47 protein-coding genes and 1 pseudogene (1 of these 48 cut by a window edge) are annotated in these 47,679 nt (G+C 61.9%); 9 read left to right on the forward strand and 39 right to left on the reverse strand.

Features of this window, described 5'->3' with window-relative positions:
• Positions 1-69, forward strand: partial view of a UPF0149 family protein gene (locus tag ABN482_RS11545; protein ID WP_349504123.1) — the final stretch only. Its footprint begins 639 nt before the window's first position; only the last 69 of its 708 coding nucleotides appear in the window; the start codon falls outside the window, past its left edge; it ends in the stop codon at positions 67-69.
• A 32-nt stretch (positions 70-101) separates the two neighbouring features.
• Complete coding sequence (locus ABN482_RS11550) at positions 102-608, forward strand: nucleoside 2-deoxyribosyltransferase (RefSeq protein ID WP_349504124.1); 507 nt, start codon at positions 102-104, stop codon at positions 606-608.
• Here the strand turns inward: ABN482_RS11550 and ABN482_RS11555 are convergent.
• Entirely contained in the window at positions 599-1,513 is a 915-nt protein-coding gene (locus ABN482_RS11555) for a LysR family transcriptional regulator (RefSeq protein ID WP_349504125.1), read from the reverse strand. The two genes, ABN482_RS11550 and ABN482_RS11555, sit on opposite strands and share 10 nt — an antisense overlap.
• Positions 1,514-1,730: 217 nt before the next feature.
• Between ABN482_RS11555 and ABN482_RS11560 the strand changes: the two genes are divergently transcribed.
• A complete protein-coding gene (locus tag ABN482_RS11560; RefSeq protein ID WP_143858768.1) occupies positions 1,731-2,045 on the forward strand; it encodes a DUF4148 domain-containing protein in 315 nt (104 codons plus the stop codon).
• Positions 2,046-2,049: 4 nt separating this feature from the next.
• Here the strand turns inward: ABN482_RS11560 and ABN482_RS11565 are convergent, their stop codons facing one another.
• The 16 genes from ABN482_RS11565 to ABN482_RS11640 form a co-directional block, all read right to left on the reverse strand.
• Positions 2,050-2,343: a hypothetical protein gene (locus tag ABN482_RS11565; protein ID WP_349504126.1), complete on the reverse strand. Its 294-nt coding sequence runs from the start codon at positions 2,341-2,343 to the stop codon at positions 2,050-2,052.
• A 67-nt stretch (positions 2,344-2,410) separates the two neighbouring features.
• Positions 2,411-3,685: an ArsB/NhaD family transporter gene (locus ABN482_RS11570; RefSeq protein ID WP_349504127.1), complete on the reverse strand. Its 1,275-nt coding sequence runs from the start codon at positions 3,683-3,685 to the stop codon at positions 2,411-2,413.
• Between the two features lie 79 nt (positions 3,686-3,764).
• Positions 3,765-5,801 (reverse strand): Tad domain-containing protein, encoded by a 2,037-nt coding sequence (locus ABN482_RS11575; protein ID WP_349504128.1) that lies wholly within the window; start codon positions 5,799-5,801, stop codon positions 3,765-3,767.
• On the reverse strand, positions 5,798-6,454 hold the full coding sequence (locus tag ABN482_RS11580; RefSeq protein WP_349504129.1) for a TadE/TadG family type IV pilus assembly protein: 657 nt from the start codon (positions 6,452-6,454) through the stop codon (positions 5,798-5,800). The genes ABN482_RS11575 and ABN482_RS11580 overlap by 4 nt, the downstream gene beginning before the upstream one ends.
• 13 nt (positions 6,455-6,467) lie before the next feature.
• A complete protein-coding gene (locus ABN482_RS11585; protein ID WP_349504130.1) occupies positions 6,468-6,959 on the reverse strand; it encodes a TadE/TadG family type IV pilus assembly protein in 492 nt (163 codons plus the stop codon).
• Between the two features lie 5 nt (positions 6,960-6,964).
• Positions 6,965-7,996 (reverse strand): tetratricopeptide repeat protein, encoded by a 1,032-nt coding sequence (locus tag ABN482_RS11590; RefSeq protein ID WP_349504131.1) that lies wholly within the window; start codon positions 7,994-7,996, stop codon positions 6,965-6,967.
• Between the two features lie 12 nt (positions 7,997-8,008).
• Positions 8,009-8,956 (reverse strand): type II secretion system F family protein, encoded by a 948-nt coding sequence (locus ABN482_RS11595; RefSeq protein WP_349504132.1) that lies wholly within the window; start codon positions 8,954-8,956, stop codon positions 8,009-8,011.
• 4 nt (positions 8,957-8,960) lie between these two features.
• Complete coding sequence (locus ABN482_RS11600) at positions 8,961-9,944, reverse strand: type II secretion system F family protein (RefSeq protein WP_349504133.1); 984 nt, start codon at positions 9,942-9,944, stop codon at positions 8,961-8,963.
• Complete coding sequence (locus ABN482_RS11605; protein ID WP_502877284.1) at positions 9,941-11,446, reverse strand: TadA family conjugal transfer-associated ATPase; 1,506 nt, start codon at positions 11,444-11,446, stop codon at positions 9,941-9,943. The genes ABN482_RS11600 and ABN482_RS11605 overlap by 4 nt, the downstream gene beginning before the upstream one ends.
• Complete coding sequence (locus ABN482_RS11610; protein WP_349504135.1) at positions 11,443-12,651, reverse strand: CpaE/TadZ family protein; 1,209 nt, start codon at positions 12,649-12,651, stop codon at positions 11,443-11,445. Before ABN482_RS11610 ends, ABN482_RS11605 begins: the two co-directional genes overlap by 4 nt.
• A gap of 18 nt (positions 12,652-12,669) precedes the next feature.
• The gene (locus ABN482_RS11615) at positions 12,670-13,080 is read right to left on the reverse strand and encodes a CpaD family pilus assembly lipoprotein (RefSeq protein WP_349504136.1); all 411 of its coding nucleotides are present in this window, start codon (positions 13,078-13,080) and stop codon (positions 12,670-12,672) included.
• A gap of 21 nt (positions 13,081-13,101) precedes the next feature.
• Positions 13,102-14,442: a type II and III secretion system protein family protein gene (locus tag ABN482_RS11620; RefSeq protein WP_349504137.1), complete on the reverse strand. Its 1,341-nt coding sequence runs from the start codon at positions 14,440-14,442 to the stop codon at positions 13,102-13,104.
• 39 nt (positions 14,443-14,481) lie between these two features.
• Positions 14,482-15,399, reverse strand: a complete 918-nt coding sequence (gene cpaB / locus ABN482_RS11625; RefSeq protein ID WP_349504138.1) for a Flp pilus assembly protein CpaB — start codon at positions 15,397-15,399, stop codon at positions 14,482-14,484.
• Positions 15,400-15,470: 71 nt separating this feature from the next.
• Complete coding sequence (locus ABN482_RS11630) at positions 15,471-15,959, reverse strand: A24 family peptidase (protein WP_349504139.1); 489 nt, start codon at positions 15,957-15,959, stop codon at positions 15,471-15,473.
• Between the two features lie 21 nt (positions 15,960-15,980).
• A complete protein-coding gene (locus ABN482_RS11635) occupies positions 15,981-16,166 on the reverse strand; it encodes a Flp family type IVb pilin (RefSeq protein ID WP_349504140.1) in 186 nt (61 codons plus the stop codon).
• Positions 16,167-16,521: 355 nt separating this feature from the next.
• Positions 16,522-17,451, reverse strand: a complete 930-nt coding sequence (locus ABN482_RS11640; RefSeq protein ID WP_349504141.1) for a LysR family transcriptional regulator — start codon at positions 17,449-17,451, stop codon at positions 16,522-16,524.
• Positions 17,452-17,535: 84 nt separating this feature from the next.
• On the opposite strand from ABN482_RS11640, the gene ABN482_RS11645 reads away from it, so the two are divergent.
• Both ABN482_RS11645 and ABN482_RS11650 read left to right on the forward strand, forming a co-directional pair.
• A complete protein-coding gene (locus ABN482_RS11645; protein ID WP_349504142.1) occupies positions 17,536-18,174 on the forward strand; it encodes a DsbA family protein in 639 nt (212 codons plus the stop codon).
• A 54-nt stretch (positions 18,175-18,228) separates the two neighbouring features.
• Positions 18,229-19,134: an MBL fold metallo-hydrolase gene (locus ABN482_RS11650; protein WP_349504143.1), complete on the forward strand. Its 906-nt coding sequence runs from the start codon at positions 18,229-18,231 to the stop codon at positions 19,132-19,134.
• A gap of 93 nt (positions 19,135-19,227) precedes the next feature.
• Here ABN482_RS11650 and pstB read toward each other — a convergent pair whose 3' ends face one another.
• The 5 genes from pstB to ppk1 form a co-directional block, all read right to left on the reverse strand.
• On the reverse strand, positions 19,228-20,007 hold the full coding sequence (gene pstB, locus ABN482_RS11655; RefSeq protein WP_349504144.1) for a phosphate ABC transporter ATP-binding protein PstB: 780 nt from the start codon (positions 20,005-20,007) through the stop codon (positions 19,228-19,230).
• Positions 20,008-20,016: 9 nt separating this feature from the next.
• On the reverse strand, positions 20,017-20,880 hold the full coding sequence (pstA, locus tag ABN482_RS11660; RefSeq protein ID WP_349504145.1) for a phosphate ABC transporter permease PstA: 864 nt from the start codon (positions 20,878-20,880) through the stop codon (positions 20,017-20,019).
• 21 nt (positions 20,881-20,901) lie between these two features.
• A complete protein-coding gene (gene pstC / locus ABN482_RS11665) occupies positions 20,902-21,840 on the reverse strand; it encodes a phosphate ABC transporter permease subunit PstC (RefSeq protein WP_349504146.1) in 939 nt (312 codons plus the stop codon).
• Between the two features lie 129 nt (positions 21,841-21,969).
• On the reverse strand, positions 21,970-23,013 hold the full coding sequence (pstS, locus tag ABN482_RS11670) for a phosphate ABC transporter substrate-binding protein PstS (RefSeq protein WP_349504147.1): 1,044 nt from the start codon (positions 23,011-23,013) through the stop codon (positions 21,970-21,972).
• A 138-nt stretch (positions 23,014-23,151) separates the two neighbouring features.
• Positions 23,152-25,227, reverse strand: a complete 2,076-nt coding sequence (ppk1, locus tag ABN482_RS11675; protein ID WP_349504148.1) for a polyphosphate kinase 1 — start codon at positions 25,225-25,227, stop codon at positions 23,152-23,154.
• A 165-nt stretch (positions 25,228-25,392) separates the two neighbouring features.
• Here ppk1 and ppx point away from each other — a divergent pair, with 165 nt between their 5' ends.
• Complete coding sequence (gene ppx, locus ABN482_RS11680; protein ID WP_349504149.1) at positions 25,393-26,886, forward strand: exopolyphosphatase; 1,494 nt, start codon at positions 25,393-25,395, stop codon at positions 26,884-26,886.
• Positions 26,887-27,018: 132 nt separating this feature from the next.
• On the opposite strand, the gene ABN482_RS11685 is transcribed toward ppx, so the two are convergent.
• The 5 genes from ABN482_RS11685 to ABN482_RS11705 all read right to left on the reverse strand — a co-directional run bounded on the left by ABN482_RS11685 (position 27,019) and on the right by ABN482_RS11705 (position 32,801).
• Positions 27,019-27,807 carry a GNAT family N-acetyltransferase gene (locus ABN482_RS11685; RefSeq protein WP_109061388.1) on the reverse strand — a complete coding sequence of 263 codons (789 nt, stop codon included), beginning with the start codon at positions 27,805-27,807 and terminating at the stop codon, positions 27,019-27,021.
• A 77-nt stretch (positions 27,808-27,884) separates the two neighbouring features.
• Positions 27,885-29,234: a phosphoglucosamine mutase gene (glmM, locus tag ABN482_RS11690; RefSeq protein WP_349504150.1), complete on the reverse strand. Its 1,350-nt coding sequence runs from the start codon at positions 29,232-29,234 to the stop codon at positions 27,885-27,887.
• A gap of 25 nt (positions 29,235-29,259) precedes the next feature.
• Complete coding sequence (gene folP, locus ABN482_RS11695) at positions 29,260-30,093, reverse strand: dihydropteroate synthase (protein ID WP_349504151.1); 834 nt, start codon at positions 30,091-30,093, stop codon at positions 29,260-29,262.
• A 52-nt stretch (positions 30,094-30,145) separates the two neighbouring features.
• On the reverse strand, positions 30,146-32,074 hold the full coding sequence (gene ftsH, locus ABN482_RS11700; RefSeq protein ID WP_349504152.1) for an ATP-dependent zinc metalloprotease FtsH: 1,929 nt from the start codon (positions 32,072-32,074) through the stop codon (positions 30,146-30,148).
• 94 nt (positions 32,075-32,168) lie between these two features.
• A complete protein-coding gene (locus ABN482_RS11705) occupies positions 32,169-32,801 on the reverse strand; it encodes an RlmE family RNA methyltransferase (protein WP_349504153.1) in 633 nt (210 codons plus the stop codon).
• A gap of 17 nt (positions 32,802-32,818) precedes the next feature.
• Between ABN482_RS11705 and ABN482_RS11710 the strand changes: the two genes are divergently transcribed.
• Entirely contained in the window at positions 32,819-33,454 is a 636-nt protein-coding gene (locus tag ABN482_RS11710; protein WP_349504154.1) for a YhbY family RNA-binding protein, read from the forward strand.
• A 150-nt stretch (positions 33,455-33,604) separates the two neighbouring features.
• On the opposite strand, the pseudogene ABN482_RS11715 reads toward ABN482_RS11710, so the two are convergent.
• The 4 genes and pseudogenes from ABN482_RS11715 to carA form a co-directional block, all read right to left on the reverse strand.
• Positions 33,605-34,148: pseudogene (locus ABN482_RS11715) on the reverse strand (glutathione S-transferase N-terminal domain-containing protein).
• Positions 34,149-34,165: 17 nt separating this feature from the next.
• Positions 34,166-34,645: a transcription elongation factor GreA gene (gene greA, locus ABN482_RS11720; protein WP_349504155.1), complete on the reverse strand. Its 480-nt coding sequence runs from the start codon at positions 34,643-34,645 to the stop codon at positions 34,166-34,168.
• Positions 34,646-35,000: 355 nt separating this feature from the next.
• Complete coding sequence (carB, locus tag ABN482_RS11725) at positions 35,001-38,246, reverse strand: carbamoyl-phosphate synthase large subunit (RefSeq protein WP_349504156.1); 3,246 nt, start codon at positions 38,244-38,246, stop codon at positions 35,001-35,003.
• A gap of 16 nt (positions 38,247-38,262) precedes the next feature.
• Positions 38,263-39,393, reverse strand: a complete 1,131-nt coding sequence (carA, locus tag ABN482_RS11730) for a glutamine-hydrolyzing carbamoyl-phosphate synthase small subunit (protein ID WP_349504170.1) — start codon at positions 39,391-39,393, stop codon at positions 38,263-38,265.
• Positions 39,394-39,708: 315 nt separating this feature from the next.
• Here carA and tal point away from each other — a divergent pair, with 315 nt between their 5' ends.
• Positions 39,709-40,659, forward strand: coding sequence for a transaldolase (tal, locus tag ABN482_RS11735; protein WP_349504157.1), 951 nt, complete (start codon positions 39,709-39,711; stop codon positions 40,657-40,659).
• Positions 40,660-40,674: 15 nt separating this feature from the next.
• Here the strand turns inward: tal and ABN482_RS11740 are convergent, their stop codons facing one another.
• Positions 40,675-41,838, reverse strand: a complete 1,164-nt coding sequence (locus ABN482_RS11740; RefSeq protein ID WP_349504158.1) for an MFS transporter — start codon at positions 41,836-41,838, stop codon at positions 40,675-40,677.
• A gap of 132 nt (positions 41,839-41,970) precedes the next feature.
• Here ABN482_RS11740 and ABN482_RS11745 point away from each other — a divergent pair, with 132 nt between their 5' ends.
• Positions 41,971-42,783, forward strand: a complete 813-nt coding sequence (locus ABN482_RS11745; RefSeq protein ID WP_349504159.1) for a helix-turn-helix transcriptional regulator — start codon at positions 41,971-41,973, stop codon at positions 42,781-42,783.
• A gap of 25 nt (positions 42,784-42,808) precedes the next feature.
• Here ABN482_RS11745 and ABN482_RS11750 read toward each other — a convergent pair whose 3' ends face one another.
• The 7 genes from ABN482_RS11750 to ABN482_RS11780 all read right to left on the reverse strand — a co-directional run.
• A complete protein-coding gene (locus ABN482_RS11750; protein ID WP_349504160.1) occupies positions 42,809-43,603 on the reverse strand; it encodes an ABC transporter permease in 795 nt (264 codons plus the stop codon).
• A 6-nt stretch (positions 43,604-43,609) separates the two neighbouring features.
• Complete coding sequence (locus ABN482_RS11755; protein ID WP_349504161.1) at positions 43,610-44,419, reverse strand: ABC transporter ATP-binding protein; 810 nt, start codon at positions 44,417-44,419, stop codon at positions 43,610-43,612.
• Positions 44,412-45,449, reverse strand: coding sequence for an ABC transporter substrate-binding protein (locus ABN482_RS11760; protein WP_349504162.1), 1,038 nt, complete (start codon positions 45,447-45,449; stop codon positions 44,412-44,414). The genes ABN482_RS11755 and ABN482_RS11760 overlap by 8 nt, the downstream gene beginning before the upstream one ends.
• A gap of 217 nt (positions 45,450-45,666) precedes the next feature.
• Entirely contained in the window at positions 45,667-45,999 is a 333-nt protein-coding gene (locus ABN482_RS11765; protein ID WP_349504163.1) for a DMT family transporter, read from the reverse strand.
• A 30-nt stretch (positions 46,000-46,029) separates the two neighbouring features.
• On the reverse strand, positions 46,030-46,650 hold the full coding sequence (recR, locus tag ABN482_RS11770) for a recombination mediator RecR (protein ID WP_349504164.1): 621 nt from the start codon (positions 46,648-46,650) through the stop codon (positions 46,030-46,032).
• 10 nt (positions 46,651-46,660) lie between these two features.
• On the reverse strand, positions 46,661-46,987 hold the full coding sequence (locus tag ABN482_RS11775) for a YbaB/EbfC family nucleoid-associated protein (RefSeq protein ID WP_109061373.1): 327 nt from the start codon (positions 46,985-46,987) through the stop codon (positions 46,661-46,663).
• 55 nt (positions 46,988-47,042) lie between these two features.
• Positions 47,043-47,679 (reverse strand): DNA polymerase III subunit gamma/tau C-terminal domain-containing protein (locus ABN482_RS11780; RefSeq protein WP_349504165.1); only part of this gene is annotated, 637 nt, incomplete at its 5' end.

Genomic DNA, 47,679 nt, shown 5'->3' on the forward strand with positions numbered 1-47,679 from the left:
CCCTGCTCCTGCGGCAGCGGCCGCAAGTACAAGCAATGCTGCGGCGCAGCCACCCCGACGCAACACTGATCCCGGCAAGCCATGATGGCGCTCACGCAACCATGCTGAAGAAACGCATCTACCTGGCCGGTTTCGATGTATTCCGGCCAGATGCAATCGCCTATGGTCAATATCTGCGCACGCTCTGCAGCGAGCATGGTTTCGAAGGTCTGTATCCGCTCGATAACGCCACCCCTGCAGATCTGCGCGGAGCAGAACTGGCGCACTGGATCTGTCGTGCCAATCTCGACCTGATCGATCGTGCCGATATGGTGGTGGCCAATGCCAATCCCTTCAGGGGTGCCGAACCGGACTCCGGCACCGTCTTCGAAATGGGCTACGCCCATGCACTGGGAAAGCCGGTGTGGTGCTATACGGACATGGCCGGCTCGCTGATTGAACAGCTCGATGCCGAATGGCACGAAGACGCACAGCGCCATGCCGACCTCCAGGGCTACACCGTGGAAGACTTCGGTCTGAATCTCAACCTGATGCTGGCCTGCTCGGCCGAAGTGGTCCAGGGCGATATAGCTGACTGCCTGACGCGGATGGCGGCACGCTACGCCTGAGCCGCCGCCCTGCCCAGGGCCAGGCGTGCCTGCAGGAACTCGATGAATACTCGCGTCTTGGCTGGCAGCATGCGTGATGGAAAAAGTGCCAGGAACGGGATGGGAGGGAACGTCCAGTCCGGCAATACCCTCACCAGATTGTCACCCGGCGACTGAATCTGCATGTCTTGAGCATTGAGCGGCACGATCCCCATGCCCAACTCGGCCAGTTGGCGCAGCATCGACACATTGTTGACGGCCATTTTCCCCGCCACAGCCACCTTTTCACGCCGTCCCTGATTCTGCAGCGTCCAGAACGTACCTTCGCGCCCCCCCGAACTGCGCAGGCAATCGTGACGCACCAGGTCGCCCGGTTCCTGGGGTACACCGTGCTGTTCGATATAACTGCGCGAAGCATACAGCCCCAGATCGATCACGCCGATCTGTCGCGCCACCACATTCGAATCCGGCTGGCGACCAAAACGCAGCACGATATCGTAAGGATCCGACAGCAGATCGATATGCTGGATGCTGAGATCGATCTCGCAATGGATGCCCGGATATTTTTCCTGGAACTCGCACAGCAGCGTTGGCATGCGCAGCAGCGCAAAGCTGGCCGGCATCGAAATGCGCAACTCTCCCTTGGGTTGCTGTGCCACCTCGACCAGCGCCTCGTGGGCAATCGCGGCCTCGGCCACGATCTCGCGACAGCGTTCGAAATACACCCCGCCGGCCTCGGTCAGCTCCACTTTGCGGGTACTGCGCTTGAGCAGCTTGACGCCGATGCCCCGCTCCAGCCCGGCAATCCGGCGCGACAGCGTCGAGGCAGGCATGTGCAGGGCATCGGCTGCACGCGTAAAGCTCTTGGTCTTGGCGATCTCGACAAACAGCGCCATATCGTCCAGCGACGGGCGTGTCGTATCCATACCCTGTTTTCCTTGAAGCAGACACGTGCCGACAATATGTCAGCGCCTTTGGTTCCCCAACCATTATTCCATAAATGGAATTGTATTTGCGCAAAACACCTATTTTTCACCCTGGGGAAAACGCGCACAATTCACCCATCGAATCGAGCTTGAAACCAACAGGGACAAGGGTCCCAACAAACTCGACTCTGAATTCCTTTATCCTGATTACGGAGTAATGAATATGAACACCCTGCTCAAGACCGCTGCCCTTTCCCTCTCCCTGAGCCTGGCCGCTGGTGCTGCTTATGCCGATACGGTTGAATTTACCGAACTGACCTACCCGGTCATTCAGGACACGAGCAGCAAGAGCCGCGCCGATGTCGTGCAGGAACTGGATGCCGCACGCGCTGCCGGCCAACTCGACTTCACCGAACTGAGCTACCCGGTAACCGCAGCCGATCATCAGGCCAGCAACCTGAGCCGCGCCCAGGTGCGTGAGGATCTGCGCGCCTACCGCACCCAGCACCCCGACGAGCACATTGCTTCGTAATGGCTCAATGGCCTGCGATGCGCAGCGCCTTGTCAACGGACTGCTGCCATGCCGGCGAGCAGTTCTCGCCGCCGTCGCGCACACCGAATACTCGCCAGTGCGCGGCGCGGCACCATTCGGCCGAACCGTAGTCAGGGCCATGTCCCTGACCATCGGACACACCTGCAGCTTCGTCCACCCAGGCATACCAGGCTTGGCTACCTATTTCAGGATGAGCCTTGGCATCGGATGTGCTGCCTGTGTGCTGGCAACCGGCCAGCAATCCGGCCAACGCCAGCAGGACAATTGTTTTTTTCATGTATGACTCCTTGTGCCGACGATTGTAGATACACGGGCTAAAGTAACACAATGCTGCCACCTGTTTGCTACAGCATCAGTATCCAGCCTGCGGCAAGCACCATGCAGGCCAGCGTGACAGGAACGCCTGCACGGGCAAACTCACCGAACGAAATCTTCACCCCGCAAGTCGCTGCCTGCTCGACCACGATAATGCCGGCCAGACTGCCGAACACAATCAGGTTGCTGGAGAAACCGGTGCCCAGCACCAGCGCCGCCCCCAGCGCATCGGCATGGCCGACAGGGTCCAGCACGGGCACCAGCAGCATGACGGCAGGATTGTTGCCGACGATATTGCTCAGCGCGCCTCCTACCAGAAACAGGGAAATCGGATCATTCAGGTTGATGCCTGCGCTGCGCAGGTCGGCCAGCAACGTCTGCGGCAGGCCGGTGGTCGCCATGGCACCGTTGACGACGAACAGGCCCATGATCAGCAACAGCAGGTTGCCATCCACATGGCCCAGCATGTCGCTCGAGGCAATCTTGCGATTGATGAGCAGCACGCTGGCCGCCCCCAGCGCGATCAGTTCCTTGGGCCAGTCGCTCAGCACGAAGGCAGCCACCACCGCCAGCGTCACGATACCGGCCTTGCAGGTTTCCCATACATTGAGCACGACCTCGTCCCTGGTCGCATCCGCTGCGCTCGCATCTGCCGTACCTGCATCGGCTGCCGGCGCAGCCGCCGCCCCTGTCGTGGCAGACAGCGTCCAGCGCCCCCGGTACATGAATGCCACGATCCCCCAGATAATGGGCAGAGACAGCAGCGCCGGCAATAGGGTCACCTCCAGGAAACCGTTGAAGGACAGGCCCAGCCCCTGGGCGGCAATCATGTTCTGAGGACTGCCGATCAGGGTGCCCGAGGATCCTGTGTTGGCAGCAAAGCAGAAGGCCAGCAGAAAAGGCACCGGATTGAGTCCGCGTGCCAATGTCAGGGCCACCAGCAGCGGCGTCATCGCCACGACCACGACATCATTGGTCAGTAGAGACGACAGCAGGCCGGCCACGCCGATGAGCACTGCCAGCAACACGGGCGGGCTGACCGGCAGCAGGGCCACGCGGCGGGCTGTCCAGGCGTAGAACCCGGACACGACGAAAGCCGCCGACACCACCATCAGGCCAAACAGCATGCCGACACTGCGATAGTCGATCGCATCCCAGGCAGCCTTGGGCGTGATGCTGCCGGTTGCCATCAGCGCCAGGGCACCGACCACGGCAGCGCCGGTCCGGTCTACCTTGAACCCGGGCAACTTGCCGAATCCCATGGCGACATAGACCAGCAGGAATATCAGGAGCGTGAGATCCATGGCAGAAAGGCACCTCAGGCGGGCGCATCATAATGTGGGAACGGCATCATGATACGCGATGCACGGGTAGACAATGCACTCAGTCCGTCAGGCGCAATTCCGTCAGGGTACCGGCAATGGTCGCAAAGACCTCCGGCAGGTCGCTGACGTTGCGGGCATCGAAGAAATAGCCAGGGCCGCTGGCACAATTGCGCATCAGGTTGATGGCAGCCTGCCCGACATCCTTGCCCAGCGTGACGGTATAGACCCGGATGCCGTTGCCGTCGGCCTTGACGTTGGCGCACAGTTCAGCCATATATCGGTTATAGGCGCTGGCACTCAGCCGGCCGCGCCGGGCCGCCGTATCGTTGCCATCCTTGCCTGTATCCCAGCCCGCATGGTAGCCAATATCGGTATCGTGGCTGCGGCAATCCTGCGCATAATTGTCCGGCCTCATGGCACGCGGATCATGCGGTTTCAACGCATCGACAGGACACTGCGAGAAATTCGGTACCTCATTGCTCCTGACCTGGATATCCTCTTCGGCACGCACTGCCTGCGACTCGGGCACCCAGCTCACGCAGACGTCACGCCAGCCCATGACGGGCCGCCCCCACCAGTCGGTACCGGTCTGTACATATTTGCGTTCCGTACGGGAACAGGCCTGGTAGGCATAGGCCAACCTGAACCAGGCCTGCCTTTCTGCGTTGATTTCACGCGTCACCACAGGCGCGTTATCACCATCGGTCAGCAGCACGATCACTTTATTGAGACGCCCGGGATCGGGATCACGAGGCATCTCGGCACTGCCCCAGCCGGCAGCACCACGCCACGCGGGAGAAAGCATGCGCCAGGCCCACAGCAACCCTGCCGGCACGCCGGTACCGCCATAGGATCGCATGCCGTCAATCGCCGCATCCAGCGATTGACGTGTGTTATCCAGGAAGCGCACAGGGGTATCCAGGCAGTACTGCGGCTCCATGGCCAGATTGATCTGGAAAGCATTTTGTCCTGCCTGCTTGAAGGCAACTATTCGCCGATCGTAGTTGAACCGGCCTGGTACGGCCTCGAACTCAGGATAGGCACTCCCCGCTCGTTGCAGGTGAGGCGGGTAGAAATCCAAGATCCTGGCACCACTGGGAAGGCGGGCCAGCCCCCCTTCGTTCAAAAGATAACTGTACGTCGCCATCAAAGGCTGGAAGCGTGCTGCGGGCGTCAATGCCTGTGCGGGCAATGGATGCCCTGCCTGCCAGCTTCCGGCAGGCTCGGCAATACACCCGGACCAGCGCTGCTGGATATAGTTGGCAGAAACCGCAGCACCATTGAGCCAGCCCCGGGCACTGGCGATCCCACCGACATTGACCACATCTGTAAACGGTACCAGGCCGATATAGACCCCATCCGGTGCGCCCTGCTGGCGGGCCGCCTGAGCGGCATCCAGCACCGTCTTGACCAGATCCTTGGCAGCCTGCTTGAGCACGGTCATTCGTTTGGGGCTATCGAAATCCATCGAACCCGTATTGTCCAGCGCCATGACCAGCTCCAGATCACTGCGCGTACGTCGCACGGCCTGGTTACTGGCCGATAGCGCCCAGGCGGTCTGCTTGAAATAGCCGGTGCTGATCAGGGGCAGTTCGCCCGTCACGCGCATTTTCACGAACTGGCCGGACAGGTAGCTGTTGTTGGCTCCCCCCCGCTCTTCGATGTATTCGATATGAAAGTCGTCCAAGGCCACCTGACTGCTCAGGAAGCCAGCCGGCATATTGCTCAGAAAATAATGATAGGCATCGTTGCGCCATGCCGCCTCATCCCTGGAACCCTCGACGGGCGCGTTATAGACCGACAGACTGCGCCCGGCAGAAATGACTGCCGCATCAAGCGCATTCTGCAGTCGGGATTGCGCCACGTTGTAGCGAATCATGTCGATGGCGGCGAAGGTTCCACCCAGCATCAGGGTGGCACTCACCAAAAAAGTCAGCGCCACCGCACCGCGCTCGCCGCCACGCAAGCGCCCGCCCGCCCGCAAACGGCGCCCCATCCGCCGCCCCCATCCTGCATCCTGACGCTGCAGCCTCGTCCTTATGGAAGCCTCCATGTCGCTCTCCTGTGCCAGCGCTTGCGCGGGCAGGGTTCTCATTGCAACGTGCTCAAATCTGCAAAGCGTGGCCGATAGAACGCCCGGCTTTCCAGCAGCCGCTTGCCGCCCAGGGCCCGCCAGAAGCTGCCACTGATGGCAAACGGCTCAAAATCCATGAAGGTCTCGACCACCACCACGCTGTCGACCTCGCCAGCCACCGCCGGTTTCGCCATGGGCTGGGGAAAACCGTCTGGCGGTGTCAGCCTGCTGGTGACCGTGCCCCCATAGCTGTCACCGGCATAGGTCCGGCGCCACTGCGGCGCATTTTTCCAGGCGGCACCCTTGCCTTTGTCCTCGGCCACATACAGGCTGATGACCAGCCGGCCATGCGCCCGGTAATTGAGCGGCGTCATCAGGTCGGTCATGATCGCGCCATAGGCACAGACATCATCGGTATCCGCACAGCGCCCCTGATCCTTCAGGCCACGCTGCATGGCCACACCATTGGCCACGGTGAATGCCGCGCGGTCCAGCACGGAGGCCGCCCGGAAGTACTGGTACAGTTCAAAAGAACCGATAATGATGAACACCATCAGGGGAATCACCAGCGCGGCCTCGATGGAAACGGCCCCGCGCTGCCCCAGGATCGCAGGCCGCAGCACAATGCGGCAGCGCTGCATGAGCATGGAGATTTTTTTTGGCCAGGGTTGCATATCTACGCTTCCGTCAGGGCTCATTCTGGATCAGCACCACCCGCTCGAACCTGAACAGGCGGATGCCGAACCAGTCCAGCACACCGCTCAGGCCGGCCCGGTCGAACCCCAGGCGATAGATCACCATATCGCCCCGCTCTCCCGCATCGCAAACCGGCTGGTAGTTTTCATCATCGACATCACCAAACCCGTTGTCCGCACCCGGGGTGTAGCGCTTGACATCGGCACGCAGCTCGGCGTCGCCGGCCACCCAGTTGGACAGTGTCTCGCGCATCACACGCTGCACAGCTTCCTGGCAGTCTCCCTGGATGCCCAGCTTGCCCAGGCGCGCCACGCGGTTGGCCGCCGTCTCCAGGCTGGCATCGGCCATCATCATCACAATCATTTCGATGGAAAAGATCAGGACAGCCATCAGCAACGGGGCCACCAGCGCATACTCAAGTGCGGCCAGACCGCGCCGGTCCCCGAGCAGGCGTTTCAGGCAAGTGCGGCTGCGGGCAGGCATGATATTCATTGCATGGCCGCGCCGCTGGCATCGGGACGGCCTGCCACCAGCCGCCCATGCTCACCCGCTGCCCAGCCCGTGCGCGACATACTGCCTGCCGGCACAGGTTCAGGCATACGCCCGGCATCCACGGGCAACACCTGGGCTGCAGCAACCGGCGCGGCAGGTTCCACCGTTGCACGAGGAATCACGACGGGTGCGGTCTGCTGCGCAGGTACCGCTGCCGGTACACTCCGCTGCCCCAGTTGCTGGCGCAGATAGCGATAGAAGGCCAGGTTGTCCTGCACCACGCCGGCCGGCTGGTAGCTGGCCAGGATATCTTCAGCCGCATCCTCGCGCCCCATCAGGCCATAGGCCAGGGCCAGGTTGTCGCGCTCCTGGGGTAATGGCCCGGACAGCCCGGTTGCTCCCAGCAGGATATTGATGGCCTCGCGTGGCTGGCCATTGAGGGCCAGCGACAGCCCCAGGTTGGTACGCAATGCCGTGTTATCAGGATGCGCCCGCAGCCCCTGGCGATAGAGAGCCTGGGCCTGCGCCGCCCTGCCGGCCAGATCCTGTGCCACCCCCAGTCCGGCCAGGGCCAGGGGATGATCGGGCATGCGTACCAGAATAGCCTGGAAGCGCTCGGTCGCTTCCTCCAGCCGACGCTGGCGCAAGGCGATCCGTGCCTGGCCCAATTGAGGCTCCAGCATGTCCGGACGCAACTCGCCTGCCTTGAGGTATGCCTGGCGTGCGGCCTCCAGCTCCCCGCCCAGGAAATGGGCATCGCCCAACCCCATCCAGACAACGGCCTGCCGGGGGTGTGCCTGCGCCAGCCGTCGATAGACCGACATGGCCACGCTGAGATCGCCGCTTTGCAACGCGCTTTCGGCAATTCTCAGATCGCCGGCCTGCAGCGTGGCCTCGTCGTAGACCGTCTCGGCCGGACGCGCACCCTCAGGCGGACGTAGCCCGGTACAGCCGGACAACAACACGACCAGCCCCAGGCACAGGATCACGCCCCCCCTCGGAAGACTCCGGTTCGTCCTCATCATCATGCCGCTCCTTTTTCACTGCATCTCAAAAAACTGCATCAGGCCCAGCACCGCTGGCCCAGCCGCCACGATCAGCACCGTGGGCAGGATGAACAGCATCATGGGCAGGGTAATCTTGACCGATAGCTTGGCGGCGGCCTCCTCGAGCCGCATCATGCGCGCTGTGCGCTCCGTGCGCGCCAGAATGCGCAACGCCTGGGTAATGGCCGTCCCGTACTGGCGCGACTGCAGCAACGTCGTCACCAGGGTACGCACGGCCTCGAGCTGGGTGCGCTGTGCCAGCCCCTTGAGCACAGCTTCCATGTCACTGCTGATTTTCAGTTCGCTGGCGGTCAGTTTGAGTTCATCGGACAGGGCCGGATAGACGATTTCCAGTTCATCGGCCACCCGCTGCAAGGCACTGTTGAGTCCAAGGCCGGCATTGGTGCAGATAACCAGCAGATCCAGCGCATCGGGCAGGCTTTGCTGGATGGCCTGCTGTCTTTGTGCCACCAGCCTATCCAGGATCACGCGCGGCAACAGGCTGCCCAGGTAGACCCCCAGCAGGCAGGACAGGGCCCTGAAAGCGATCTGGTCGTCCAGTATCGGCCAGACAAACAGCACCGGCAGCAATGCCAGCACCAGCACAGAAATCAGCGACAGCGCCATGATGGTGACCAGCGCCTGTGGACTGCGAAAACCCGCAGCGACCAGCTTGGTCAGGGTTTCCGATCGTTGTGCTGCACTGAGCATGGGTGCCTGTCGGCCCAGCCAGCGCAACAACCGCGCAATGCGCTCCGACGGAGACTGGCGCTCCTGTCCACGCCGGCCCTGCTGCTGCATGCCCTGGCGCTGCACCTCCGTCCGTGCACGCTCGGCCAGCCGGGCCCGCACACCGGCTCGCCCGTACAGATACAGGCCTACGCCTGCCAGCGCCAGCAGAAGCGGCAGGGCATCCAGCCAGGGCAACAGTGTCGCCATCATCGTGCTATACCTCCAGTCTGGCCAACTTGCGGATCGACAGCACGCCGATCGTCAGCATGACCCCGGCCACGCCCAGCAGGCTATGCCCGGTGTCGGTCTCGAACAGGATGCGGATGTAGTCCGGACTGGAGACAAACAGCGTGGCCCCGATCACGAATGGCAAGGCCGCCAGGATCATGCCGGACAGCCGCCCTTCGGCCGTCATCGCCTTGGCCTTGAGCCGCAGGTCGCGTCGCGCCCGGATTACGCCTGCCAAGTTTTCCAGCGCTTCGACCAGCGAACCACCGGTATCACGCTGCAGGGACAGGCAGACCGAGAAGAACGAGAAATCCGGCAGTTCGATACGCAGCACCGCCTCGTCGAGCACTTCCTGCAGATCGTTGCCCAGCAGCAGGCTATCGCCGACCTTGCGGAACTCGGGTCCCAGGGGTGCACTGAAATGTTCACCGATATTGCGGATCGACTGATTGACCGGCACCCCCGCCTGACTGGCGCGCACGATCATGTCCATGGCATCCGGCAACTGGCCCAGAAAACCATGTTCGAACCGTTCCAGCATCTTGCGATAGGCCAGCCAGCCGGCCAGCAGCGGCACACCGCCCAATGCCAGCGGCCATGACCACCACGACAGCGGCAGAATCCCCAGCATCAGCCCCAGCAGAGCCAGCATGGCCGCCGCGCCCATGGCCAGCAAGACATTGCGGCTCCCCTTGCCCAGCCCCACCGTGTCCAGCCGGTTCAGGTAATAGCCCAGGCTGCCCATGGCCTGGCGTCGGCGACGACGACGCGCCTCGCTCTGTGCCCGCTCGAGATCGGCCAGGATTTTCTGGCGCGCCAGATTGCGCGACACACCCACCGAGGTCCGCAACCGAGTACGGATACGGTGGCCGGCCCGCTGTCGCAACACGTCGCCCAGTACCAGGAAGGCCAGGCCAGCCAGCACACTGGCCACAAAGACAAACAGCGTCAATACATCCGTCGCACTCATGGCCGCATCGCCTCCAGCAGTGCGGTTTCCATTCCGTAGTAGCGGGCCCGGTCGGCAAAGATCGGACGCATGCCGCTACTGTCGTACGATCCCTTGACCTCATCGTCATAACCACTGGTGTCGTAGCTGAAGCGAAAAAGCTCCTGGGTCACGATCACATCGCCTTCCATGCCGGCCAGCTCGACGATGCTGGTCACGCGCCGGGTTCCGTCGCGCATCCGCTCGGCCTGTACAAGCAGATTCACGGCACTGGCGATCTGGCGCCGGATGGAATAGAGCGGCAGGTTGCCGTTGGCCATCATCACCATGCTTTCCAGCCGGATCAGGGCGTCGCGCGGATTGTTGGCGTGCAGCGTCGTCATCGAACCGTCATGGCCGGTATTCATCGCCTGCAGCACATCCAGCGCCTCGGCACCCCGCGTTTCGCCAAGGATGATGCGGTCGGGGCGCATCCGCAGCGCATTGCGCACCAGATCGTTCTGCGTGATCGCGCCCGTCCCCTCCAGGTTGGCAGGCCGGGTTTCCAGCCGCACCACATGGGGTTGCTGCAATTGCAGCTCCGCCGCATCCTCTATGGTCACGACCCGTTCGTCTTCCGAAATGAACCGCGACAGGGCATTGAGCAGCGTAGTCTTGCCCGAGCCCGTCCCGCCCGAAACGATGATGTTGAGCCGGCAGGCGCCGGCAATTTCGAGCACCCGAGCCATGCTGGGCGACATGCTGCCCCGCGCGGCCAGGCGCTGCAGGGTCAGATCCTTGCGCGAAAACTTGCGGATCGAGATCGAGGCCCCATCGATGGCCAGGGGCGGCAGGATCACATTGACGCGACTGCCATCGGCCAGTCGGGCATCCACCATCGGACTGCTTTCGTCCACGCGCCGGCCGACTGAAGAGGCAATGCGCTGTGCCACATTGATGACATGGGCATTGTCGCGAAACTTGAGCGCGGTCAGTTCCAGCTTGCCGAAACGTTCCACATAGATCTGGTCCGGCCCGTTGACCATGATGTCGGACACCGTGTCGTCCTGCAACAGCGGCTCGATCGGACCGACGCCAAACATATCGTTCAGTATCTCGCGCCCCATCAGGCGCTGCTCGGACTGGGTAACGGGCAGGTTGTCGGCCAGCACCGTCTCGGCAATGATGGTATCGACTTCGAGCGCCACCTCGTCACGCGTCCGGCTAAGGGCCGCAGAGACATCGATGGTGGCAAATACCGCCTGGCGGATGCGGGCATAGTATTCGGAGCGCACGACATTGGCATCTGCCTGCCGGGGACGGTTGCGCACAGCCGCCACAGGCTGAGCGGGCACCTGGGCCACAGGTCGCCCCACCTCGACCGGACTTGGCGATGCGGTGGGCATGGGTGCCGACAAGGGCGTCACCGCAGGCACCCCATCCACGACTGCCGATGTAGCTGTCATGACCTGGGGAACAGGCATTACCACATGAGACGACTGTGGTTCCACCGGGGCTGCGACAGGCTTGCGTCCGAAACTCATGCTGGCACCCTGTGCAGCAAACGCTGCCACCAGACCGTCTTGCTCTGTCGAACCGCTTCGCCCGTCACCAGACTGGACAATGTACGCACGCCGGCTGCAAACGGACCCTGCCCGGCCAGCGGCTCACCCAGGTTTTCGGCCAGGGCCGTGGCTTTCGGGTCATAGCCGATCTGCACCTGTACCGGCAGTTCCACCGCCGCCAGGAAATCCTTGGGCAGCACACGCCCCTGCACGGAAGGCTGGGTCTGGTTGAGCACGCTGTAGACCGTCGGCGGATGCGGCCGCGCCTCGATGTGGCGCACCATCCTCACCAACGTCCGCGCCGAATGCACCGACAGGTCTGCCACCACGCAGGCCAGGCCGGCATGGGCAATGACCTCGTTGGCCAGCGCACTGCCGCAGGACGGGACATCGATCACGACATAGTGAAAATACTGGCACAGCGTATCCAGCACATCGCCCAGTACACCAGGCACTGGCGCGAACTCGTCGGCATAGGCCAGTTCCGAAGCCAGCACATATAGCCGGTTATCGGTCGTCGCCAGGGTCCGTTCCAGATACTGGGGATCCAGGCGGCTGACATTGCCGATCACCTCGGCCAAAGCATTGCCACCGGCCATGCCAAGCAGGCTGGCGCCACAGCCATCATGGGCATTCAGATCCATATAGACGACCCGACGCCGCGCCCCGCCCGCAGCCAGGTCACGGGCCAGATGGGCGGCAATCGAGGTCGCGCCCACGCCGCCACGGGTGCCCATGACGGCAATCGCCTTGCCATGCCGCCCCTTGCGTACGGCCCCGCTGTCGCTATCATCGAGAGCACGGCGCAGCAGTTCGGCATTGAGCGGCTTGACCAGATAGTCCTGCACGCCACGCATCAGCAGGTTGCGATAAAGACCGACATCATTGCGATCCCCCACCACATAGACCTGCACCGACGGCTCACAGGCATTGGCCAATCGATCAAGTTCATCCAGCGGCGCGCTCGATCCGGCGATATCGACCAGCAGGCGCTGCGGTGAACGCCCTGCTTTCTGCAACCAGGCGATGGCGGCATCGATATCGCCCCGGCCCACACGGGTGTCGGTCAGCGTACCGGTCTTGAGATAGCGTCCCAGTTCCTCTTCGCTGTCGGCATCCTTGACGAATGCGGCAAACGTGATGTTGCGCAGATCATCCCGGTCCTTGTCTACCAACCCTGCCATGTCCGCTCTCCCTCGTGTCTAGTTGCCGGTCTTGGACATGGAATCGGTTTCGCGCAACGGTTCCACCTCGTTCTCGCGATACCGCTGCACCGCCAGCGTGGCGGCATCGGTCTGGGCTCCGCCGTATTCGTCCGGCTGCACCAGATCCTGCGGACGTGCCACGCTGGCCGCCAGATTGGTATAGGTCGCACAACCGAATGCGACCTGCGGCCGCTCGTCGTGCGCCGGCCTGCGACGGGCCGGATACAGCAACTCGCAGTCCGGAGGACTGGCCTGCCAGCCCTGCGATCCTTGCTCGACCCGAATCACCCGGTTGTCCGGCATGAAGCCATAGTCCCGCTCAGGAAAAGTGCAGCCGGCCAGCAGCAGGACCGATGCGCCGAAAAGAATCGGCAAGCCACGCCGTGCCGTGTTCGTTGTCAGATTCATGATGCGATTCGCTCCCATGCCTCAATAGACGAAACCTGCAGAGCCCGTCAGGCGCGGCACCGTCCCGGACAGGGGATCGAAACCGATCCGCTCCTGCAGCACATATTCGATATCCGTATTGGCCCGCATGCTGGCCAGCGGCGTGGTCAACTGGTCTGGGCCGGTCGGCCGCACCAGATACGGGGTCACGATCACCACCAGTTCGGTCTTGTTGTTCTGGTATTCCGACGAGGAAAAAAGCTTGCCCAGTATCGGCAGCGAGCCCAGCCCTGGCACCTTGCTGAGCACATCGCGCACATTGTTCTGCAGCAGGCCGCCGATGGCGAAGCTCTGGCCGCTGGCCATCTCGACTGTCGTCTCGACCCGCCGTACCGTCAGTCCCGGAATGGACAGGCCGTCCATGACAATGCTGCTGTTGGGATCGATTTCACTGATTTCCGGGCGCACCTTGATGCTGATGCGATCATCGGACAGCACCGTCGGCGTGAAATCCAGCGCCACGCCAAAGGGCTTGAACTCGACGCTCATGGTGTCCTTGTCCTGCTTGACCGGTACAGGAAACTCACCGCCGGCCAGAAAGCTGGCGGTCTGGCCCGACACGGCCGTCAGGTTGGGTTCGGCCAGCACGCTCACCAGCCCTTCCTTGTCCAGAGCATCGATCATCGCCTGCACGGAATTGCCATTCTTGGAATAACCGCCCAGAAACGAATAGCTGCCATCTGCCGCCATCATGTAGGTCGGTACACCATCGATGTCCTGCAGGAAATCCCGACCATTGATCAGCCCCCAGGTAAAGCGTCCCGGCGTAGCCAGAGCCTGCCAGTTCACCCCCAGCTTCTGGGTGACCGACTTGGAAACTTCGGTCACCCGCACCTGCAGGTAGACCTGGGTCGGACTGCTGATCGCCACCCGGTTGATCAATTGTTCCTTCTCGCCCAGGTAGGGCTGAACCGTACGGGCAATGGCCTCGGCCGTCTCGGCGTCCGGCACGGCTCCCTTGACCATCATGGAGCCCGGCGCTGACTCCAGCGTCAGCCGCAGCGCAGGAAAGCGCTGGCGCAAAATACCCTGCAACTCATCCACATTGTGGCGCACGACAATACGGCGCTCCGCCAGCCGGCCGCCGCCGGCATCCAGCACATACAGTGCCGTGGTGCCTGCCTTGCGGCCCAGCACCAACACCGCCCCCGGGCCGGGCACCTGCACATCGGCGATCTCGGGATCCGCCACGAATACCGTGGCAATGTCACCCGCGATCTGCAGCAACTGACTGTCACCAACGGACACCGCCGTTTCCGCACGCGCCTGCACCGCAGTTGGCCAAGCCAATGCTGCAGTCGCGGTGAGCAGAGTGCCCGCCACCGCATATCCCCTGAAGATCATCATTGTTCCCATCGCAGCTCAACGGGCAGAAATGCCCAGCTCCTGTTCCTGTGTCTGGTTGCCGCGCATGATCACCACGCGACGCGGTACGGCAGACAGCTCCACGGCACTGGCTTCCTCGCCCTGGCTGCCCAGGGCCCTGGAGACATCCCCCCCCCAGACAGGCCCCTGCGGCATCGGCCCGGTCTCGGCCTCCCAGGCCACCACGGCAGCATCACCTCCCGCTGCGCCCTCCGGTACAGCCGTGCGATCATCAGTGGCAAAGCTGCGCAACGCCATCGACAGACTGCCCAGTTGGGCGGCCACGGTAACGGCCTCAGCCGCGCGCGGTGCTACCTCGATGGTGACGGTACGGGCCCGGATCGGCTGGTTGCCGTCGGACTGGCGCTGGAAACTCGAACCGACCGCAATGATGCGTGCGTGCTCGACCACGGTTTCACTGACTACCTGCCGCTGCCCCCGCCGCTCACCATCGCCACGGGTCAGGCTCTGCGTCAGGATCATGTCCACATAATCACCCGGCTGGATCAGGCCGGCATTGCCGGACACATCATCCACCGGGACGGACACCGCCCGCATGCCCGGCTTGAGCGCCGCCGCCAGAAAACCCGGCGTATCGGCACGGATCACATCGCTGACCAGCAGCACGCGATCTGCTGCCACGCGATGACGCAGCAAGGCCCCTCTCAAATCAGCTTCGGTACTACCCTGCACCAGGGCTCCAGAAGGAATGCGCGAACGCGGATAAGCCTGCCAGGCAAAATCACTGTCGCGCAACAGCAGGCCTGCCGGCAGATCTGCCGCCGCAATCAATACCGATACATCAGGCTCTTCGACAGCGACAGGCTGGCTGCTGTTGATGAACCACATCCGGCCCATCACGGCCAGCATGGCCGCAGCCAGCAGAATCAGGGCGAACTTCAGCACCGATGACATAGAAGATTATCTCCACGCATCGCATCCTCCATTGCAGAATCCGGATCCGACGTGCAGCAGTCGGCATCTCGTCAAGACCAGAGCGCGCACAGGCCGCCCGCTGCCAGCGCCACCCCGTAGGGCACGCCGCGCCGAGCCGACAGCGCATGCAGCCAACGCCTGCCGGCCAGTGGTCTGCCATTTTTCATGCACAAGGCTGCGTAGCGGTCACACAGCCAGCCCAGAATACCGATCAATGCGCCTGTCCACGCCACGACGGCAATAACGGGCAGCATCTTGAGCGGTCCAGCCCAGAGCAGCACGACAGCGCCCAGCTTGAGATCCCCGCCCCCCATGCAACGGGCAGCAAACAGCAGAAGCAGCACAAGAAAGCCAACCACCCCGACCATCAGATGCAGTCCCGCCTGTGCCCAGCTCAAACCATGCAGCCAGGCCCAGGGCAGGAAAAGCGCGGCATAAGCCAGCACCAGGGCATTGGGCAGACGCCGCTGCCGCAGATCAGTACCTGCCAGCAAGAGCAGTACCGACAGAACACATGCTGTCAGGATTGCTGTCAGCATATCTCCACTCAGGCAATAGACTTACTTCTTGGCTTCGGTAGCCTTGTCGACCTGATCGCCAAGGTTTTTAAACCCGTTCTCGATTTTTCCACCGAATGCTCCCACACCTGCCACCACAGCCGCCACGATCACGCCAGCCAGAATGGCGTATTCCAGAGCCGACACACCGCGTTCATCACGCTTCAATGCATTCAAGAGTTTGCGCATTACCTTCTCCTATGAAAATTTCATTCGTGATACAAAGGCAAGCACTGACCAGGACATTCTGCAAAAATTATGCACTCGCCGTAATCAAATGCTTCACAACGGTGCAAAGCATATCAACGCAGAATCTTTATTGACACAGCATTTGTTGATTATGATCAACATTCGCGGAAATTCAGCCCTATAAAAAATAAGTCTTTCATGAAAACACTATTGAAATATATTAAGTAGTAACCCCTACCTATTGATCAAATAGTGAAAACATATTTCTCAGACTATTGTCTTAGCAAAAAGGCGATCACTGTGCTCAATATATCGGGACAGTATTCTGAGGATGCGTGAGAATGCGCGCTCAGAGTCAACCGCGCTGTCGCTCCACCAGCAAATCGACAAAGGCCCGTACCTTGGCAGGACGAAATCGAGCGGACGGAAACACGGCATGGATCCCGCCATCAGGTAGCGACCATTCGGGCAGCACCGGGATCAAGCGCCCTGCAGCCAGATCGTCGCGGATCGCGAAATCCGGCAGCACAGACAGCCCGACACCCTGGCGTACCGCCTCTACCACGGCCAGCGTGGCATCCAGGGAAATCACCGCCTGCATCGATACACTGCATTCAGCGCCCTGCGGACCCGCGAACGACCAGCGCGCCGGCTCGCGCAGCAGCGTGTTGGCCACGAAAGGCAATGCCTCCAGCCCAGCCGGATCACGCATTCTGGCTACGCGTGCCCGCCAACCCGGAGCCGCCACCAGCAGTTGCCGGAAACTGCCGATCCGGCGCGCCTGCAGGTGTTGCTCCTTCAGCCAACCCACCCGAATTGCCACCTCGATCTGCCCGGACACCAGATCCAGAGACTGGTCACTGAGCACCGCATCGACCTTGCACTGCGGGAACCGGCGCACATACTCTGCAATCGCCGGCACCACAGCCGTAATGCCATAGTCGAGCGGGGACGTGAGGCGCAGCGTGCCGGATGGCTCTGCCGCCACTTCGCCCAGTTCATCGAACGCTTCGCCCGCCTCGCGCAGGATCCTGGCACAGCGCTGGTAAAAAGCCTGCCCGGCCTCGGTCGGCTGTACCTTGCGCGTCGTGCGTGTCAGCAGCGCAGCCCTGAACTCGCGCTCCAGTCGCGCCACCTGCTGGCTGACCACCGCCTTGGTGATGCCCAGGCGATCGGCTGCCGCCGTGAACGAACCGGTTTCGACGACTGCCGCAAAATAGGCCAGTCGCTTGAGATTGGCCAGATCTCCGAGTCCTGCTTTGCCATCAATGTTTGCTTTTGACATACATTGAATTTAATACACCTATATTTTTATCTCAAGCATCCATCCTTAATATGTCCACATCACGAACCTATCAGGAAGCGACTCATGCCCAGGACCATCCACTATATCTACGACCCGCTCTGCGGCTGGTGCTACGGCGCATTGCCCGCCTTGCTGGCCTTGCAAACCCAAACCGGCATCACGCTGCAGATGCATCCCAGCGGGCTGTTTTCCGGGACGGGAGCACGTCCGATGGACAGCGAATTCGCTGCCTACGCCTGGCGCAACGATCAGCGTATCGCAAGCCTGACCGGTCAACGTTTCACGGAGCGCTACCACAGCCAGATCCTTGAAACGGCTGGCCTGCGCTTTGACAGCGGCCCCGCCACCCTGGCGCTGACGGCTGTCCATCTTGCGCAGCCAGAGCGCGAGCTGGATGCCCTGCAAGCCATTCAGCAGGCACGCTACATCGACGGTCTGGACACGACACGCACGGACGTCTTGGTCGCCGTGCTGCAGGCGCAGGGTTTCGATACCGCGGCGACACTGCTTACAGCGCCAGATACACACTTGCAGACACACAACCTGGCGCGTGTCGAACAGGCCAGGTCATTGATGCAGCAACTGGGTGCGCGTGGCGTGCCCTCCCTGGCTGTCAACATGGACAACCAGTTGTACGCCGTCGATACCAGCGAGGCTTACGCGAATCCGCAAGCATTTGCCCATCAACTGGCAACGGCCTGACGCCTTATTGCCCTACCCCATCCACACAGTCACTTCCAGACCACAGGCCCCATCATGTCCATTACCCGCAGAGACTTCATTCGCCAGACACTGGCCTTTACCCTTGCAACCGGCATCATCGGCAGCAGCAGCGCCGCGCTGGTGGCCCCCGCACCACTCCAGTGGCAACATTTTCCGGCGGGCGAGCACGGCTTTTTCCGTGCCCCCGTATTGCTGTCAGGCAACCACGATGCCATCCTGATCGATGGCGGCTTTTCCCTGCCCGATGGCCGTGCAGTCGCCGAAGCCATCAAAGCCTCCGGCAAGAACCTGACCACCATCTACATCAGCCAGAGCGACCCTGACTACTATTTCAGCCTGGGCCCCATCAAGGAAGCCTTCCCCGCCGCCAGGGTCATTGCAGCCAGCGACACCATCGCCGCCATCCGTGGCAATGTCGAAAAGAAACTGGCCGTATGGGGCCCGCAGTTCAAGGAAAACGGTCCCCAGCAACTGTCGGACATCGTTTTCCCGGAAGCATTCGACGGCCCCACGCTGGAGCTCGAGGGCAACGTGATCGAGATCGTCCCGGCCGAAGGCCTGGGCAACCGTCGCTACCTGTGGGTCCCCTCGCTGCAGGCGGTATTCGGTGGCGTGATGATCTTCTCCGGGCTGCACGTCTGGACAGCTGACACGGCAACCCCGGAAGCCCGCGCTGCCTGGATTCGCAATCTCGACGCCATCCTGGCCCGCCAGCCGTCCGTCGTCGTGCCGGGGCACCTGGGGGATCAAGGCACGATCGATGCGGCTGCCGTACGCTACACACGCGACTATCTGCTGGCATTCGAGGAAGAGCTGGCCAAGGCTGCCGACAGCGCGGCCCTGATTGCCGCCATGAAGCAGCGTTACCCCGAGGCTGGCCTGGCCCCTGCGCTGGAAATCGGCGCAAAAGTCGCCAAGGGCGAGATGAAGTGGGGCTGACATCGCGTCAGCAGCCATGAAAAAGCGTCGGACTCCAATACAAAGTCCGACGCTTTTTCCATCACCCAGCCTGCAGGCAGCGCTGCCTGACGCTCAGCCGAAGCGGCCGGTGATGTAGTCTTCGGTTTCCTTGCGGGCCGGCTTGACGAAGATCTGGTCAGTCTCGCCATATTCCATCAGTTCACCCAGGTACATATAGGCCGTGTAATCGGAACAGCGCGCCGCCTGCTGCATGTTGTGGGTCACGATGACCACCGTGTACTCGTGCTTGAGCTCGGCAATCAGCTCCTCGATCTTGGCAGTCGAGATCGGATCCAGCGCCGAACACGGTTCGTCGAGCAGCAGCACTTCCGGCTTGATCGCCACGCCACGCGCAATGCACAGGCGCTGCTGTTGCCCGCCGGAGAGGCTGTTGCCGCTCTGGTGCAGCTTGTCCTTGACCTCGTTCCACAGCGCTGCTTTCGAGAGTGCCCACTCGACGCGCTCCTCCATCTCGCCGCGGCTGAGCTTCTCGAACAGACGCACGCCGAAGGCGATGTTGTCGTAGATGCTCATGGGGAATGGCGTGGGTTTCTGGAACACCATGCCGACCTTGGCACGGATCAGCGAAATATCGGTCCTGGTCGTCAGCAGGTTCTCGCCGTCGAGCAGAATCTCGCCCTCGGCACGCTGGCCGGGATACAGTTCGAACATGCGGTTGAAAGTGCGCAACAGCGTAGACTTGCCGCAACCCGACGGGCCGATGAAGGCCGTCACCTTGTTTTTCATGATGGACATGTTCACATTGCGGATCGCATGGAACTTGCCATAGAAGAAATTGAGATTCTTCACTTCCAGCTTCGGTTTCGACTGGATGATCTCAGCGGTTTTCATGACGAATCCTTATTGTTTGCGGAACATGGAGCGGGCCAGGATGTTGATCCCCAGCACCAGCAGCGTAATCAGTGCCGCGCCGGCCCAGGCCAGGCGGTTCCAGTCCGGGAAGGGACTGGCAGCGTACTGATAGATCACCACGGGCAGGTTGGCCATGGGCGCGTTCATGTCCCACGACATGAACTGGTTGGACAGGGCTGTAAACAGCAGCGGTGCAGTTTCACCGGCAATGCGGGCAATGGCCAGCAATACGCCGGTGATGATGCCGGACTTGGCAGCGCGATAGCAGACCAGCACGATCATGCGCCACTTGGGGCAGCCCAGCGCGGCAGTCGCCTCGCGCAGGCTGTTGGGTACCAGCAGCAGCATGTTGTCAGTGGTGCGCACCACCACAGGAATCACCAGGATGGACAGCGCCACCGCACCGGCCCAGCCCGAGTAATGACCGACCTGGGCCACATAGACCGCATAGATGAACAGGCCGATCACGATGGAGGGTGCCGACAGCAGCACATCGTTCAGAAAGCGCGTGGCCGGTGCCAGCCAGCCGCGCTGGCCGTATTCGGCCAGGTAGGTGCCGGCCAGAATGCCGATCGGCGTGCCGATCAGCGTGCCCACGCCAGCCATCATCACGCTGCCCATGATGGCATTCATCAGGCCACCGGCCTGCCCGGGCGGCGGGGTTTCCTGCGTGAACAGCGTCAGCGACAGCGCGCCACCGCCTTTCATCAGCAGGGTCAGGATGATCCAGAACAGCCAGAACAGGCCGAAGGCCAGGGTGGCCATCGACAGTACCAGCATGATGCGGTTCACCATATTTCGCCGCTTGTACAGCGTATTCTGGCGACCGAACTCAGCAATATTCGAAGACATATGTCGATTCCTTCAGCGCGCTCAGGTCTTGGTGCCTTCGCTCTTGGACAGGCGCAGCAACAGCACCTTGGAGCAGGCCAGCACGACGGTGGTGATCAGGAACAGGATCAGGCCCAGCTCGATCAGCGCCGATTTCTGCAGGCCGCCGGCCTCATTGAATTCGTTGGCGAGTGCCGAGGCGATCGAGTTGCCCGGCGCAAACAGCGACTCGGGCAGGCGAAAGGCATTGCCGATGACGAAGGTCACCGCCATGGTTTCGCCCAGCGCACGTCCCAGCCCCAGCATGATGCCGCCGATCACGCCAGTCTTGGTGAACGGCAGGACAACCTTCCACATCACTTCCCAGGTCGTGCTGCCCAGGCCGTAGGCCGACTCCTTGAGCAGCGGAGGCACCAGTTCGAACACATCGCGCATCACGGCGGCAATGAACGGAATGATCATGATCGACAGGATCAGCCCTGCCGTGAAAATCCCGATGCCGAACGGCGGACCGGAGAAGAAACCACCAATCAGCGGCAGGCTGCCGAACGTATCGATCAGCGTCGGCTGCACGTAGCGCTGGAAAATCGGCACGAACACGAACAGGCCCCACATCCCGTAGATGATGGACGGAATGGCTGCCAGCATCTCGATGGCCGTGCCCAGAGGGCGGCGCAGCCAGGCAGGAGACAGTTCGGTCAGGAACATGGCGATCCCGAACGACACAGGGACTGCGATGATCAGAGCGATCATGGAGGTCAGCAGCGTCCCCACGATCGGTACCAGTGCACCGTACTGCTCATTGACCGGATCCCATTCATTGGTCCAGAGGAAAGACAGTCCATATTTGGACAGGGTTTCACGGCTGCCGAAAATCAGCGAGACCATGATCGCCGCGAGCAGGATGAATACGAAAAAGGCGAAGAACCGGGTCAGGTTCTTGAACCCCGTATCCATCAGGGCATTCGAGGATTTCATCATGAAGATTGCCGTACCAGTGATGACAAAAACCGAAGGGCGCGACCCGCGATGCTGTCGGCGGGCGGCGCCCTGGCTACCGGGAGAATGATACCGCTGCATGCATGGCAGCGGTATCGCGCATCCCGATGATTACTTCCAGATGGCCTGACCGTTGCTGTCCTTCAGCTCGGATGCCCACAGGGCACGGATCTGGTCGGTCACGGCCTGGGGCAGCGGCACATAGTCCAGGCTGTTGGCGGCTTCGCCACCGTTCTTGAAGGCCCAGTCGAAGAACTCCAGCACGATCTTGCCCTGCTCCGGACGTTGCTGCACCTTCTGCATCAGGATGAAGGTAGCGGCGGTCACGGGCCAGGAAGTAGCACCCGGCTCATCGGTCAGCACCACGCCCATACCCGGTGCGCTGTTCCAGTCGGCGTTGGCGGCAGCGGCGGCGAAGGCTTCGCTCGAAGGCTGCACATATTGGCCGTCACGGTTCTGCAACTGGGTCCAGGACAGGTTGTTCTGCTTGGCGTAGGCGTACTCGACGTAACCGATCGAGTTGGCCAGTTGGCCGACGTAGGCAGCAACACCTTCGTTGCCCTTGCCGCCCTGGCCGGTAGGCCACTTCACGGCCTTGCCTTCACCGACCTGCTCTTTCCAGTCGGCCGACACCTTCGACAGGTAGTTGGTCCACAGGAAGGTCGTGCCCGAACCGTCCGAACGGTGCACCACCACGATGTCGGCGTCAGGCAGCGTGACGCCGCTGTTCAGGCTGGCGATGGCCGGATCGTTCCAGCGCTTGACCTTGCCCAGGTAGATATCGGCCAGCACGGCACCGGTCAGGCGCAGTTGGCCGGGCTGCACGCCCTGGACGTTGACGACGGGCACGGCACCGCCGATCACGGCCGGGAACTGCAGCAGATTGTTTTCGCTCAGCTTCTGGGCATTGAGGGGATCGTCGGAAGCGCCAAAGTCGACCGTGTTGGCGATGATCTGTTGCTGACCGCCACCCGAACCGATGGACTGGTAGTTGACCGCGTTGCCGCTCGCGGCACGGAAGTCGGAAGCCCACTTGGCATAGATCGGGTACGGGAACGATGCACCGGCACCGGTCACGGTGGCGGCCTGCGCGCCAACCGCGACGGCGGCCAGGGCCACGCCCACGGAAATCTGCTTGAAAACTCGCTTGAACATTTCAGGGTTCCTTTGATAGCGGTTGAACGAGGCGATCACATTTGATTACCACGATGACGGCATCTTAGAACCTGAACATGACAACACTATGACAGTCATGCGACGCTTTTGAGTCGCATGACTGTCAGCCAGGCCGACCTAGACTCCACCCAGTTTCTGCATCAACTGGCCGTGCAGGCTGAAGGGCTTGCCCCGGCTGCGCACGCGCTGATAGTCGCCACCCGGTTTCTGCACCCAGGCCAGCGTGTTGTCACGCAACGCATAGGTGAAGGCCTCCGAGATGACACGACGCTTGAGGACCTTGTCGAGTACCGGAAACGCCACCTCGACCCGACGGAAGAAATTGCGGTCCATCCAGTCGGCCGACGACAGGTAGACATTTTCCTTGCCACCATCGAGAAAATAAAAGACCCGCGAATGCTCCAGGAAACGGCCGACGATGGAACGCACCCTGATGTTTTCGGACAGGCCCGGTACACCGGCACGCAGTGTGCACAGCCCACGCACCACCAGGTCGATCTTGACGCCTGCCTGACTGGCCTTGTAGAGCTCCTCGATGATCGAGGGCTCCAGCAGCGAATTCATCTTGGCCATGATGCGGGCCCGCTTGCCCTGGCGGGCATGCCCGGCCTCGCGCCGAACCATTTCGACAATGGTTTCGTGCAACGTGAACGGTGCCTGCAACAGCGCCTTGAGCGAACGCCGCATGCCCAGGCCCGTCAGTTGCGAAAACACCTTGTCCATATCCTCGCACAGGTCGGGATTGGCGGTGAGCAGGCCGAAGTCGGTATACAGGCGCGCGGTGCTGGGATGGTAGTTGCCGGTTCCCAGGTGGCCATAGCGGCGCAGTTCGCCGTTTTCACGGCGCAGTACCAGCGCCATCTTGGCGTGGGTCTTGTGGCCGACCACACCGTAGACCACATGCGCCCCGACCTCTTCCAGGCGGGCCGCCCAGTTGATATTGGTCTGCTCGTCGAAACGCGCCATCAGTTCGACCACCACGATGACCTCCTTGCCGGCCCGTGCCGCTGCCAGCAGCAACTGCATCAGTTCGGAATCCTCACCGGTCCGATAGATGGTCTGCTTGATCGCCACCACCTTGGGATCTGCCGCCGCTGCCGTCAGGAAATCGATCACTGGACGGAACGACTGATAAGGGTGATGCAACAACTGATCGCGCGCCGCAATCGCGGCGAACAGTTCATCGGGCTTGCCAACCACATGCTTGAACGGCTCGGGCACCGGCGCATGGTAGGTCGGATACAGCAAGTCGGGACGATCGACCGAATTGCAAAGCTGCATCAGCCGCGACAGATTGACCGGGCCATTGATCCGATAGGTATCGATGGGGGCCAGGCTGAATTCCCGCTGCAGGAAGGTTTCGAGTTCATAGGGCATCTGCGCATCGATCTCGAGCCGCACCGCCGCACCGAAGTTGCGCTGCGACAGTTCACCCTGCAGGGCCAGCCGCAGATTGGTGATTTCCTCGTCATCGACGAACAGGTCGCTGTTGCGCGTGACGCGCCACTGGAAGCAGCCCTGCACCGCGATGCCGGGAAACAGTTCACCCACGAAGGCCCGGATCAGCGACGTCAGCAGCACAAAGCCATGCGGCTGGCCACTGACCGCATCCGGCATGCGGATCAGGCGCGGCAAGGCGCGCGGTGCCGACACGATCGCAATCGAAGCCTTGCGCCCAAAGGCATCCCGCCCCTGCAACGGCACGATGAAATTGAGACTCTTGTTGAAAACACGGGGAAACGGATGCCCAGGACTGAGGCCGATGGGCGTGAGCAGCGGCATCACTTCGCGGCGAAACACCTCGAGCGCCCAGGCTTGCTGTGCCTCGTTCCATTCGGATGCCAGCGGCAAGACGATGCCCTCTTCCTTGAGACGGGGCAGGATACGCTCGTACAGCACGGAATACTTGCGTGCCACCAGCGCCTGCACGGCCGCCGTGACCTGACCGAAGGTTTCCGAGGGAAGCTGGCCATCCGGCCCGCGCGTCTGAGTCTTCTGGCGTTGCTGTTCCTTGAGTGTGGATACGCGGATCTCGAAGAACTCATCGAGGTTGGAGCTGACGATGCACACATAGCGCAAGCGTTCGAGCAGCGGCGTATCGGGCGACTCTGCCAGGGCCAGAACCCGCTCGTTGAACTTGAGGAGGGACAATTCCCGGTTGAGGAACAACGGTGAAGCTGCGTCAGAGGTCATTGTGCCAACCCATTCGAAAGCATTATTTTTTACCATCGAACCATGACAGGACGATGACAATACATCATGCCAGAGGCGCACATCAAAGCCAAGGGCCGCCAACAAGGCAAATCGGCATTTTCCGTATAATCCCCTTCGGACCCACTTTGCGCCACAGACACACGCATGGACAATCTTCTCGCTGCCGTCGATCTCGGTTCCAATAGTTTCCGCCTCTCGATCGGACGGGTCGTACAACGCGACGGCGTCCCCCAGATCTATCAGATCGACCGGCTCAAGGAAACCGTGCGGCTGGCGGCCGGCCTCGACAGCCAGCGCCGGCTCGACGCACCAACCATCGAACGGGCCGTTTCCGTACTGCAGCGATTTGGCGAACGCATCCGCAACTTCCCGCCAGCCCGCGTGCGCGTGGTGGCGACCAACACGTTCCGCATTGCGCGCAATATCGATGCGCTGCTGCCGCGTGCCGAAGCCGCACTCGGTTTCCCGATCGAGGTCATCTCGGGCCGCGAGGAGGCCCGCCTGATCTTCTCGGGCGTGGCACATACCCTGCCGCCCAGCGAAGCCAACCGCCTGGTGGTGGACATCGGCGGCGGCTCGACCGAACTCATCATCGGCCAGCAGTACGAACCGCGCCAGATGACCTCACTCTACATGGGCTGTGTCAGCTACAGCCGGCAGTTCTTTCCAGGCGGTGCCATCGATGCCCACCAGATGAAACTGGCCCAGTTGGCCGCACTCAACGAACTGGAGTCCATCGCCCGCCCCTATCGCCAGACCGGCTGGCAGGAAGCCTACGGCTCGTCCGGCACCAGCAAGGCGCTGTACGCCATCCTGACAGAATCAGGTTTTTCCAGACAGGCCATCACCCGCGAAGGCATGGAAAGACTCAGGAAAAAACTGATCACCGATGGCCGTGTCATCGCTGCAGAACTGCCCGGCATCAAACTGGAACGCGCCGATGTACTGCCCGGTGGCCTGGCCATCATGCTGGCAGTCTTCGAGGCACTCGGTATCGATACCATGCAGACCGGCGATGGAGCCCTGCGCCTGGGCGTCCTGCACGACCTGCTGGGGCGTGATGCCGCCAGCGACAAGCGCGATGAATCCGTGCGCCAGTTCATGGCCCGCTACCACGTCGACGTCGCCCAGGCGGCACGGGTACGCCAGACTGCCCTGTCCTTTTTCGACCAGATCCGGCCCGACGATGGCACCTCGGAGCGCCAGGAAATGGCCACGGCCCTTGGCTGGGCGGCCGACCTGCATGAAATCGGCCTGTCCATCGCCCACAACGGCTACGCCAAGCACACCGCCTACGTTCTCGACAATGCCGACATGCCCGGTTTTTCGCAGGACGACCAGGATCGGCTGGCTTCCATCACGCTGGCCCACTACGGCAAGCTGAACAGGGCCGGCACACCGATCATCAAGCAACCTGAATGGCCCGCCATCCTGTGCCTGCGCCTGGCCGTGCTGCTGCATCGCGGCCGCGCAGATCTGGACAGCCTTCCCCTGTCGCTGTCGGTCAGGAAGCAATCCATCATCATCCGCCTCCAGCGCGACTGGCTGGATGCGCACCCGCTCACCGAGTACAACCTGCAGGCCGAAGAAGAAGAATGGCGCAAGGCCGGCTTCGACTTCGAGATCATGTCGCGCTGACGCCAGGCTGGGTACGCACCTGCGCGGCACCCGGCAGACCCGTCCCAGGCGCGGCCATCCGGCAAGGCATCAGGCCCGCATCATGGCGGGCCTTTGTCATTGCGGCACTCTCTGCACTGCCAGGATCAACGATCAGTTCACATCAGGCAGGCCAAAGTGACGCCGATAACGAGCCGTCATCTCATCAAGGCACAGCATCACGGGAAAATCGGCCGCATTGAAATCAGGATCCCAGGCAGGTTCGCCGCACACCTTGGCCCCCACTTTCAGATATCCCTTGATCAGGGCAGGAATGCGCGCAGGCAGATTGCTGTCGAGCTTTTCGAAGGGATAGCGGTGTAACGGCTGTACTGTCAGCGGCAAGCAACGATCGACGTGTGGCTGCACGGTGCGCCAGACTTCGGCGGCCGTCACGCCATCATCGCGCAGGCTGACGCTGGCGCAGCCAAAGGCATAGCGATAGCCACGCAGATACAGGAACTTGGTCAACCCCGACCAGAGTTGCATGATCACGCCACCATTGCGGTATTCGGGATCCGTGCAAGACCGGCCAAACTCGACCAGTTCGTGGCGAATGCTGCTCAGACCTGCCAGATCGAACTCGGATTCCGAATAATAACGTCCTGCCTCGCGGGCTTTTTCGGGCGTGAGAATACGGTAAGTTCCCACGACGCGGCCTGTATCGACCTCACGCACCAGCAAGTGCTCGCACCACTGGTCGAAGTAATCCACATCGATACCACGATGCCCGTCCGGGAAGCGGACACCCAGTTCCTCGCTGTAGACCCTGAATCGCAGACGTTGAGCCTGTTCGACTTCGCCCGGCGAACGCGCCAGTCCAACGGTCAGGCCCGCTGCCGGGCTGACCGCCAAATGAGTTGACATCTGCTTTCCTGCATCCATATGCACCAGTTCAAGCATTGCCCAAGTCTCCTGAAACGATAAGTCCGGCTGGAGACCACAGTGTCGCCGCCGGATGTTTCAGGTTCTTGACGCTATTATGACGCCACCGTGAAATTCACGGTAGCCAGTTTTTCGACACCAGCCTGGGCCAGCGCCTCGTCTTCGGCTTCTACCATCAGGCGCAACTTCGGTTCCGTGCCGGAAGCCCGGATCAGCACACGCCCACGCCCTGCCAGTTCGGCCTCGACCTCGCGGGTCAGTTGTTGCAACAGAGCATGGTTTTTCCAGTCCGTACCCCGCGCCAACGGCACATTGATCATTTTCTGCGGATACATGCGCAGATCTGCAATCCAGTCTGCCAGCGTCGTCTGCTGGCGGCAGATGGCCGTCAGAACCTGCAGGGCAGCGATAATACCATCTCCGGTCGTGTGCTGATCAAGGCACAGCAGATGCCCGGAGCTCTCGCCACCATACTGCCAGCCATGCTGCTGCAACAGCTCCAGTACATAGCGATCGCCCACTTGAGCCCGCTCGAAGGGCACCCCAAGCTCGACCAGGCGCTTTTCCAGGCCAAAATTGGTCATCAGCGTACCTGCCACGCCCTGCACCTTGCCATGCAGCAGGCGCTCACGCACCACGGCATAAAGCAATTCGTCGCCATTGAAGATACGGCCACTGCCATCGACCATCTGTACCCGGTCGGCATCGCCATCGAGGGCAATGCCCAGATCGGCCTGATGCTGCCTGACGACTGCCACCATCGCCTCGGGATGGGTCGCGCCCACGCCTTCGTTGATATTGAAACCATCAGGATCGCAGCCCATTTCGATGACCTGCGCACCCAGCTCGCGAAACACATGCGGTGCAATGTTGTAGGCCGCACCATGCGCGGCATCGACGACAATGCGCAGGCCATTGAGGCTCAGTTCATTGGGAAAACTGCTCTTGCAGAATTCGATGTAGCGCCCTGCGGCATCGCTGAGGCGACGCGCACGACCGAGATTCTCGGAAGATGCGCAACCCATCGGCTGCTCCAGTTCGGCCTCGATATCCGATTCGACCGCATCGGGCAACTTCATGCCCTGCGCCGAGAAAAACTTGATGCCATTATCCTGGTACGGATTGTGTGAAGCGCTGATGACCACACCCGCCGACAGACGCAGCGTGCGCGTCAGATAGGCCACGGCCGGCGTCGGCACGGGACCTGCCAGCAGAACGTCGACACCGGCAGCCGACAATCCGGCTTCGAGCGCCGACTCCAGCATGTAGCCTGAAATACGGGTGTCCTTGCCGATCAGCACGGTCGGCCGGCCATGGCCCCGATAATCCTTCGCCAGCACTTTGCCGGCGGCATAGCCCAGCCGCATGGCAAAAGCCGGATTGATCGTGGCACCACCCACTTCGCCACGCACACCATCAGTACCGAAATATTTACGTTGAGACATGATTTGCCTATCCTGTTCTTGTTGATTATGCGGCAGTTTCGACTGCTTGCCAGACCTTGAGCGCATCCACTGTTTGAGCAACATCATGTACACGCACAATAGTTGCCCCGCGGGCGACGGCAGCAAGCGCACCTGCGACACTGCCGGCGACCCGTGCCTGGGGCGGCCGATCCACCACCTGCCCAATCATGGACTTGCGTGATAGCCCGATCAAGAGTGGCAAACCCAATTCTTGTAACTGGTCGAGTCGTCGCAGCAGCACGTAGTTCTGCTCCAGCGTTTTACCAAAACCGAAGCCAGGATCCAATGTCAGGCGTTGCGCCTGTATACCGGCAGCCAGCAGTTGTGCCGTCTGTCGGCGCAGGAAATCGGATACATCTTCAAGCAGATCGCCATAGACGGGAGCCTGCTGCATGGTGCGCGGCTCACCCTGCATATGCATCACGCACAGACCACAATCGGACGCGGCGACCGCCTCGATGGCACCCGGCAGCCTGAAGCCATAGATATCATTGATCATGTCCGCCCCGGCATCCAGGACAGCGCACATGACCTCAGGTTTGCAGGTATCGACGGATACCGGCACCCCCAGGTCACGGACACCTTCGATCACTGGCAACAGACGGGCCAGTTCGTCAGCGGCAGATACGGGATCGGCTCCCGGTCGGGTGGACTCGCCACCGAGGTCGAGGATATCGACACCCTCGGCCAGCAACTGTCGGGCATGGGCAATGGCCTGATCGGCCCGGTCATGGCAACCGCCATCCGAGAACGAATCAGGTGTGACATTGACGATACCCATGACATGCGGACGCGCCAGCGCAAGCTGGAAACGTCCACACTGAAAATCGTGGTTCATGGTCATCCGGGAGCAGGATCAAAAAGACCCGGCCAGGCCGGGTCTGTGCGCGTCAGACGGCGGCAGTTGCCTTGCCGTCTTCCTTGCCTTCATCATCCTTGGTGCCGGAAGCATCACCTGCCGAAGGCGTCGAGGGGCCAGAGCGGTTGCTGCTCGACGAAGGATCGTCGGGCTTGTGCGGAGGGCGCGGCTTGCGACCCTCCATGATGTCGTTGATCTGCTCGGCATCGATGGTTTCCCACTCGAGCAGGGCCGCCGTCATCACCTCGACCTTGTCGCGCTGTTCTTCGAGGATCTTGCGCGCCACGCTGTACTGCTCGTCGATGATGCGACGGATGGCGGCATCGACCTTCTGCATGGTGGCCTCGGACATATGCGTGGTCTTGGTCACGCTGCGCCCCAGGAACACTTCGCCTTCGTTTTCGGCATAGACCATGGGGCCCAGCGCTTCGTCCATGCCGTAGCGGGTGACGATGTCGCGGGCAATCGCAGTGGCACGCTCGAAGTCGTTGGAAGCGCCCGTCGTCATCTGATCCATGAAGAGTTCTTCGGCAATCCGGCCACCGAACAGCACGGCAATGGTGTCGAGCAGACGATTCTTGTCCATGCTGTAGCGGTCGCCCTCGGGCAACTGCATGGTCACGCCCAGCGCACGGCCGCGCGGGATGATGGTGACCTTGTGTACAGGATCGGTCTTGGGCAGCATGCGTGCCACGACCGCGTGGCCGGACTCGTGATAGGCGGTATTGCGGCGCTCTTCCTCGGGCATGACGATGGAGCGGCGCTCGGCACCCATGATGATCTTGTCCTTGGCCTGCTCGAAATCGATCATGTCGACCGTGCGGCCATTGCGACGGGCAGCGAACAGCGCGGCCTCGTTGACCAGGTTGGCCAGATCGGCACCCGAGAATCCCGGCGTACCACGTGCCAGCACATGGGCATCGACGTTGGGTGCAGCCGGCACCTTGCGCATGTGGACCTTGAGAATCTGCTCACGACCGCGGATATCGGGCAGCGGCACCACGACCTGGCGGTCGAAGCGGCCCGGACGCAGCAATGCGGGATCCAGCACGTCGGGACGGTTGGTGGCGGCGATCACGATCACGCCCTGCGAAGCCTCGAAGCCATCCATCTCGACCAGCATCTGGTTGAGGGTCTGCTCACGCTCGTCGTTGCCACCACCCAGACCGGCACCACGCTGGCGACCGACCGCATCGATTTCATCGATGAAGATGATGCAGGGAGCCTGCTTCTTGGCGTTTTCGAACATGTCGCGAACGCGGGCAGCACCCACCCCCACGAACATTTCGACGAAATCGGAACCGGAGATGCTGAAGAACGGCACCTTGGCCTCGCCGGCGATGGCCTTGGCCAGCAGCGTCTTGCCGGTACCCGGGGAACCGACCATCAACACGCCGCGCGGGATACGCCCGCCCAGTTTCTGGAAGCGGCTGGGATCACGCAGGAAATCAACCAGTTCCTGGACATCTTCCTTGGCCTCGTCGCAACCGGCGACATCGGCGAAAGTGATGGGATTGGTGTTTTCATCCAGCATGCGGGCGCGCGACTTGCCGAAGCTGAACGCGCCGCCCTTGCCACCGCCCTGCATCTGGCGCATGAAGAAGATCCAGACACCGATCAGCAGCAGCATCGGGAACCAGGAGACGAAGATGCTCATCAGCAGCGAGGGTTCCTCGCGTGCCTTGCCCGTAACCTGCACACCGGCCTTCATCAGGTCGGATACCATCCAGAGATCGCCAGGAGACGTGATCGTGTAGGGCCGTCCGGTATCCGGCGTGACATGCAGGACATCGCCCTGCACATCCACCCGATGGATGCGACCATTGCGTGCGTCTTCCATGAACTGGGTGTAGGTGACGCCGGAATTGACCTGGCTGCGGCCATCGAACTGCTTGAAGACCGTGAACAGCACCAGGGCGATCACCATCCAGATGGCGACTTTGGAAAAAGAATTGTTCAAGGAGTTTCTCCTGCTTGGTACATATGCGTGCGCTCCAGTCTCACGAGTGACAATGTTCCCATGGTAATTTCACCATTCTACCCTCATCCGCCGATTATTTCAGACCGCGTCCCACCAGGAAAGTTTCGGAGGATTTGTCACGCGAAGCCTGGGGCTTGCGCTCTACCACGCGCCGGAACTGCTGCCTGAAGGAATCGACAATCTGGGAAAATCCGCTGCCATGGAATGCCTTGACGATCAAGGCACCTTCCGGGCGCAGGTGATTGGCCGAAAACTCCAGTGCCAGATCGCAGACATGCTGGATGCGGGCGGCATCGGCCACGCCTACTCCAGAGAGATTGGGGGCCATATCCGAAATAACAAGGTCAACGGACTGCCCCTGCAATGTTTCTTCAAGCTGCCGCAACACACTGTCCTCGCGAAAGTCGCCCTGGATGAACTCGACACCGGCAATCGGCTCCATCGGCAGCATGTCCAGTGCGATAATCCGCCCATGGATCTCCCCGCCCGCCCCCTTGAGGCGCTCGCGTGCGACCTGCGACCAACTGCCAGGGGCTGCGCCCAGATCGACCACGATCTGGCCGGGGCGAAGCAGTTTCTCGACATCCAGGATCTCGGTCAGCTTGAACGCGGCACGCGCCCGGTAGCCTTTTTGTTGCGCCAGTTTCACATATGGGTCATTAATATGCTGGTGGATCCAGTCTTTGGAAAATTTTTTCTTGGCCATTCCCGTACAATCCGTTTATGTCGATATTAGAAATCACCCCACGGGAACGCAGTGCGCTGCGCGCCGAAGCCCACCCCCTGCGTCCGGTCGTACTGATCGGCGACAAGGGCCTGTCCGATCCGGTCCTGAAGGAAATCGATCGCAACCTGAATGCGCACGGCCTGATCAAGGTTCGCGTCAGTGGTGCCGACCGGGCCGACCGCGAAGTGCTGCTGCAGACCATCTGCGAATCGCTCTCGTGCGCCCCGGTACATCATCTGGGTAAAACGCTTATTTTATTCCGTCCTGCCTCCGCGCAGCAGGAGAGTGTCGCCGACCTCGGCGTGCAGCCCCGCCAGCACAACGAAGCCTACGTCCCCAAGCGTCTGGCTGCCGCGGGCAAAAGCGTGGCCCCAAAGCGCGCCAAGCCGATCAAGCGCACCGTCAGCTTTACGTCGGCACGTACCGCAGCCGGCCTGCCTGCCACCAAGAGCACCAGCCGCCCCACCAAGGCTGGCACCGGTTTTGCAAAGCCGGCCAAGGCAGGCAGTACCTCGAGCCCAGGTTCTCGCAGTGCGGCACGCCCAACACGCAGTGCCATGTCGCTCAAGGCAGGAGCCCGCAGTGGCGGGATCCGCCGCACGACTCTGGCTCGCGGCGGCAAGAAAGGCTGAGCTGCGCTCCGGGGCTGACTACCCCGATCATGGGAGCGGCTTCGGCCTTCCCCTGAATAATATCGGCCGATCTGATGATCGGCCTTTTTTTGTCGCCGGGCCGCCCCAAGACTAAAAGCGTCGCTTCGGGAGACGACACAAATAACAGGGTCAAACCGCAGCAGCGCAATACGCAACAAAGCCAGGGCGGCATGCAATCCGTTCGTAATAGGCCTGCACGGCCCCCAGGCGAGGGTGCTCGAAAGGCGTACCCAGCCAGCGGTGAACCGACAGGCCAATGGCGATATCCGCCAGACTGAACTCGGCACCGGCGACATAGGACCGGGTCTGCTGCAGCCTGTCGTCAAGGATGGACATGAACTTCGCCCAACCATTCAGGGACATACTGACCTGCGCTGGATCAGCATGATCGGGAGACTTGCGTACCAGCGACATGAAGGCATAGCTCCAGGCGCGATTAAGATCGGATGCCTGCCAGTCCAGCCATTGATCGACACGCGCACGCGCACGGGGATCCTGGGGATAAAGGGCACACCCCCCCTGGCGATTGGCCAGATAACGCAAAATGCTGTTGGACTCCCAGAGCACGAAATCCCCGTCAAGCAACACCGGCACCATCGCATTCGGATTGAGCACAGGCCCAAAGGACCTTGCGCACATTGATGGAAGAGGACCTGCCGAGGATCTTGAGCATGATGCCGCTGGTCAGGCTCAGACGTAACGGACTTCGAGCACTTCGTATTCGCGCAGACCCGACGGTGCCTGCACTTCGGCCACATCACCGGCACTCTTGCCGATCAGGGCGCGAGCCACGGGGCTGGCGATCGACAGCAGGTTGGCCCGCACATCGGCCTCGGCATTGCCGACGATCTGGTAGCAAACCTTTTCGCCGGACTCGAGGTCCTCGAGATTGACCGTGGCACCAAACACAATGCGGCCATCGGCATCAAGCTCGGCCGGTTCGATAATATGCGCGTTGGAGAGCAGGCCATCCAGCTCATTGATGCGGCCTTCGATGAATGCCTGCTTTTCACGGGCAGCCTCGTACTCGGCATTTTCGGACAGATCGCCCTGCGCACGCGCCTCGGCGATCGCCTCGATCACTGCAGGACGCTCCTTGGATTTCAGACGCGCCAGCTCTTCGCGCAGGCGTTCGGCCCCACGGGCAGTCAGAGGAATAGCAGAAGACATGTTTCACACTTCCTGAAAAATAAAAAACGCTCCCTGGGGAGCGTTCTGTCCGATATGCAGGATCCGTACTACGGATCATTCATCCAGAACGCACATATGCCAGCTGGCAGCGAAGACCATGGGCCTGCGCTGCGGCAACAAAGACAAGGACACGTTCATGTACGGACAGCTCCAGTCAAAAGAAAACCCCGACTCCGCATGAGCCAGGGCAAGACGTTGGGCATATTGTGGTCAAAATCGGGGTATAAAGCAAGCCCCGCCATCAAGCCTTGCGCCCGCCAGCCGGCAGGACCCGAACAGGCACGGATGAAAACCATCCTTGCCACATCGGGCATGGATGGTTTCCACGTCGGGATCAACCCTGCTTGAGTTGCTTGTGCAGATCCTGCAGGGCATAGACCCGCAGACCGGCCCCCTGGCGCATGTAGAGCATACCCTCGACCGCCGCCTTGGCACCCGCCAGTGTCGTGAAGAAGGTCACACGCGCGGCCAGGGCCTGGGTACGGATGGTACGCGAGTCGGCGATGGCATTGCGGCGCTCCTCGACCGTATTGATGACCAGAGCGATCTCGCCGTTCTTGATGGCGTCGACGATATTGGGACGGCCTTCGTTCACCTTGTTCACCAGTTGCACCGGCACGCCAGCCGCCTCGATGGCCGCCGCCGTGCCACGCGTGGCGACCAGCTTGAGACCCAGCTCATGCAGGCCACGCGCCACGGCAACGATCTCGTCCTTGTCCTGGTTCTTGACGCTGATGAACACCGTACCCGACTCGGGCAGGTTGACACCGGCAGCCAGTTGCGACTTGACGAAGGCTTCGCCGAAGGTTTCGCCCACGCCCATGACTTCACCGGTGGACTTCATCTCGGGACCGAGAATGGTATCCACGCCGGGGAATTTGACGAACGGGAACACGGCTTCCTTGACCGAGAAGTACGGCAGCGTGACTTCGCGCTCGACACCTTGCTCACGCAGGCTCTGGCCGGCCATCACGCGCGCGGCGATCTTGGCCAGTTGCAGGCCGGTCGCCTTGGAGACGAACGGCACCGTGCGCGATGCCCGTGGATTGACTTCGAGCACGTACACATCATTGACGTTCTGAATGGCGAACTGCACATTCATCAGGCCCTTGACGTTGAGCGCACGCGCCATGGCAGCCGTCTGGCGCTTGATTTCCTCGACCGTGGAGGACGGCAGCGAATACGGCGGCAGGCTGCAGGCCGAGTCACCGGAGTGAACGCCCGCCTGTTCGATATGCTGCATCACACCGCCCACGAACACCTGGTCGCCATCGGCCAGGCAATCGACATCGACTTCGATGGCATTGTTCAGGAAGCGGTCCAGCAGCACCGGTGAATCATTGCTGACCTTGACGGCCTCGCGCATATAGCGCTCCAGCTCGACCTGCTCATGGACGATTTCCATGGCGCGACCGCCCAGCACATAGCTGGGGCGCACCACCAGCGGATAGCCGATTTCCTGGGCATGGGCCAGTGCCTCGGCCTCGGTGCGCGCCGTGCGGTTGGGCGGCTGGCGCAGACCGAGCTTGGTGAGCAGCTTCTGGAAGCGCTCGCGGTCTTCGGCCACGTCGATGGACTCGGGGCTGGTACCGATGATAGGCACGCCATTGGCCTCGAGCGCACGCGCCAGCTTGAGCGGCGTCTGGCCGCCATACTGCACGATCACGCCAACAGGTTTTTCCTTGTCGACGATTTCGAGCACATCCTCGAGCGTGAGCGGCTCGAAGTACAGGCGATCGGAAGTATCGTAGTCGGTCGAGACCGTTTCGGGGTTGCAGTTGACCATGATGGTTTCATAGCCGTCTTCACGCAACGCCAGCGCGGCATGCACGCAGCAGTAGTCGAACTCGATACCCTGGCCGATCCGGTTCGGGCCGCCGCCCAGCACGATGATCTTCTTGCGGTCGGTGGGCTGCGCCTCGCACTCTTCCTCGTAGGTGGAGTACATGTAGGCGGTATTGGTGGCAAACTCGGCCGCGCAGGTGTCGACCCGCTTGTACACCGGGCGCACGTTGAACTGGTGGCGCAGCTTGCGGATCTCGGTGTCGCTGGTATCGAGCAGCCAGGCCAGGCGACGGTCGGAAAAGCCGCGACGCTTGAGCTGGAACAGGGTGTCGGCGTCGATATCGGCCAGGGTGCGCTGCTCGAGCGCCAGTTCGATATCGACGATTTCCTTGATCTGCGCCAGGAACCAGGGATCGATCTTGGTCAGGTTGTGCACCTCTTCCAGGGTGAACCCCTGGGCAAAGGCATCGCCCACATACCAGATGCGCTCGGGACCGGGCTCGCCCAGTTCGACCTCGAGCTTCTCGCGGTCGGTGGTTTTCTGGTTGAGGCCATCCACCCCCACCTCAAGGCCACGCAGGGCCTTCTGAAAGGATTCCTGGAAGGTACTGCCGATGGCCATCACTTCGCCCACGGATTTCATCTGCGTGGTCAGGCGCGCATCGGCCTGCGGGAATTTCTCGAAGGTGAAGCGCGGCACCTTGGTGACGACGTAGTCGATGGTCGGCTCGAACGAGGCCGGCGTGGCACCGCCGGTGATCTCGTTCTGCAGTTCGTCGAGCGTGTAGCCCACGGCCAGGCGAGCCGCCACCTTGGCGATCGGGAATCCCGTTGCCTTGGAGGCCAGGGCCGAGGAGCGCGACACACGCGGATTCATTTCGATCACGATCAGCCGGCCATTGACCGGGTTGAGCGCGAACTGGACGTTGGAACCGCCGGTTTCGACCCCGATCTCGCGCAGCACGGCGATCGAGGCATTGCGCATGACCTGGTATTCCTTGTCGGTCAGCGTCTGGGCAGGGGCCACCGTGATGGAGTCGCCGGTATGCACACCCATGGGGTCGAGGTTTTCGATGGCGCAGACAATGATGCAGTTGTCGACCTTGTCGCGCACGACTTCCATCTCGAATTCCTTCCAGCCGAGCAGCGATTCTTCAATCAGCAGCTCATTGGTAGGCGAGGCCTCCAGGCCACGACGACAGATGGTTTCGAACTCTTCGGCGTTGTAGGCAATGCCGCCGCCCGAGCCGCCCAGCGTGAAGCTGGGACGAATCACGGCAGGGAAGCCGGAAGTACCGATTTCCTCGGCAATACGGCGCTGCACGGCCCAGGCTTCGTCTAGAGAATGGGCCACGCCGGACTTGGCCGACTCCAGGCCGATGGCGTCCATAGCCAGCTTGAACTTCTGGCGATCTTCGGCCTTGTCGATGGCATGCGCGTTGGCACCGATCAACTCGACACCGTACTTGGCCAACACACCTTCACGATCAAGGTCGAGCGCGCAGTTGAGCGCCGTCTGGCCGCCCATGGTGGGCAGCAGCGCATCGGGACGCTCGCGGTCGATGATCTTTTCGATGGCTTGCCAGGTAATCGGCTCGATGTAGGTGACGTCGGCCGTTTCCGGATCCGTCATGATGGTGGCCGGATTGCTGTTGACCAGAATGGTGCGATAGCCTTCGGCCTTGAGGGCCTTGCAGGCCTGTGCGCCGGAGTAGTCGAACTCGCAGGCCTGGCCGATGATGATCGGGCCAGCGCCAATGATCAGGATGCTTTTTATGTCAGTACGCTTGGGCATGGAAATTTCCGGCTAATTATTTCTGGTCGGCCAGCAGGCTCATGAATTTGTCGAACAGCACGCCGATATCGTGCGGGCCGGGACTGGCCTCGGGGTGTCCCTGGAAGCTGAATGCAGGACGATCGGTCAGCTCCAGTCCCTGCAGCGTGCCGTCGAACAGCGACACATGAGTCACCCGGGCATGAGCCGGCAGCGTGGCCGCATCGACGGCAAAGCCGTGGTTCTGGCTGGTGATGAAGACACGCCCCGTATCGACGTCGCGTACCGGATGGTTGGCACCATGGTGGCCGGTTTTCATCTTGACCGTCTTGGCTCCGATCGCCAGGCCGAGAATCTGGTGTCCCAGGCAAATACCGAACACCGGCAGCTTTTTGTCCAGGAAAGTACGGGTTGCGGCGATGGCATAGTCGCAAGGCTCTGGGTCGCCAGGGCCGTTGGACAGGAAAATGCCGTCAGGATTGAGTTTGAGGACCTCTTCGACAGGCGTCTGCGCCGGCACCACCGTCAGGCGGCAGCCGCGATCGGCCAGCAGGCGCAGGATGTTGAACTTGACGCCGAAATCATAGGCCACGACGTGCGGGCCATTGCCTTGCGGCTGGGCATAGCCGCTGCCGAGCTGCCAGGAACCCTGGGTCCAGGGCTGGATCTGGTCGGTAGAGACCACGCGGGCCAGATCCTGGCCGGCCATGCCCGGGAAGCTGCGGGCCAGCGCCAGCGCAGCCTCGGCATCCGTGCCGGTCATGATGCAGGCACCCTGGGCACCACCGTCGCGCAGGATGCGGGTCAGCTTGCGGGTATCGACGCCGGAGATGGCAACGATGCCTTCCTTCTTGAGATAGTCGGGCAGCGAGGATGTGGCACGGAAGTTGGACAGCAGCGCCGGACAGTCCCGCACCACCAGCCCTGCCGCGAACACGCGTCGGCCCTCGACATCTTCCTCATTGATCCCGGTATTGCCGATATGCGGATAGGTCAGGGTCACGATCTGGCCGTTGTAGCTGGGATCGGTGAGAATCTCCTGGTAGCCGGTCAGGGAAGTGTTGAAGACGATTTCGGCGACCGAATGGCCTTCGGCTCCGATCGACACGCCATGAAAGACGGTACCATCGGCCAGGGCCAGGATCGCGGGATGGGAAGCAGGGAACAGGGGGGACGACAAGGAAGTCTCCGGGGAATTCATGGACGGGACGAGCAAGCTGGACGTTAAACCTTCCTATTATAACCTACCTATCTGCTGTCATTTGTGGGCAATTTGCGCATTCAGAGCGGTAAATATGCCAGTCTGCACGGCCAATTGTGCAATTTCTCACAGCCGAGGCGTGCCCTGCCTGGAGGTGATCCACGCCAAAGGCAACAGGCAGGTTTTCTGGCATGCCATCCGTCACCGGCCCCGTGTATGATCTTCGAATGACGGGCCCTCCGCCACTTCGGCATCCACATTGATCAGACGGACACCTGCAACATGACCACCCTGCTCGACTCCCTGCGCCGTTCCACCACCGTTGTTGCCGACACCGGCGACTTCGAATCCATGCGGGCACTCAAGCCGACCGACGCCACCACGAATCCCTCGCTTATCCTCAAGGCGGTGCAGCAGGATGCCTACCGCCCCCTGCTGGAACAGGTCGCGCGCGACCACGGCAGCCTGTCGCTGGAGGCCCGCACCGACCGGTTGCTGGTGAAATTCGGCCGCGCCATTCTCGATATCGTGCCTGGCCGTGTTTCCACGGAAGTGGACGCGCGCCTGTCGTTCGACACGCGCGCCACGGTCGAACGTGCACGCAGCCTGATCGCGCTGTACCGTATCGCCGGCATTGACCGCGAGCGCGTGCTGATCAAGATTGCCGCCACCTGGGAAGGCATCCAGGCCGCACGCATCCTGGAAGCCGAGGACATCCGCTGCAACATGACGCTGATTTTCTCGCTGGGGCAGGCCGCCGCCTGCGCAGACGTGGGCGCACAACTGATCTCGCCGTTCGTGGGCCGCATTTACGACTGGCACAAAAAAGCAGCCGGCAGCCAATGGGACGAGCAGACACATGGCGGAGCCCAGGACCCCGGCGTACAGTCCGTAACCCGCATCTACCAGTACTACAAGCAACACGGCTTCACCACTGAAGTCATGGGTGCGAGTTTCCGCAACGCGGGGCAGATTCTGGCGCTGGCCGGCTGCGACCTGTTGACCATCAGCCCCGACCTGCTGACACAGCTCGACAGCGTACAGGGTACCGTCGAGCCCCGCCTGCGCGCCGGTGGTGCCTATCCGGTCCAGGCCCGTATCGGCGTGGATGAAATCAGCTTCCGCTCGCAGCTCAACGAGGACGCCATGGCCACCGAGAAGCTGGCCGAAGGCATCCGGGCCTTCGTGGCCGATGCCCGCAAGCTCGACACACTGCTGCAGGACAGGGCCTGACAGCCACCCGACCACTCAGCGGCGGGCGCGACGCAGATTGAATACCTGCAGCGCAGCGCCCACTGCTGCCACGGCACCCGCTGCCACCCCCAGGGCATCATACGAAGCCCCCGCGGCCAGCAGCATGCCACCGCCCGCCGCACCCAGGGCACTCCCAAGGTAGAGCGCCGATTCGTTCAGGGCAACGGCCAGATCGCCATCCCCCTGTCGTTCGCGCGCATTGACCAGCAGATTGTTCTGCGGCACCTGCAACGCCCATCCCACCGCGCCCCATACCGCTACGGGCAGCAGTGCCAGCCAGGGTTGCCAGGCGGCGGCCAGCGGCGTCACCCCCAGTGCCACGGCCAGCCACACCATGATACCCAGCGTCAGCCTGCCCGGTGCGAGCCGGTCGGCCAGCGGCACGACCAGGATACTGCCCAGCAGGCCGCCTGCCCCCCACGCCCAGAGCCAGGGTGTTGCATCGGCCAGGCCACCGGGCGACACCGCCAGCAGCAGTGCCGCCAGATAGGTATACAGCCCCAGGCTGGCGGCAGCGGCCAACAGCGATACCAGCAACGCCCCCAGGACACGGCCGTCATGCAACAGGTACAGTCGATCATGCCAGCGCACCGCCGGACCGGCCTGCGGCAGTTCCGGCAACCTTATCCACAGTCCCAGCCAGGACAGGCCACCCAGCACAGCCACCAGCCATAGTGCAGCCGTCCACCCGAACCACTGCGCAAGCATCAGTCCCAGCGGAACGCCCAATACAGTACCGCCCGCCATGCCGCCCATCATCAAGGCAATGGCCCGGCCACGCTGCACAGGGGCCACGATGGCCGTGCTGGCGGCGATCCCCAGCGCCAGGTACTCCCCCGCGCCGATACCGGCCAGCGCTCGCCAGAACAGCAGCCATGCAAACGAACCGGCACACGCACTGGCCGCATTGGCGGCCACGAACAGGCCCAGCGCCCAGAGCAGGCCGGCACGTCGCCGCCGCGCCGGCAAGAGTGCCACGCACAACGGCGACCCCAGGCCATAGGCCAGCGTAAAAGCCGTCACCAATTGTGCCGCCATGGACACCGGCACTGAGAATGCACCCTCGATCAGCGGGATCAGGCCCGCCGTGACATAGGAGGCCATGCCCAACGCAAACGCCCCCAGGGCGATCAGACCGACCACGGCAAACGGCCTCATCGCTCCCCGTGCCTTACTTCCAACATCTGCCTGCATTCGATGCGCCCATCCATAAAAGAAAGCACCATTCTGCAGAGCCTATTAAGGAATTACAATTTAGCCAATTATGCTATTACAAAGAGCACCTTCCCTATGGACAGACTCCATCGCCATCGCACGGCCCTGGCCGATTTCCTGCGCACACGACGCCAGCGCATCACACCCGCACAGGTCGGCCTGCCCACCGGCGGACGGCGGCGCACGCCGGGCTTGCGGCGTGAAGAAGTTGCAGCACTGGCCGGCGTCGGCCTGACTTGGTATACGTGGCTGGAACAGGGTCGGGATATCGGGGTCTCCGCCTCATTCCTCGACAATCTCTCTCGGGTCCTGAAGCTGGACGCCGCCGAACGGCGTCATCTCTATCTGCTGGCCCATGCACGCCCGCCTGCCGAGCCCGGCAAGACCTGGTGCACTGTCCCGCCCCTGGTGCTGCGCCTGATGCATGACCTGGCCCCCCATCCCGCCTTTATCCTGAACCTGCGCTGGGACGTGCTGGCCAGCAACCGGCCGGCTGAGGATCTGTTTGGTTTTTCCGGACAGCCACCCGATCGGCGCAACCTGCTGAACATGCTGTTCACCGATCCGGCCCTGCGTGCCCTGCATGCGAATTGGGATAGCGAAGCGCCGCGCATCCTGTCCAGCTTCCGGCGCGACCACGCCCAGGCGGCCCCGGAGGCCGATCTGGATGGACTGGTATCGGAACTTCAGAAAATCTCACCTGATTTCCGGCAATGGTGGCAGGCGCATGAAGCGCATGCCCCCTGCAGCGGACAGCGAGAACTGGTGGTGGATGGCCAACGCGTGATCTTCGACCACACCTCGCTGACACTGGATGGCGATCGCCATCTCCGATTGGTCGTCTATGCCAGACGCAATGCCGATACATCGGCCATGCCCACCGCCTGATGGTGTCGGCGGGCATGGGATGGCATCAGAGCTTTTCCATATCGCCGGTCTTGGGTTGCCAACGCATCAGACGCTTCTCGGCAATGCCGACCGCAGTATCGAGTACCAGCGCGCAAGCCGTCAGTACGACAATCCCTGCGAACACGGTATTGACCTCGAAGGTGCCTTCAGCCTGCAGGATCAGGTAGCCGACGCCGGCCGCCGAACCCAGGTATTCCCCCACCACGGCCCCCACGAATGCCAGGCCCACCGATGTGTGCAGGCTGGAGAATACCCAGCTCGTGGCCGACGGCAGGTAGACATGGCGCAGCAGCTTGCGGCGATCCGCTCCCAGCATACGGGCATTGTCCAGCAGGATGGGGCTGACTTCGCGCACGCCCTGATAGACGTTGAAGAACACGATGAAGAACACCAGCGTGACGGCCAGCGCCACCTTGGACCAGATGCCCAGACCGAACCACATGCCGAAAATCGGTGCCAGGATCACGCGCGGCATCGAATTCATGGCCTTGATGTACGGATCCAGGATGGCACTGGCCAGCGGCGACAATCCCAGCCACAGCCCGCAGGCCAGGCCACCTGCCGTACCGATGCCGAAGGCCAGTACGGTTTCGGTCAGCGTGATGTACAGGTGATGATAGATGTCGGCGTCGGTGATGAACCAGGCCCAGATCTTTTCAGCCACCATCAGCGGTTGCCCGAAGAAGAAGGCAACACCCGGATCCTGTGAAAAGAAATGCCATGAGCCCAGGATGATGACCAGCAGCAACACCTGCCAGAAGCGCATCGTTGCAGCGCGGGGTTTGATCAGATTCCACATGCTTGATTACCCCTGTTTCTGACGGGCATAGCCCTTGAGCACTTCTTCGCGCAGCACATCCCAGATGGCGCCATGCAGTTCCACGAAACGCGGATCCATGCGTACCTCTGCCACATCGCGCGGCCTGGGCAGGTCGATGGCGAATTCACCAATGGGATGGGTGCCCGGTCCCGCCGACAGCACGATCACGCGATCGCTCATGGCAATCGCCTCGTCGAGGTCATGCGTAATGAACAGCACCGCCCGGCGCTTGGCCATCCAGATATCCAGCACCTCGTTTTCCATCAGTTGGCGCGTCTGGATATCCAATGCTGAAAACGGCTCGTCCATCAGGATGATGTCCGGGTCGCGGATCAGCATCTGTGCCAGCATGGCTCGCTTGCGCATGCCGCCCGACATCTGGTGCGGGTAGCGTTCGCCGAAATTGCCCAGGCCGACGCGACGCAGCCAGTCCTGGGCGCGGGACTCAGCCTCGTGCTGTGGCACGCCGGCAAACTCCAGTCCGGCCATGACGTTGGACAGCGCACTGCGCCACGGCAACAGCGCCTCGCCCTGGAACATGTAGCCGGCACGCCGGTTGATGCCATCGAGCGGCTGGCCGAAGACGCGCACACTGCCCGAGGATGGACGCAGCAGACCCGCGGCCACGTTGAGCAGCGTGGATTTGCCGCAGCCGGTCGGGCCAACCACGGAGACGAACTCGCCTGCGCCCACGGTCAGGGTTGTGTCGGCCATCGCCGTATAGCGCTGGTTGCGATCCTCCCGGGAGACAAACGTGCAGGTGATGTTTTCAAAAGACAGCGCAGCTTCAGACATGGGGATACTTCTCGCCGGCGCGCTGCGCGTATTCGTTGGTCCAGACTTTGGACAGGTCGATCTTGTCGGCCGGGAAGTTCGCGTTGTAGGCAACCAGGGCCTTGAGCGCCGTCTCGGGGCCATCCTGAGCGACCAGGCCGTCAGGCGACAGGCCATCGATATTCTTGCCGATGGCAAAGGCATACAGGGCCGGATCACCCAGGCGGTAGGACTCGGGCATGGCCTCGACGATCTGCTCGGGCGGCGTGGCATGCACCCAGCGGTCGGCGCGCACGATGGCATTGGCCAGGCCCTGCACGATCTCGGCATTGCCATCGATGAATTTCTGCGGCGCATACAGGCAGGACGAAGGCATGTTGCCCCCGAAGATTTCCAGCGTATCCCTGACCGTGCGGGTATCGACAATGATCTTGATATCACCCGACTGCTCCAGGATCGAAATCACCGGATCAGTATTGAGGATGGCATCGATCTGGCCCGAACGCAGTGCCGCCACGGCCCCCGCGCCAGCCCCCACACCGATGACCGCAACATCGCTGATCTTCATGCCATGCCTGGCCAGGAAGAAGCTGAGCAGCATGTTGGTGGACGAACCCGGTGCGGTCACGCCGATTTTCTTGCCCTTGAGATCTGCAGCATCCTTGTAGTCTGGCAATGTCTTGGTCGACACACCGAAACCGATCATGGGGGCCCGCCCCTGCATCACCAGCGATCGGTAGAACTGTCCCTTGGACTGCAGGCTGATGGTGTGCTCGAAAGCGCCGGACACCACATCCGCACTGCCGCCGACCACGGCCTGCAAGGCGCGCGAGCCACCGGCAAAGTCGGAAATAGTCACGTCCAGGCCTTCTTCGCGGAAGTAGCCCAGTTGTTCGGCTGCCGACAGCGGCAGATAGTAGATCAGTGCCTTGCCGCCTACGGCAATATGCACTTTGTGTGCGGAACCCTGGGCGCGCACAAAGGCGGGGGCCAGCCCCAGCATGCTGCCAGCGGCCGCCAGCTTCAATAAGTCGCGTCGATGCATGGACACGGTCAAGCTCCTGTCAGGATGAACAAATAATTATCGACAGGCACGCCCGCTGTCTCGTACGGGCTGTGCCGGATTCACGCGGGTTATTCAGGACGGTGATCCTGCCTGGCCCGCGTCCTCCGCTGGCACCGATATGCACCAACTCGGCAAGAAAAGAAGGAGAATCATACTCTACCCCTGCCGCAAAGCCGCATGGCAGGCCGATCTCCGCCAGAAATCAGTGCCCGGACGCCCGGGAAAACAGATTGATCACCAGCACGCCGCCCACGATCATCAGGATGCCAAGCAGGGCTGGCAGATCCAGCCGTTGATGAAATACGAAATGCCCGATCAGGGCGATCAGCACAATGCCGATACCGGACCACAGCGCATAGGCGATACCCACCGGAATCGTCCGCAACGTCAGCGACAGGAAATAGAAGGCCACGCCATAGCCGATCACCGTAACCACCGACGGCACGGCTCGCGTGAAGCCATCGGATGCCTTCAGGGCACTGGTGGCAATGATCTCGGCCAGGATGGCGACGAGCAGGAACAGGTAGTTTTTCATACGTTGCGGTCAGGCTGCCGCGCGATGCGCTCAGTCCTGGTGTGAGTCGCGGCGCTCCATCAGCGCCCAGGCCAGCGTACCGGCATCGACATACTCAAGCTCGCTGCCTGCCGGCACCCCACGTGCCAGTCGCGAAACGCGCAGGCCGCGCGAGCGCAGCAGCTCTGCAAGATAATGGGCCGTAGTTTCGCCTTCGGCGGTGAAGTTGGTCGCCAGGATAACCTCCTGCACCACGCCATCACAGGCCCGATCAAGCAGATTCTGGAAACCCAGTTCCCTGGGCCCCACCCCTTCCAGCGGAGCCAGCCGCCCCATCAGCACGTAGTACAGGCCGTGGTAGCCATGACTGGCTTCCAGCATGTTCTGGTCGGCGGGTGTTTCGACGATGCAAAGCTGTGCAGGATCGCGACGGGGGCTGAGACAGATGCCGCAGACCTCATCCTCGGTAAAGCTGTTGCAGCGCCGGCAATGCCTGAGATCTCCGACGGCATGACGCAGTGCCTCGCTCAGATGCAATGCGCCCGAAGCGTCATGCTGCAGCAGGTGGTAGGCCATGCGCCGAGCCGAGCGTACGCCCACACCGGGCAGGCGACACAACGCTTCGATCAGCGCCTGCAGCGGCTGCGGTTCGGGCAGGGAGGGATCGCTCATGCCTGTGGCATCAGAACGGCAGCTTCATTCCCGGCGGCAGCGGCAGACCGGCCGTTACACTGGCCATTTTTTCCTGCGAAGTGGCTTCGGCCTTGCGCAAGGCATCATTGAAGGCTGCGGCGACCAGATCTTCGAGCATGTCCTTGTCTTCGGCCAGCAGGCTGGGGTCGATTTCGACACGGCGAACATCGTGGCGGCAGGTCATGCTGACCTTGACCAGCCCACCGCCTGCGGCACCGTCAACGACGATCTCAGCCAGCGACTCCTGAGCCTTCTTGACGTTTTCCTGCATCTGCTGCGCCTGGCGCATCAGGCCGGCCAGTTGTCCCTTCATCATGGTGTTGCTTTCCCTTGTGTGGAGTAACGTATCGCCTGTGATCAGCGGTAGCCGACTACAGGCCCTGCGTGGATGGTCGGATAGACCCTAACAAGACTCGGCCGCCGAAATCCGACTGCAAGGTCTGCACCAGGGGATCCGACGCGATGGACTGCTCTGCAGCCAGTTGCCGGGCACGCCGGGCAGCTTCATCCTGTGCATGCGCTGTTTCGCTGCCCGTGGCACCCACCTCGATCTCGAGGCGGATATCCTGACCAAAATGCTCACTCAGCGCATCGCGCAACCGATCCTTGGCAGAAATATCGGCCAATGCCTGATTGGCCACCCGGATTCTAACAACATTGCCCTGCGTGCCCAACCATTCGCTCTGGCGTGCCAGTTGCTCGGCACCACCGCGTACGGGCAATGAGCGAGAGAACACATGCCACGGCTGTGACAGGGCCAGCTCGCCCGGCGCTGCCGGCCTGGGAACTTCTGCCGCTGGAGACTCAACCGCTGCCTGCGATACGGGCTCGTGCACCTCGGCTGGCGTGGCAATCGGCACCGGTGCCATCGCGCTCAATTCCGGCGTGACTGCGTGAGCCTGCTCGGGCAGCAGCATCGCCCCCGGCGCTGCCTGGGCCTCGGGCACGGGCGCAACCGCCTGACGCTCAGGCTCAGGCTCAGGCTCAGGCGTGGGCGTGGGCGTGGGC

The organism is Corticimicrobacter sp. (assembly GCF_040137905.1).
Taxonomy (GTDB): Bacteria; Pseudomonadota; Gammaproteobacteria; order Burkholderiales; family Burkholderiaceae_B; genus Corticimicrobacter.

What these genes read in the sequence shown, in the direction of transcription:
- ABN482_RS11600 (WP_349504133.1), bottom strand. Translation starts at nt 9,944, where the DNA reads ATGAGTGCGACGGATGTATTGACGCTGTTTGTCTTTGTGGCCAGTGTG.
- ABN482_RS11555 (WP_349504125.1), bottom strand. Translation starts at nt 1,513, where the DNA reads ATGGATACGACACGCCCGTCGCTGGACGATATGGCGCTGTTTGTCGAG.
- ABN482_RS11745 (WP_349504159.1), top strand. Translation starts at nt 41,971, where the DNA reads ATGGACAGACTCCATCGCCATCGCACGGCCCTGGCCGATTTCCTGCGC.
- greA (WP_349504155.1), bottom strand. Translation starts at nt 34,645, where the DNA reads ATGTCTTCTGCTATTCCTCTGACTGCCCGTGGGGCCGAACGCCTGCGC.
- pstS (WP_349504147.1), bottom strand. Translation starts at nt 23,013, where the DNA reads ATGTTCAAGCGAGTTTTCAAGCAGATTTCCGTGGGCGTGGCCCTGGCC.
- ppx (WP_349504149.1), top strand. Translation starts at nt 25,393, where the DNA reads ATGGACAATCTTCTCGCTGCCGTCGATCTCGGTTCCAATAGTTTCCGC.
- ABN482_RS11610 (WP_349504135.1), bottom strand. Translation starts at nt 12,651, where the DNA reads ATGGCAGGGTTGGTAGACAAGGACCGGGATGATCTGCGCAACATCACG.
- ABN482_RS11585 (WP_349504130.1), bottom strand. Translation starts at nt 6,959, where the DNA reads ATGCCTGCCCGCAGCCGCACTTGCCTGAAACGCCTGCTCGGGGACCGG.
- ABN482_RS11645 (WP_349504142.1), top strand. Translation starts at nt 17,536, where the DNA reads ATGCCCAGGACCATCCACTATATCTACGACCCGCTCTGCGGCTGGTGC.
- ABN482_RS11580 (WP_349504129.1), bottom strand. Translation starts at nt 6,454, where the DNA reads ATGCAACCCTGGCCAAAAAAAATCTCCATGCTCATGCAGCGCTGCCGC.
- pstB (WP_349504144.1), bottom strand. Translation starts at nt 20,007, where the DNA reads ATGAAAACCGCTGAGATCATCCAGTCGAAACCGAAGCTGGAAGTGAAG.
- ABN482_RS11590 (WP_349504131.1), bottom strand. Translation starts at nt 7,996, where the DNA reads ATGATGATGAGGACGAACCGGAGTCTTCCGAGGGGGGGCGTGATCCTG.
- folP (WP_349504151.1), bottom strand. Translation starts at nt 30,093, where the DNA reads ATGAACCACGATTTTCAGTGTGGACGTTTCCAGCTTGCGCTGGCGCGT.
- ABN482_RS11605 (WP_502877284.1), bottom strand. Translation starts at nt 11,446, where the DNA reads ATGAGTTTCGGACGCAAGCCTGTCGCAGCCCCGGTGGAACCACAGTCG.
- ABN482_RS11575 (WP_349504128.1), bottom strand. Translation starts at nt 5,801, where the DNA reads ATGAGAACCCTGCCCGCGCAAGCGCTGGCACAGGAGAGCGACATGGAG.
- glmM (WP_349504150.1), bottom strand. Translation starts at nt 29,234, where the DNA reads ATGTCTCAACGTAAATATTTCGGTACTGATGGTGTGCGTGGCGAAGTG.
- ABN482_RS11565 (WP_349504126.1), bottom strand. Translation starts at nt 2,343, where the DNA reads ATGAAAAAAACAATTGTCCTGCTGGCGTTGGCCGGATTGCTGGCCGGT.
- ABN482_RS11775 (WP_109061373.1), bottom strand. Translation starts at nt 46,987, where the DNA reads ATGATGAAGGGACAACTGGCCGGCCTGATGCGCCAGGCGCAGCAGATG.
- ABN482_RS11630 (WP_349504139.1), bottom strand. Translation starts at nt 15,959, where the DNA reads ATGCTGACAGCAATCCTGACAGCATGTGTTCTGTCGGTACTGCTCTTG.
- ABN482_RS11740 (WP_349504158.1), bottom strand. Translation starts at nt 41,838, where the DNA reads ATGAGGCCGTTTGCCGTGGTCGGTCTGATCGCCCTGGGGGCGTTTGCG.
- ABN482_RS11560 (WP_143858768.1), top strand. Translation starts at nt 1,731, where the DNA reads ATGAATATGAACACCCTGCTCAAGACCGCTGCCCTTTCCCTCTCCCTG.
- pstA (WP_349504145.1), bottom strand. Translation starts at nt 20,880, where the DNA reads ATGTCTTCGAATATTGCTGAGTTCGGTCGCCAGAATACGCTGTACAAG.
- ABN482_RS11650 (WP_349504143.1), top strand. Translation starts at nt 18,229, where the DNA reads ATGTCCATTACCCGCAGAGACTTCATTCGCCAGACACTGGCCTTTACC.
- ABN482_RS11570 (WP_349504127.1), bottom strand. Translation starts at nt 3,685, where the DNA reads ATGGATCTCACGCTCCTGATATTCCTGCTGGTCTATGTCGCCATGGGA.
- ppk1 (WP_349504148.1), bottom strand. Translation starts at nt 25,227, where the DNA reads ATGACCTCTGACGCAGCTTCACCGTTGTTCCTCAACCGGGAATTGTCC.
- ABN482_RS11755 (WP_349504161.1), bottom strand. Translation starts at nt 44,419, where the DNA reads ATGTCTGAAGCTGCGCTGTCTTTTGAAAACATCACCTGCACGTTTGTC.
- ABN482_RS11635 (WP_349504140.1), bottom strand. Translation starts at nt 16,166, where the DNA reads ATGCGCAAACTCTTGAATGCATTGAAGCGTGATGAACGCGGTGTGTCG.
- pstC (WP_349504146.1), bottom strand. Translation starts at nt 21,840, where the DNA reads ATGATGAAATCCTCGAATGCCCTGATGGATACGGGGTTCAAGAACCTG.
- ABN482_RS11705 (WP_349504153.1), bottom strand. Translation starts at nt 32,801, where the DNA reads ATGGCCAAGAAAAAATTTTCCAAAGACTGGATCCACCAGCATATTAAT.
- carB (WP_349504156.1), bottom strand. Translation starts at nt 38,246, where the DNA reads ATGCCCAAGCGTACTGACATAAAAAGCATCCTGATCATTGGCGCTGGC.
- ABN482_RS11750 (WP_349504160.1), bottom strand. Translation starts at nt 43,603, where the DNA reads ATGTGGAATCTGATCAAACCCCGCGCTGCAACGATGCGCTTCTGGCAG.
- tal (WP_349504157.1), top strand. Translation starts at nt 39,709, where the DNA reads ATGACCACCCTGCTCGACTCCCTGCGCCGTTCCACCACCGTTGTTGCC.
- ABN482_RS11710 (WP_349504154.1), top strand. Translation starts at nt 32,819, where the DNA reads ATGTCGATATTAGAAATCACCCCACGGGAACGCAGTGCGCTGCGCGCC.
- ABN482_RS11640 (WP_349504141.1), bottom strand. Translation starts at nt 17,451, where the DNA reads ATGTCAAAAGCAAACATTGATGGCAAAGCAGGACTCGGAGATCTGGCC.
- ABN482_RS11550 (WP_349504124.1), top strand. Translation starts at nt 102, where the DNA reads ATGCTGAAGAAACGCATCTACCTGGCCGGTTTCGATGTATTCCGGCCA.
- recR (WP_349504164.1), bottom strand. Translation starts at nt 46,650, where the DNA reads ATGAGCGATCCCTCCCTGCCCGAACCGCAGCCGCTGCAGGCGCTGATC.
- ABN482_RS11595 (WP_349504132.1), bottom strand. Translation starts at nt 8,956, where the DNA reads ATGATGGCGACACTGTTGCCCTGGCTGGATGCCCTGCCGCTTCTGCTG.
- ABN482_RS11615 (WP_349504136.1), bottom strand. Translation starts at nt 13,080, where the DNA reads ATGAATCTGACAACGAACACGGCACGGCGTGGCTTGCCGATTCTTTTC.
- ABN482_RS11765 (WP_349504163.1), bottom strand. Translation starts at nt 45,999, where the DNA reads ATGAAAAACTACCTGTTCCTGCTCGTCGCCATCCTGGCCGAGATCATT.
- ABN482_RS11685 (WP_109061388.1), bottom strand. Translation starts at nt 27,807, where the DNA reads ATGCTTGAACTGGTGCATATGGATGCAGGAAAGCAGATGTCAACTCAT.
- cpaB (WP_349504138.1), bottom strand. Translation starts at nt 15,399, where the DNA reads ATGTCATCGGTGCTGAAGTTCGCCCTGATTCTGCTGGCTGCGGCCATG.